The organism is Gemmatimonadota bacterium, from assembly GCA_016719105.1.
GTDB lineage: Bacteria > Gemmatimonadota > Gemmatimonadetes > Gemmatimonadales > Gemmatimonadaceae > SCN-70-22.
The window spans coordinates 173,015-230,685 of record JADKAQ010000016.1; the positions used below are offsets into that span (position 1 = coordinate 173,015).

At 69.4% G+C, this 57,671-nt stretch carries 47 protein-coding genes, 3 tRNA genes and 2 pseudogenes (2 of these 52 running past the window's edge); 19 read left to right on the top strand and 33 right to left on the bottom strand.

Annotated elements, in window-relative coordinates; all coding sequences use genetic code 11:
• A protein-coding gene (locus IPN47_16835; protein MBK9409679.1) for an MBL fold metallo-hydrolase crosses the window boundary here: on the bottom strand, window positions 1-446 show its 5' portion. It extends 424 nt beyond the left edge of the window; 446 of the gene's 870 nt are visible here — the first part of the coding sequence; the start codon lies at window positions 444-446; its stop codon lies off the left edge, out of view.
• Window positions 447-541: 95 nt separating this feature from the next.
• Window positions 542-1,216, bottom strand: coding sequence for a Crp/Fnr family transcriptional regulator (locus IPN47_16840; protein ID MBK9409680.1), 675 nt, complete (start codon window positions 1,214-1,216; stop codon window positions 542-544).
• Window positions 1,217-1,575: 359 nt separating this feature from the next.
• Here IPN47_16840 and rpmE point away from each other — a divergent pair, with 359 nt between their 5' ends.
• The 6 genes from rpmE (at window position 1,576) to IPN47_16870 (ending at window position 6,570) form a co-directional block, all read left to right on the top strand.
• The gene (rpmE, locus tag IPN47_16845; GenBank protein ID MBK9409681.1) at window positions 1,576-1,782 is read left to right on the top strand and encodes a 50S ribosomal protein L31; all 207 of its coding nucleotides are present in this window, start codon (window positions 1,576-1,578) and stop codon (window positions 1,780-1,782) included.
• Window positions 1,779-2,861, top strand: a complete 1,083-nt coding sequence (gene prfA / locus IPN47_16850; GenBank protein MBK9409682.1) for a peptide chain release factor 1 — start codon at window positions 1,779-1,781, stop codon at window positions 2,859-2,861. Before rpmE ends, prfA begins: the two co-directional genes overlap by 4 nt.
• A 64-nt stretch (window positions 2,862-2,925) precedes the next feature.
• On the top strand, window positions 2,926-3,768 hold the full coding sequence (prmC, locus tag IPN47_16855; protein ID MBK9409683.1) for a peptide chain release factor N(5)-glutamine methyltransferase: 843 nt from the start codon (window positions 2,926-2,928) through the stop codon (window positions 3,766-3,768).
• 190 nt (window positions 3,769-3,958) lie between these two features.
• On the top strand, window positions 3,959-4,312 hold the full coding sequence (locus tag IPN47_16860; GenBank protein ID MBK9409684.1) for a YlbF family regulator: 354 nt from the start codon (window positions 3,959-3,961) through the stop codon (window positions 4,310-4,312).
• Entirely contained in the window at window positions 4,309-4,989 is a 681-nt protein-coding gene (gene tmk, locus IPN47_16865) for a dTMP kinase (protein ID MBK9409685.1), read from the top strand. Before IPN47_16860 ends, tmk begins: the two co-directional genes overlap by 4 nt.
• A gap of 3 nt (window positions 4,990-4,992) precedes the next feature.
• Window positions 4,993-6,570, top strand: a complete 1,578-nt coding sequence (locus tag IPN47_16870) for a S41 family peptidase (protein MBK9409686.1) — start codon at window positions 4,993-4,995, stop codon at window positions 6,568-6,570.
• A 52-nt stretch (window positions 6,571-6,622) separates the two neighbouring features.
• Here IPN47_16870 and lolA read toward each other — a convergent pair whose 3' ends face one another.
• The 12 genes and pseudogenes from lolA to rpsF all read right to left on the bottom strand — a co-directional run bounded on the left by lolA (window position 6,623) and on the right by rpsF (window position 22,030).
• Entirely contained in the window at window positions 6,623-7,291 is a 669-nt protein-coding gene (gene lolA, locus IPN47_16875) for an outer membrane lipoprotein chaperone LolA (GenBank protein ID MBK9409687.1), read from the bottom strand.
• A gap of 102 nt (window positions 7,292-7,393) precedes the next feature.
• Window positions 7,394-8,428, bottom strand: coding sequence for a 3-deoxy-7-phosphoheptulonate synthase (aroF, locus tag IPN47_16880; GenBank protein MBK9409688.1), 1,035 nt, complete (start codon window positions 8,426-8,428; stop codon window positions 7,394-7,396).
• A complete protein-coding gene (locus tag IPN47_16885) occupies window positions 8,428-9,192 on the bottom strand; it encodes a ribonuclease Z (protein MBK9409689.1) in 765 nt (254 codons plus the stop codon). Before IPN47_16885 ends, aroF begins: the two co-directional genes overlap by 1 nt.
• 138 nt (window positions 9,193-9,330) lie before the next feature.
• Complete coding sequence (gene smc / locus IPN47_16890; protein MBK9409690.1) at window positions 9,331-12,888, bottom strand: chromosome segregation protein SMC; 3,558 nt, start codon at window positions 12,886-12,888, stop codon at window positions 9,331-9,333.
• Window positions 12,889-14,151, bottom strand: a complete 1,263-nt coding sequence (locus IPN47_16895; protein ID MBK9409691.1) for a hypothetical protein — start codon at window positions 14,149-14,151, stop codon at window positions 12,889-12,891.
• An 11-nt stretch (window positions 14,152-14,162) separates the two neighbouring features.
• Window positions 14,163-15,545, bottom strand: a complete 1,383-nt coding sequence (locus IPN47_16900; GenBank protein MBK9409692.1) for an SPOR domain-containing protein — start codon at window positions 15,543-15,545, stop codon at window positions 14,163-14,165.
• Window positions 15,546-15,867: 322 nt separating this feature from the next.
• Window positions 15,868-19,152: a PD40 domain-containing protein gene (locus IPN47_16905; protein MBK9409693.1), complete on the bottom strand. Its 3,285-nt coding sequence runs from the start codon at window positions 19,150-19,152 to the stop codon at window positions 15,868-15,870.
• Window positions 19,149-19,562 (bottom strand): ribosome silencing factor, encoded by a 414-nt coding sequence (gene rsfS, locus IPN47_16910; protein MBK9409694.1) that lies wholly within the window; start codon window positions 19,560-19,562, stop codon window positions 19,149-19,151. Before rsfS ends, IPN47_16905 begins: the two co-directional genes overlap by 4 nt.
• A gap of 354 nt (window positions 19,563-19,916) precedes the next feature.
• Window positions 19,917-20,359 (bottom strand): annotated as a pseudogene (locus tag IPN47_16915) (50S ribosomal protein L9).
• 15 nt (window positions 20,360-20,374) lie between these two features.
• A complete protein-coding gene (locus tag IPN47_16920) occupies window positions 20,375-21,418 on the bottom strand; it encodes a hypothetical protein (GenBank protein ID MBK9409695.1) in 1,044 nt (347 codons plus the stop codon).
• 21 nt (window positions 21,419-21,439) lie between these two features.
• Window positions 21,440-21,664, bottom strand: a complete 225-nt coding sequence (locus tag IPN47_16925; protein ID MBK9409696.1) for a 30S ribosomal protein S18 — start codon at window positions 21,662-21,664, stop codon at window positions 21,440-21,442.
• A 3-nt stretch (window positions 21,665-21,667) separates the two neighbouring features.
• Window positions 21,668-22,030, bottom strand: a complete 363-nt coding sequence (rpsF, locus tag IPN47_16930; GenBank protein MBK9409697.1) for a 30S ribosomal protein S6 — start codon at window positions 22,028-22,030, stop codon at window positions 21,668-21,670.
• A gap of 169 nt (window positions 22,031-22,199) precedes the next feature.
• On the opposite strand from rpsF, the gene IPN47_16935 reads away from it, so the two are divergent.
• The gene (locus IPN47_16935) at window positions 22,200-22,883 is read left to right on the top strand and encodes an SOS response-associated peptidase (protein ID MBK9409698.1); all 684 of its coding nucleotides are present in this window, start codon (window positions 22,200-22,202) and stop codon (window positions 22,881-22,883) included.
• 40 nt (window positions 22,884-22,923) lie between these two features.
• Here IPN47_16935 and IPN47_16940 read toward each other — a convergent pair whose 3' ends face one another.
• Both IPN47_16940 and ychF read right to left on the bottom strand, forming a co-directional pair.
• Entirely contained in the window at window positions 22,924-23,436 is a 513-nt protein-coding gene (locus IPN47_16940) for a hypothetical protein (protein MBK9409699.1), read from the bottom strand.
• A gap of 195 nt (window positions 23,437-23,631) precedes the next feature.
• Window positions 23,632-24,732, bottom strand: a complete 1,101-nt coding sequence (gene ychF / locus IPN47_16945; protein ID MBK9409700.1) for a redox-regulated ATPase YchF — start codon at window positions 24,730-24,732, stop codon at window positions 23,632-23,634.
• Between the two features lie 117 nt (window positions 24,733-24,849).
• On the opposite strand from ychF, the gene IPN47_16950 reads away from it, so the two are divergent.
• Window positions 24,850-25,266 carry a four helix bundle protein gene (locus IPN47_16950; GenBank protein ID MBK9409701.1) on the top strand — a complete coding sequence of 139 codons (417 nt, stop codon included), beginning with the start codon at window positions 24,850-24,852 and terminating at the stop codon, window positions 25,264-25,266.
• On the opposite strand, the gene IPN47_16955 is transcribed toward IPN47_16950, so the two are convergent.
• From IPN47_16955 to IPN47_16990, 8 genes are all read right to left on the bottom strand, one after another.
• Window positions 25,208-25,900 carry an aminoacyl-tRNA hydrolase gene (locus IPN47_16955; protein ID MBK9409702.1) on the bottom strand — a complete coding sequence of 231 codons (693 nt, stop codon included), beginning with the start codon at window positions 25,898-25,900 and terminating at the stop codon, window positions 25,208-25,210. The two genes, IPN47_16950 and IPN47_16955, sit on opposite strands and share 59 nt — an antisense overlap.
• Window positions 25,901-25,926: 26 nt before the next feature.
• Entirely contained in the window at window positions 25,927-26,583 is a 657-nt protein-coding gene (locus IPN47_16960) for a 50S ribosomal protein L25/general stress protein Ctc (GenBank protein ID MBK9409703.1), read from the bottom strand.
• Window positions 26,584-26,627: 44 nt separating this feature from the next.
• Window positions 26,628-27,581 carry a ribose-phosphate pyrophosphokinase gene (locus IPN47_16965; GenBank protein ID MBK9409704.1) on the bottom strand — a complete coding sequence of 318 codons (954 nt, stop codon included), beginning with the start codon at window positions 27,579-27,581 and terminating at the stop codon, window positions 26,628-26,630.
• A gap of 139 nt (window positions 27,582-27,720) precedes the next feature.
• A tRNA-Gln gene (locus IPN47_16970) sits at window positions 27,721-27,791 on the bottom strand.
• A 24-nt stretch (window positions 27,792-27,815) separates the two neighbouring features.
• Window positions 27,816-28,754 carry a 4-(cytidine 5'-diphospho)-2-C-methyl-D-erythritol kinase gene (gene ispE / locus IPN47_16975; protein MBK9409705.1) on the bottom strand — a complete coding sequence of 313 codons (939 nt, stop codon included), beginning with the start codon at window positions 28,752-28,754 and terminating at the stop codon, window positions 27,816-27,818.
• Window positions 28,755-28,769: 15 nt separating this feature from the next.
• The gene (locus IPN47_16980; protein ID MBK9409706.1) at window positions 28,770-29,804 is read right to left on the bottom strand and encodes a flippase-like domain-containing protein; all 1,035 of its coding nucleotides are present in this window, start codon (window positions 29,802-29,804) and stop codon (window positions 28,770-28,772) included.
• A 6-nt stretch (window positions 29,805-29,810) separates the two neighbouring features.
• On the bottom strand, window positions 29,811-31,595 hold the full coding sequence (locus IPN47_16985; GenBank protein MBK9409707.1) for an Hpt domain-containing protein: 1,785 nt from the start codon (window positions 31,593-31,595) through the stop codon (window positions 29,811-29,813).
• Between the two features lie 55 nt (window positions 31,596-31,650).
• The gene (locus IPN47_16990) at window positions 31,651-32,400 is read right to left on the bottom strand and encodes a pyridoxine 5'-phosphate synthase (GenBank protein MBK9409708.1); all 750 of its coding nucleotides are present in this window, start codon (window positions 32,398-32,400) and stop codon (window positions 31,651-31,653) included.
• Window positions 32,401-32,501: 101 nt separating this feature from the next.
• On the opposite strand from IPN47_16990, the gene IPN47_16995 reads away from it, so the two are divergent.
• Window positions 32,502-32,930: a hypothetical protein gene (locus IPN47_16995; protein MBK9409709.1), complete on the top strand. Its 429-nt coding sequence runs from the start codon at window positions 32,502-32,504 to the stop codon at window positions 32,928-32,930.
• 43 nt (window positions 32,931-32,973) lie between these two features.
• Here the strand turns inward: IPN47_16995 and mce are convergent, their stop codons facing one another.
• Entirely contained in the window at window positions 32,974-33,399 is a 426-nt protein-coding gene (gene mce, locus IPN47_17000; protein MBK9409710.1) for a methylmalonyl-CoA epimerase, read from the bottom strand.
• An 87-nt stretch (window positions 33,400-33,486) separates the two neighbouring features.
• On the opposite strand from mce, the gene trxA reads away from it, so the two are divergent.
• The 9 genes from trxA (at window position 33,487) to IPN47_17045 (ending at window position 46,781) form a co-directional block, all read left to right on the top strand.
• Window positions 33,487-33,816 carry a thioredoxin gene (trxA, locus tag IPN47_17005; GenBank protein ID MBK9409711.1) on the top strand — a complete coding sequence of 110 codons (330 nt, stop codon included), beginning with the start codon at window positions 33,487-33,489 and terminating at the stop codon, window positions 33,814-33,816.
• Between the two features lie 136 nt (window positions 33,817-33,952).
• A complete protein-coding gene (rsmI, locus tag IPN47_17010) occupies window positions 33,953-34,843 on the top strand; it encodes a 16S rRNA (cytidine(1402)-2'-O)-methyltransferase (GenBank protein MBK9409712.1) in 891 nt (296 codons plus the stop codon).
• Between the two features lie 77 nt (window positions 34,844-34,920).
• Window positions 34,921-35,619, top strand: a complete 699-nt coding sequence (locus tag IPN47_17015) for a DUF4159 domain-containing protein (protein MBK9409713.1) — start codon at window positions 34,921-34,923, stop codon at window positions 35,617-35,619.
• Window positions 35,616-39,152, top strand: a complete 3,537-nt coding sequence (locus tag IPN47_17020) for a hypothetical protein (protein ID MBK9409714.1) — start codon at window positions 35,616-35,618, stop codon at window positions 39,150-39,152. The genes IPN47_17015 and IPN47_17020 overlap by 4 nt, the downstream gene beginning before the upstream one ends.
• Before the next feature lie 43 nt (window positions 39,153-39,195).
• Window positions 39,196-40,923 carry a hypothetical protein gene (locus tag IPN47_17025; protein ID MBK9409715.1) on the top strand — a complete coding sequence of 576 codons (1,728 nt, stop codon included), beginning with the start codon at window positions 39,196-39,198 and terminating at the stop codon, window positions 40,921-40,923.
• A 237-nt stretch (window positions 40,924-41,160) separates the two neighbouring features.
• A complete protein-coding gene (locus IPN47_17030) occupies window positions 41,161-42,402 on the top strand; it encodes an asparagine synthetase B (GenBank protein ID MBK9409716.1) in 1,242 nt (413 codons plus the stop codon).
• 85 nt (window positions 42,403-42,487) lie between these two features.
• The gene (locus IPN47_17035; protein MBK9409717.1) at window positions 42,488-44,998 is read left to right on the top strand and encodes a helicase; all 2,511 of its coding nucleotides are present in this window, start codon (window positions 42,488-42,490) and stop codon (window positions 44,996-44,998) included.
• 118 nt (window positions 44,999-45,116) lie between these two features.
• Complete coding sequence (locus tag IPN47_17040) at window positions 45,117-45,722, top strand: fumarylacetoacetate hydrolase family protein (GenBank protein ID MBK9409718.1); 606 nt, start codon at window positions 45,117-45,119, stop codon at window positions 45,720-45,722.
• Window positions 45,723-45,830: 108 nt separating this feature from the next.
• Complete coding sequence (locus tag IPN47_17045) at window positions 45,831-46,781, top strand: hypothetical protein (GenBank protein MBK9409719.1); 951 nt, start codon at window positions 45,831-45,833, stop codon at window positions 46,779-46,781.
• 60 nt (window positions 46,782-46,841) lie between these two features.
• Here IPN47_17045 and lexA read toward each other — a convergent pair whose 3' ends face one another.
• The 8 genes and pseudogenes from lexA to ptsP form a co-directional block, all read right to left on the bottom strand.
• Complete coding sequence (gene lexA / locus IPN47_17050; GenBank protein ID MBK9409720.1) at window positions 46,842-47,486, bottom strand: repressor LexA; 645 nt, start codon at window positions 47,484-47,486, stop codon at window positions 46,842-46,844.
• A 75-nt stretch (window positions 47,487-47,561) separates the two neighbouring features.
• The gene (locus tag IPN47_17055; GenBank protein ID MBK9409721.1) at window positions 47,562-48,821 is read right to left on the bottom strand and encodes a glutamate--tRNA ligase; all 1,260 of its coding nucleotides are present in this window, start codon (window positions 48,819-48,821) and stop codon (window positions 47,562-47,564) included.
• Window positions 48,802-49,017: pseudogene (locus IPN47_17060) on the bottom strand (glutamate--tRNA ligase). The gene IPN47_17055 and the pseudogene IPN47_17060 overlap by 20 nt, the downstream one beginning before the upstream one ends.
• Before the next feature lie 124 nt (window positions 49,018-49,141).
• Window positions 49,142-49,231, bottom strand: a tRNA-Ser gene (locus IPN47_17065).
• Window positions 49,232-49,374: 143 nt separating this feature from the next.
• Window positions 49,375-49,457: transfer RNA gene (locus IPN47_17070), tRNA-Ser, on the bottom strand.
• A gap of 121 nt (window positions 49,458-49,578) precedes the next feature.
• Window positions 49,579-50,409, bottom strand: coding sequence for an HAD hydrolase family protein (locus IPN47_17075; GenBank protein ID MBK9409722.1), 831 nt, complete (start codon window positions 50,407-50,409; stop codon window positions 49,579-49,581).
• Between the two features lie 117 nt (window positions 50,410-50,526).
• Window positions 50,527-52,302, bottom strand: a complete 1,776-nt coding sequence (gene ptsG / locus IPN47_17080) for a PTS glucose transporter subunit IIBC (protein ID MBK9409723.1) — start codon at window positions 52,300-52,302, stop codon at window positions 50,527-50,529.
• A 59-nt stretch (window positions 52,303-52,361) separates the two neighbouring features.
• Entirely contained in the window at window positions 52,362-54,935 is a 2,574-nt protein-coding gene (gene ptsP, locus IPN47_17085) for a phosphoenolpyruvate--protein phosphotransferase (protein ID MBK9409724.1), read from the bottom strand.
• Between the two features lie 126 nt (window positions 54,936-55,061).
• On the opposite strand from ptsP, the gene IPN47_17090 reads away from it, so the two are divergent.
• Window positions 55,062-57,671, top strand: the 5' portion of a protein-coding gene (locus tag IPN47_17090) for a DUF5107 domain-containing protein (protein MBK9409725.1). Its footprint extends 387 nt past the window's final position; only the first 2,610 of its 2,997 coding nucleotides appear in the window; it begins with the start codon at window positions 55,062-55,064; its stop codon lies off the right edge, out of view.

A 57,671-nucleotide genomic window follows, 5' to 3' on the forward strand; every position in this document is an offset into this window, starting at 1 on the left:
GTGCGCATGTCGTAGCCGGGCCCCGCGTGGTCCTCCCGGTCGAGCGTGCGCACTTCCATGCGCGCGCTGAGCTGGTCAAAGCCCACGGGAAAGACGACGGGGCTCATCTGCTGCCGCAGCACGACTTCCAGCGACCGTTCGAGCGACGGCGATCCCCACAGCGTGAAGTGATTCCCTGCCTGGAACGTCGGCGTGAAGAACGGGAGCCCCTGGATGTGGTCCCAGTGCGCGTGGGAGAAGAAGATCTCGCCGCGAATGGGCTTCCCGTCGGCGCGCGTGATCAACGATCGCCCCAACTCGCGGATGCCGGTGCCGGCATCGAGGATCACGAGGTGGTTGTCGTCGGTGCGCACTTCGACGCACGTGGTGTTGCCACCGTACCGCACCGTCGCCGGTCCAGGGGAGGGACAGGAACCGCGCGTTCCCCAGAAGCGAACTCGCATCACGACGGCCGGTGGACGGGAAGGCGGGCGAAGGGAGGGACGAGCATGGGCGCGACCAGACCGGCCGCCCCGCGCTTCGCGGAGCGGCCAGCCGACGGTCAGACGCGGGCTTGCGCGAGCTGCTTGAGCGTGCCGCGGTTGGCCACCGAGATACGGCGGCGCTCCACCCGGATGAGTCCCTGGATCTGGAAGTCGCGAATGGTGCGGGAGACCGTCTCGCGGCTCGCCCCGATCATGTGGGCGATCGTCTGGTGCGTGAGCGGCTTCTCGATGGTGTCCTTCCCCCCTTCCTCGGCGAAGTCGAGGAGGAGCCGGGCGATGCGCCCGGGGACGTCGAGCAGCGCCAGGCCGTGGATCTTGGCGTCGGCGCGGCGCAGGCGTCGCGCCAGCTCGACCAGCAGCGACCAGGCGACGGCGGGGTTCGCCTCCACGCGGCGGCGGAAGTCGTCGCGGCGCAGCACCAGGAGGTTGGTATCCTCCATGGCGATGACGTGGGCCGAGCGCGGCTGGTCGTCGATGAGCGCGAGCTCGCCGAAGTGTTCGCCCACGCCGAGGACGCCGAGGATCACCTCGCGCCCGTCCTCGCCGATGAGGACGACCTTGACCCGACCGTCGCGTACGATGAAGAGGGAATCACCAGGATCATCTTCGAAGACGATGACGCTCCCCTTCGGATAGTTCTTCTCCCGCGTCAGTTCGCCAAAGCGCTGCAGCTCGGCGTCGTCGAGCTTGGAGAAGATCGGAATGGAGCGAAGGAAGTTGCTGATATCCATCCGGAGTGCCTGTCGAGCTGGGGTCGGTGCTGAAAACGATGGAATCGTCGGGTCGATCGCGAGCAGGACTGCCATGGGCGGACGCGCTCCGGGGGAGGAAGGGTCTACCTCCAGTAGGACGCCGGGAACGAGGTCCCGTCACAGCCGCGCCGTGCGCTGTCTCCTAGTGCTTCGGCGCAAGAAGGCGAGGGGAGCCACACCCCGCGTTTCGTCCCATGCCAGCCGCCACCGTAGGGTTGCCGGAATCGCACGCCCCGTCTGTGGCGTGAATCACAAGTCTTTCCTCCCCTTCGACTTGAATCCGCCAGACCCGACCCGCTACATTTCGCAGCTCTTTACCAGCACCTTCAGAGGCCGCCGTGAAAGCCGACATCCATCCGGAGTACGCGACGACGACCGTGAAGTGCGCCTGCGGCAACACCTGGCAGACGCGCTCGACGGTCGGCGAACTCCACCTCGATATCTGCTCCAACTGCCACCCGTTCTTCACCGGGAAGCAGAAGCTCGTGGACACCGCGGGACGCGTTGAGCGCTTCCGCCAGAAGTACGCTGGGAAGCCGGCCTGAGCCTCCGCGACCGCCTCGCGGACGCCGTAGCACGCGCCGCCGAAGTCGAACGCGATCTCTCCGATCCAGCGACTGCGAAGGACTCGAAGAAGCTGGCATCGCTCGGTCGCGAGCATCAGCGACTCGGCGCAGTGGTTGAACTGGCGTCCCGCATCGAGAAGTACGAGGACGAGCTCGCGCAGGCGCGCGAGCTCGTTTCCATTGACGACCCTGAGATGGCAGCCGAAGCCGCCTCGGAGGTCGACAGGCTGTCGGCTGCCCTCGAGCAGATGGACATCGAGCTCAAGCCGCTCCTTGTCCCGCACGACCCCCTGGACGACCGCCCGGCCATCGTCGAAATCCGGGCCGGAACCGGGGGCGACGAAGCCGCACTCTTCGCCGCCGACCTGTACCGCATGTACACCCGCTACATCGAACGACACGGCGGGTGGCGCATCGAGGTCATGCAGCATTCCGACGGCACCCTCGGCGGCATCAAGGAAGTCGTCTTCAAGGTCCAGGGCGACGGCGCCTTCGGCGCCATGCGATGGGAGTCGGGGGTACATCGCGTGCAGCGCGTCCCCGCCACCGAGGCCGCCGGGCGCATCCACACGTCAGCTGCAACGGTGGCGGTGCTCCCCGAGGCCGAGGAAGTCGACGTCAGCATCGATGAGAAAGACCTGCGCATCGACGTGTATCGCGCGTCGGGGCCGGGAGGGCAGGGGGTCAACACCACCGACTCGGCGGTGCGCATCACGCACATCCCCACCGGGATCGTCGTCTCGCAGCAGGACCAGCGCTCGCAGATCCAGAACAAGGCGAAGGCGATGGAGGTGCTGCGCGCCCGCATCCTTGATGCGCGGCTCGCCGAGATCCAGTCGGCGCGTGCCCGCATGCGCAAGACGCAGGTAGGCACGGGCGACCGCTCGGCCAAGATCCGCACGTACAACTATCCGCAGAGCCGTATCACCGACCATCGCATCAACCTCACGATGCACGACATCTCGCGCGTGATGGACGGCGATCTCGGCAAGCTGATCGAGGCGCTCAAGCTCGCCGACACGGAGGAGAAGCTCTCCGGCGAGTCGTCCCCCGCCTGACGTGTCCGGGAGGGGAAGGATTGCCGCCGGAGCGGAGGCGACCGTCGCGGAGGTGTGGGGCGAGGTGGCGTCGCGTCTGCGCCCGCTGCTGGGAGACGCCGCCGAGGGCGAGGCCCGCGACCTGATCGCCGCTGTGATGGAGCAGCCACGTTTCTGGCCATCCCTGGCGGGGGGAGTGGCACTGAACGCGGACGTGGTGGCCCGCATCGCCGGCGGGGCCGAGCGGCGCGCGCGAGGGGCGCCGTTTTCCTACGCGGTGCGCTCTGCCGCCTTTCGCCACCTCACGCTCGGTGTCGACGAGCGGGTGCTGATCCCGAGGCCCGAGACCGAGTACCTCATCGACCTGATCCTGGCCACACCCCAAGGGCGGCGTGGGGGGATGGCGGTCGACGTCGGAACAGGGTCGGGCGCGATTGCGCTGGCCTTGGCCAGCGAGGGGGCGTTCGCCCGAGTCATCGCCACCGACATCTCCGGCGATGCGCTCGCGGTCGCGAAGGAGAACGCCGAGCGACTACGGCCGGCGCTGCGTGCGGCGGTCGAGTTCCTCGCCGGCGACGCGCTCGCCCCACTCGGCGGGCTCACCGATACGGTGGACGTGCTCGTTTCGAATCCTCCCTATATTGCGTTCGCCGAGGCGTTGGAGCTGCCTCCCTCCGTGCGCGATTGGGAACCACCGCAGGCGCTGGTGTGCCCGGACGACGGGCTCGCCGTGACTCGCGCGGTGGTCGCGGGGGGCGGGGAGCTACTGCGCGCGGGGGGGCTGCTGGCCTTCGAGACCGATTCGCGGCGTGCGGGTCGCGTCGCGGAGCTCGTCGGCGCCGACGGGGCGTACGAGGATGTGCGGGTGATGCACGACCTGACGGGGCGAGAGCGCTTTGTACTCGCGACGCGTCGGGCGCGCGCGTGACGCACGGCTGTCGCGCACGCGAGCGCCGGATGATCGACACGATGATCGACCGGGTGACGTTGGACCTGCTGTATGCCGCTCGACGCTGCGGCTCCTGTGGCACTGAAGCGTTCCGTCCGACCGGACGGCCATCGACGGCGCCCCCTTCACGGTGCGCGCCGGCATCGCGCCACGCCAAACGGACCTGAACATGATTGACCAAAAGGCGAAAGAGCTCGGCCGATTGATCGGACAGAGCGACGAGTACAAGGCACTGAAGCGCTCCAACGACGGTCTCGGCGCCGACAAGGACTCGGTGACGATGCTGCGCCGCATGGAAGAGCTGCGCACCAATGCCCAGCGCATGATCGAGGCGGGGGAGGAGCCGACGGCCGAGATGGAGCGCGAGATGGACGAACTGCTGGGGCGCGTGCAGGTCAACGCCTCGTACCAGCAGGCGGTCGTGGCGCAGGAGAACTTCGACAAGCTGATGATGCAGGTGAACAACTGGATTGCCGAGGGGATCAAGAGCGGCGCCGCGTCGCCCATCATCACGCTCAGCTGATCGTGTCACGCGGCGCGCTGGTGGTGCTGGAGGGGGCTGAGGGGGTCGGCAAGACGACGCAGCTTCGCCGGCTCGCCGCGCGCTTGCAGCTGTCGGGAGTCGGGCACTGCACGGTGCGCGAGCCTGGCGGGACGCCGGTGGGGGACGAGATTCGTCGCGTCCTGCTCGACCCGGGCATGCACATCGTGCCGCGCGCAGAGGCGCTCCTGTTCATGGCCTCTCGCGCGCAGCTCGTCGACCAGGTGGTGCAGCCGGCCATCGCCCGGGGGGAGGTCGTGCTGCTCGACCGCTTCTTCCTGTCGACCTACGCCTACCAGATCGCCGGCCGTGGCCTCGAGGCCGCCGGCGTCAGCGCGGCCAACGCCTTCGCCACCGGGACGCTCGTCCCCGACCTCACGATCCTCCTCGACCTCCCGGACGGCGAGGGGTTCACGCGCATCTCCGTGCGCGGGGCGCACGACCGCATCGAGCGGTCGGGCGACGACTTCCATGCGCGGGTGGCGCGCGCCTTCCGTGAGTTTGCAGGCGACGAGTGGCAAGGGCGACACCCGGAGTGCGGTCCAATCGTACGGATCGATGCCCAGGGCTCGGAGGACGAGGTGAGTGAGCGCATCTGGCAGGCGCTCGCCACGCGTTTGCCTGAAACGTTTCGGGGCGCTCACGGGTCTCATCACTAACTCATGTCGATGCGCTCGCGCCTGTTCGTCGTGATGGCCGTGTTGGGGAGCTCCCTGCTGTTTGGCGGGTGGCTCCTTCGCCGCGGCCTGAGCAGCTCGACGAGCGGCCCTGTGGATGGGGAGCGCCTCTTCGACCAGGTCGTGACGCACGTGCGCCGCTACTACGTCGACTCGGTCTCCACCCCCGACCTCTTCGACAAGGCGCTGACCGGGATGATGGAGGAGCTGGGAGATCCCCACTCGCTCTACCTCAAGCCAGATCGCCTCAAGCGGCTCAACGAGGTGACGACCGGGAACTACACCGGGCTTGGCGTACAGGTCGACATTCGCGACAACTGGCCGACCGTGCTCGCCCCGCTCCCTGGCGGGCCGGCTGAGCGCGCCGGGCTGCAGAGTGGCGACCGCATCGTCGAGCTGTCGGGGAAGTCGACCCGCGGACTCACCATCGACGAGATTCGCGGTGTCCTCCGTGGCCCCGTCGGGTCGTCGCTCGAGATCGTGATTGAGCGCGCCGGGGCGCCGTCGCCCATCCCCGTGCGTCTCACCCGCGGCGAGATCCATCGTCGTGCGGTCCGGCGCAGCGCGCTGTTGGCCGACGGGGTCGGCTACATCGACGTGAAGGTCTTTTCGGATTCGACCCAGCTCGAGGTATCGCGAGCGATCGACTCGCTGAGTCAGGCCGGGATGACCTCGCTCATCCTGGACCTGCGCGGCAACCTGGGGGGGCTCCTTTCGCAGGGGGTCGGCGTCGCCGACCTCTTCCTCGACAAGGGAATGCAGATCGTGCGCATCAAGGGGCGCATCCCCGAGGCCAACGCCACCTTCTCGGACGAGACGCCGCAGCGCTGGCCGAAGCTCCCGCTGGTGGTGTTGGTCGACGATGGCAGCGCGAGTGCTTCGGAGATCGTGGCGGGCGCGCTGCAGGACCACGATCGCGCCGCGCTCGTCGGGCGCACGACGTTCGGGAAGGGGAGCGCGCAGTCGCTCTACCCGACGACCTCCGGTGGGGCGCTCAAGCTCACCACGGCGCGGTGGTTCACCCCGTCGGGGCGTTCGATCGACCGGCGCTCGCGCGAGGAGGCGGAGCCGGCCAGCGACGAGGACCGGCCGCGCTTCAAGACCGACGCCGGGCGCACGATCCTCGGCGGCGGCGGGATCACCCCGGACGTCGCGGCGGGCGACACCGCACAGTCGCCCGAGGAGCTGGCGCTGGCCGGCGCGTTAGGCAAGCGCGTCCCCGAGTTCCGCGATGCGCTCACCGCGCACGCGCTGCGCGTCAAGTCGTCCGCCCCTCCCGCCTCTCCCGACTTCGTCGTGACGCCGGCCATGCGCGACGGGCTCTGGCAGGAGATGCAGGGGCGAGGCTTCGACTTCGACCGGGCGATCTACGATGCGGCGGCGCCGATCGTCGTGCACCTCATCGCCCGCGAGGTGGCGCGCTATGTGTTCGGAGCGGCGGGTGAGGCGCGGCGCTCCATCGCCGACGACGAGGTGATCCAGGCCGCCGAGCGGTTGATCGCGGGTGCGAAATCGCAGGACGATGTGATCGCGCGCGCTGCCACAGCCAAGCCCAAAGACTGACGGCTTCGGCGACCACGCAGGGAGGCGCGCGGCCCGACCCCCGACGCGTCGGCTACTGGATGTCGGACTGGTTCACCACGCGCACACCACGCGGCGTCTTGAAGCGGAACGCCTGCTCGCCAATGGCGGCGTTCGCCGTGAAGGCGGTGATCCTCACGAGCCGCACGATCCCGCTCAGTTCCTCGGCTTCGAACTGGCGCAGCGTCCCGTCGACGGTGTCGATCCAGACCTTGGCTCGCGTGAAGTTCCCCTCCTTGCCCTTGGGGACGAGGGTGACGGCGCGCGCGGCCCGGCCGCCGATCGTCGCGGCCCCGGCATCGCTCACGGTGTAGCGGGTGCGCGGGTTGCTGAAGAAGGCGCCGATGAGGTCCATCGACCCCTCCACGTCGGAGGTGAGCGGGGCCCGAATCACCTGCCCGGGGGTCGAACTGGGGAGGTAGACCCAGACGAACTTCCCGTCGGAGATGATCATGTCCCCCTTGGGATCATCGAACCGAAAGGCGAAGCGGTCGGGACGCGCCTGCTCGAACGCCCCACGCGACTGCAGCTTGGAGCCGGTGAGCGGATTGGTCACCACCTGCTCGAACGTCGCGCGGGCGGTGCGGACCTTCGCGTACGCCTCCACCGCGCGGTCGATCGCCGCCGCCGCGGGATCCTGCGCCGAGAGCTGAGCCGTCGCGGCGAACTGGCTCGCCAGCAGCAGGGCCGCCAGCGCTGCCACGACGGCGCGTCTGGAAGTCGTTGGGATCATGGGTCGCCTGAAAGAGACGGGGCGGGGCACGACGCCCCGCCCACCTGCAACATGGTACCGGGGCGCCCCTCGCTACGTTCCCGGCGGCGGGGAGATCTCCCGGCCAATCGCCTGCGCGATGAGGCGGACCTCCTCCATCAGGCGAGCGAACTGTTCCGGATAGAGGCTCTGCGCACCATCGGACTTGGCGCGCTCCGGGTTGGGGTGCATCTCGACCAGGATCCCGTCGGCGCCGGCCGCGACGGCGGCGCGCGTCATCGGGATGACCTTGTCGCGCAGCCCGGTGCCATGGCTCGGATCGGCGATGATCGGCAGGTGCGACATCTTCTGCACGATCGGGATCGCGTTGAGGTCGAACATGTTGCGCGCCGCGGTGTCGAACGACCGGAGCCCGCGCTCGCAGAGGATCACCTGCGTGTTCCCCTCGGCCAGGATGTACTCGGCACTGAGGAGCAGGTCGGTGATGGTCGCCGCCATTCCGCGCTTGAGCAGGACCGGCTTGCCGATGCGCCCCGCCGCCTTGAGCAGCGAGTAGTTCTGCATGTTGCGCGCGCCGATCTGGATGCAGTCGGCGTACTCGGCGACCAGTTCGGCCCCGGCCTCGTCCATCGCCTCGGTGACGACGGGGAGCCCCGTCTCGGCGCGGGCGAGGGCGAGGAGTTCGAGTCCTCGCTTGCCGAGTCCCTGGAACGAGTACGGCGAGGAGCGCGGCTTGAAGGCGCCCCCGCGAAGGGCCGTGCCGCCAGCTGCACGCACGGCGCGCGCGGCGCTGAGGATCTGCTCCTCCGACTCCACGGAGCACGGGCCGGCGATGATCACGATCGCGTTGCCACCGAAGGCGACGCCTGGGGCGATGTGGACGATCGTGTTCTCGGGGCGCCACTCGCGAGAGACCTGCTTGTACGGGCGGCTGACGTGGATGACCTGCGCCACGCCGGCGAGGCCGACGACGTTCGTATCGTCGACGCGACCGTCGTTGCCGACGACACCGATGGCGGTGCGCTGCTCACCGGGCATCGGGACGGCGGAGTATCCCATCTCGGCGATCACGCGGCAGACGGCGTCGATATCCGCCGGCGTCGCGGTGGTATGCATGACAACGAGCATTACATCTCCTGGAGGTCGAGCACCCACCCGTCGTAGGCGCGAATGACGCGCCCGTCGAACCCTTCGGCCACCTGGCCGTCGATGTCGACTGCCTCCACGGGAGGATAGAAGTGCGTGAGGGCGAGGAGTCGTGGGCTGGCCCTCCCCGCGATCTGGCCGCATTGACGCGGGGTCAGGTGCGATGGGATGGCCAGCGCGTCGGGGAGAGAGCACTCGAGGACGAGCGCGTCGCACTGCGACGCCCAATCGGCGAACGCCGGATCGAACCCGGTGTCGCCCGAGATGACCACCCGCCGCCCCTGCGCCGAGACGGAATATGCCACACTCTCGGCCGTGTGCGGTACCTTGGCGGCCTCGATTTCCCCGTGCGCTGACAAGGCGAGACGCCCCCCGGGCTCCACCTCGCGAATCACGATCGGGAGGGCGTCCCGGAGCCCCGCGCCAAAGGCCAGCGCCAGCCGATCGAGCAGCGCCGCGGTGCCGACGGGGCCAATGATCTCGATGGGCGCCTGACGCGGCGGCAGCATCCCGTAGCGCCACGCGTACAGCAGGTTGGCGACGTCGTTGGTGTGGTCGGCGTGAAAGTGCGTGAGGGCGAGGTGGGTGATGGTTGCCCAGTCGATCCCGAGTTGCGCCATGCGGTACACGGCGCCGCTCCCGCAGTCCACGAGGAGGCGGACGTCGCCGGACTCCACCAGCGTCGCCGATTGCACGCGCGCGGGGCTGGGAGCGGCGGTTCCGGTGCCCACCGTGCAGAGGCGCATGGGCGGTGCTACAAGACGGGAAGACGGGAAGACGAGAAGACGGGAAGACGAGAAGACGAGAAGACGGGTGAGCCCCGGACGCGCTTGGCGCGCCCGGGGCTCGAGTCCACCGACTTCGTTCGACGGCCCGGAAACACGTTAGGCGGGGGCCGTGGCGACTTCGCCCTCACGGGCCTCGCCGTCGCCGGCGGAGGTCGAGGCGGCCTCCTCGGCCGTCCCGTCGTCGACGATGTTGCCGCGCATGCGCACGCTCACCAACGACGAGACGCCAGGCTCCTGCATCGTCACGCCGTACACTGCGTCGGCCGCCTCGGTCGTGGTGCGCGGGTTGTGGGTGATGACGATGAACTGCGTCTTCCCCTTGAACTGGTTCAGCATCCGCACGTAGCGCCCGATGTTGGCATCGTCGAGCGGGGCGTCCACTTCGTCCAGGAGGCAGAAGGGGGACGGCTTCGTGAGGAAGATGCCGAAGAGCAGCGACAGCGCGACCAGCGCGCGCTCGCCGCTCGACAGCAGGTGGATGCGCTGCGTGCGCTTGCCGCGCGGACTCGCATGCACCTCGATGTCGCAATCCAGCGGCAGCTCCGGGTTCTCCAGGCGCAGGTCGCACTCCCCGCCGCCGAACAGCGTCATGAAGATCTGGCGGAAGTTCTCGCGCACCTGCGTGAAGGTCGCCAGGAAGAGTTCGCGCGCCGTCGTGTCGATCTCGCGAATGGCCAGCTGCAACTTGTTCTTCGCCTCGGAGAGGTCGTTGCGCTGCGTGGTGAGGAAGTCGAGGCGCTTCACCTCCTCCTCGTGCTCCTCCACCGCCAGCGGGTTGACCGGGCCGAGCTTTTCCAGCTCACTGCGCAGCTGCTCGGCTTCGGCGCGCAGGAGCTCGTCCTCCACGTCGACGGCCTCGAAGCTCGTCATCAGGTCCTCGAGCGGTCGACGCCACTCGGTCTCCAGGCGCTCGCGGATCGCCGTGCGGCGGCCGGAGAGTTCGGTGAAGCGCAGCTCGGCGTGGTGCAGCGCCGACTCGTGGTCGTGCGCCTCGCGGCGCGCGGCATCGAGCGCATGATCCGCCGCCTGCAACGCGGTGTCGGCGTCGCGCACCTGCTGCTCGGCGTCCGCCAGTCGCGCCTCGGCGTCGGTGAGCGTGGCGACGCGCGCGTCGAGGTCCATCTGCCAGACCGCCATCTGCTCGGCGAGCGAACGATCCGAGTCGGCGAGCGTCGACAGTTCGCTGTGCAGCGACTGCAGGCGCTGGGCGGCGTTCTCGTGCTCCTGGTCGAGGCGGTGGAGGCGATCGGTCGCCACCTGCAACCGTGCCTGCGACTGTGCCAGGGCGACCTGTCCGTTGGCGCGCTGCTCGCGCGCCGCTTCGAGCGAACGCTCCGCCTCCGCCGCCTGGGCGCGCAGCGCCTCGGCGTCGGTGCCGTGCGTCCCCAACGATTCGTGCAGCTCGGCTGCGCGCACCTCGAGCGAGGACAGGCGCGTCCCCAGCTCCTCCTGGCGTTCCGCGAGCCGGCGCGCGAGCCCTTCGGCATTCTCCATCTCGCGCACGCCACGCAGGCGCCGGCGCTCGAGCTCCGCGCGCAGGTCGTTGGCGCGGCGATCCTCGGCGTTGGCGAGGTTGGCTGCCTCGGTGGCCATCGCCACTGCGGCATCCGCCTCGGCCAGCGCACGGCGCGCTTCCTCGGCGGCCGCTGCGGCGAGTTTGCGTCCCTCGGCCGCCGCCTGCAACTCGGAGCGCAGCCCCGACAGCTCGGCGCGACGACGCAGTGGGCCGGGGCCCGCCGTCGTCCCCGGGAGCCACACGGCCCCGCGCGCATCGACGAAGCCGCTCCCTTCGTCGAGCGCGTGCACGCGCTCGAGCAGGCTGCGGACCCAGCCGGCCGCCGGCTCGGCGACTTCGACCTGCGGGAGAAGGTCGCCCGCGTCGGACGCCGCCGCAGCGGGCATCGCATCGAGCGGGAGGAGCAGGAGCGGGCCGGGGTTGGCACCGGCGTGCCACGTACGCACCGCGGCGGCCGCTGCCTGGTCACGCACGACGATCGCGTGGACCGTCATCCCGAGGAAACGTTCGACCAACAGCGCCGATGCCGACGACGTCGTGAGGAAGTCGGAGATGGGGCCAAGCACCGCACCCTCGCCGAACCGCTCCTTCTCGCGCAGCAGGCGTGCCGCGGCGGGGGCGAGCCCCACGCGCTCTCGCTCCAGCCCTTCGAGTGCGTTGACCTTTCCTTCGAGCGCGGTGTTGGCGTCTTCCGCGCGCCCCAGTTCGGCCCGGGCGGCGGCATCGCGCTCACGCGCGGCCCGCGCGGTCGCACGCGCTTCCTCCAGCGCCGTCACGGCGCCGGCAACGCTCACGCGCGCCAACTCGATCGCCTCTTCGGCCCCTTCGATCTCGCGGGCGAGCACGGCGGCGGCGTCGGCGAGCTGTTGACGCTCGAGTTCGAGCGCACTGGTCCGCTGCTCGAGTTCCGCGGTCTCGCGCTGGGCGCTCTCGCGATCGAGGTCGATGCGGCGCTGCTGCTCGCGCAGTTCACGCGCAATGCGCTCGGCGGCATCGACCGCCGCACGAGCGGCCGTGACCGCCTGACGAGCGGCGTCCTCTTCCCGCGCGTGAATCGACAGCTCTTCCTGCGCGGTTGCGAGTTCGCCTTCGAGCGTCGCCCGATCCTCGCTGGCGCGCACACGATCGGCGTTGAGGCGCTCGCCAAAGGCTTCGCCCTCACGGCGCTCCTCTTCGGCGCGCTGACGCCGCTCCAGCGCGTTGCGCTGTCGCTCCTCGGCGACCGCGATCTCCGACCGCAACGATTGCACGCTCTGTTGCTGCACCAGCGCCAGGCGCGCCAGTTCACCGCGGCTGGCTTCGGCCGAGGCGCGCCCTTCGTGCGCGGCGTTGCGCCCCAGTTCTGCCTCGCGCACGCGCGTGAGGTCGCCCGGTCCCTGCTCGCGCAGCGTGACCAGCTTCTGCTCCAGCTCCTGGAGTTCGATGTGCCAGGCCGCCATCTCGCGCGATGCGAGCGTCAGCTCCACCGAGAATCGACGCGCCGTGAGTTCGACGTTCCGCTCAGCGCGCTTGCGCTGGCGGGCGAGTGAGCGCACCTGGCTCTGGACCTCGCCGATGAGGTCATCGAGGCGCGACAGGTCGACCGTCGTCTCCTCGAGCCGGCGTTCGGTGCTGCGCCGCCGGTCGCGATAGAGCCCGACCCCCGCCGCTTCCTCGAACAGCTCGCGACGGTCGTCGGGGCGATCGGAGAGCAGGGCATCGATCATCTTCGACTCGATGACGATCCCCGAGTCGGCGCCGAGCCCCGTGCCCCGCAGCAGGTCATGAATGTCGCGCAGGCGGCACGGTGCCCCGTTGAGCAGGTAATCACTCTCCCCGGAACGCGACAGGCGCCGGGTGATGACCACCTCCTTGAAGGCGATCGGCAGCCCCCCGTCCTCGTTCTCGAAGACCAGGGACACCTCGGCCAGGTTCACGGCGCGGCGCGCCGACGAGCCCTGGAAGATGACCTCTTCCATCTTCGAACCGCGCAGGATGCGCGCGCGCTGTTCGCCGAGCACCCATCGCACGGCGTCGGAGACGTTCGACTTGCCGCAGCCGTTGGGGCCGACGATCGCCGTGACGCCCGAATCGAACGTCATCGTCGTCGAATCGGCGAACGACTTGAAGCCCTGCATCTGGAGCTTGGAGAGACGCACCTACGGAGTACTCCCGGCCCGCATAACGAGGGCCGACTGAATGTTCAGGCTGTCGAGTTGCTGCTTGAGCAACCGCGCATCCCCCTCGGTCGAGAAGGCACCGGCATACACACGCCAGACCAGGGAGGAGTCGCGCAGCAGATAGGCGGGAATGCCTCGTCCGCGGTAGGCCGCGACGCGCACCTGCGCGATCGCGTCCGACGAGGCCGAGTCCAACAGGAGGGCGAACGGTGTGCGCGCCACGGCGCCAGCGCCAGTGGTCAGGCGACCGTCGCCGCGCAGCGCGGCGAGATACTCCTCGGCACTGGCGCTATCGGGAAAGGCCCCCGACACCAGGCGATACGCCGGGACTGTATCCGCCCCGACCAGAACGGTCGAGAAGGTCATCGCCGGGAGCGAGTCCCCGCGGCGTGCCACGTAGTCGACCGCTTCCGTTCCGGATGCGGTGAGCAGGAGCTCGACGCTGAAGCTCGCCTCGTTGGCGACCGGCGCCGCGACGACGGGGGGCGGAAGGGTGACGGCCGAGTCGAGCGGCGGTGCGGGCTCACGCGTGGACCGTGCATCGATGAACCCCGCGAGCAGCGGTCGCCACTTGGGGGCGGTAAAGACCGCTCCCGCTCCCAGTGCCAGTACCGCAACCGTCAGGATGGCCAAGCGTGCCCGGCTCGGGGCGGCACCCCGGGGGGCGAACGGTGAGATGGCCGCACCGCCGGTGGGGGTGTGCAGCGCCGAGTCGGAGCGCACCTCGGCCAGGAGCGCAGCGGCCGGGTTGGGCGAGACCGCCTCGCCCACCAGGACGATGCCGTCGAGGTGCATCACCATCTGCCCCATGGCCGGCACTCGCGCCGGCGCAGCGACCAGGAGGAGCCCCTGCGCCCGCCGCACCTGCTCGGCGATCACTTCCCACCAGCGACTGGTCAGGATCTCCACTGTCAGCGGCGACTCGGCGCCGCCACCGACCACGTAGACGTTGGCCCGCTCGCTGTGCGGGTGGGCCGCGCGGTCGAGCGAGACGCCATAGTGCACCATGTCGCTCACACCGGGATGCAGCTCCGCGTCCTCGCGCGAGACAATCCCCTGGCCGTCGCCCAGCAGGTCGAGGAGGTACACGCGACGCGTGCGCGCGTGCAAGCGCGCCAGCCCCAGCGCCACGGCGCCGGTGGCCGCCGGGTCATCGCCCAGCACCGCCACGGCGCTGTGTGGGGCCAGCGCGGCGCTCACGCGCGTGCCGGCGACCTCCCACATCGCCTCGTAGTCCCGCACGTCGAGCCCGGTCAGGGGACCCCCTCGTAGACCCAGTAGTTGTGCTTCGACGCCCGGCCCATGCGCTCGGCGTCCGCTTTCGAGTTGTAGGGGCCGAAGATCACGCGAAAGACCGTGGTCCCGGCGGTTTCTCCCTTCACCACACGCGGGCGCTGCCCGTCGACCGTGATCCCGTCGGCGATCTCGCGGGCGCGCTCCTCGGACAGGACGGCGGCAAAGGACACCGTCCACGAGTCGCGCGCCGCGGGCGCCGGCGGTGCTTCTTCGCGCGCGGGTTGCTCGGCCGTCGAATCGCGCGGCGGCGTCGCGGCGGCCGCGGTGGCCGCGCCGATGCGACGCACCGAGTCGGCCGAGGAGTCGCCGGCCACCCCCTCACCTAACGAGAACGAGACCGGGACGTCGACGCCGCGCGCCCTGGGGCGCAGCCCGTTCCACAAGGCGAAGAACCAGACGTCGTTCGCGCCATCGGCCACCGACTGCTTCACCGTCCCCTTGGCCGCGTCCACGAAGGCGACGTCGGCGCCGCGCACGGTGGCGATCAATCCGTCGACCGTCACCGCAGGGAGGTCGGGGCGCCACGCGGTGCGTACGGTCCCCACCAGTTCGTCCGAGGCGATGGCCACCACCCACGCCGAATCGCCGTTGACCGGGCGCGCGAGGAGATAGCGCCCCATGGGGTCCATGCGCAGTTCGGTCACCAGCCCGGGGAGCTTGACCGACCCGCCGATCTCCTCGGAGTAGCGATCCATCACTTCGAGGCGCGGTCCCCCCTTGTTGGCCACGAAGATGCGGTCACCGCTCGGCGTGGGGGCGATGGCGAGGATCTCGTCATCCGCCGTCACCTTGTCGATCCCGTCGAACTCCCGCGGCTGCACGCTCAGCAGCTCGCGCTTGACGCCGAGGTAGAGCCGGTCGCCCATCGGCGTCACCACCGCGCGATCGGGGCGCGGGACCTCGAGCGAATCACCCACCGTCTCGTCGGGCGGGCGCACGCGCAGCAGGAACGACCGCGTCCCGCGATCGAGCAGGACGACCAGCGATCCGTCGGCCAGCGGGAAGATGCGCCGCACCTTGCCATTGGTCGGCAGCTGCCAGTCGCCGCTTGGCGTTAGGCGCACGACGGCATTCTGCTCGTCGACCCCGAAGATCGACCAGCCGTCGCCAGAGGCAATCGAGGCGAGCTTCGCCGACGTGGCCACCCGCGCGGTGCCGAGCCGCAGGTCGAGCCACCCGGGCGAGCCGTCAGCGGCAAGGTAGGCCAGGATCCCGTTCTCGGCGTCGAACGCCATCACGCGATCGAGCGCCGGTGCCGGCTGCTGCGAACGCCAGATCAGCGAATCGAGCCGGGGATACCGGAATGCGCGCACCACGCCGCCGTCGCGCGGAAAGCGCACGACGATCGGGTCAGGGCCAGACGAGGGAAGGGCACCGGCAGCTCCGGGCGCAGCGTCGCGATCAGCACGACCGCATGCGCACACGATGAGGGCCAGCGCCGCGAAAGCGCGCACTCGCACGCGCGTAAACTACCGGGGGGAGACGGGGGGCGGGAGACGGGAGTGCGCGAGGCGTCGGCATCGTGCAGGGCTTGACATCGCGCCGCCGACCTGCCTCGGTGGCCGGATCGGAGCGGCCCCGATTCGTGATGTGTCGCACGCCGCACCAAAACGGCAAACGGCGCCATCAGGCGCCGTTTGCACTCTCCTTTCCCGTCGGCTCCTAGAACGACTGCCCCAGCGTCCACATCCAGTACCCCTTCTTGTTCGGCCGGTCGAGCGGAATGGCGTAGTCCCACCGCACCAGGGCGAAGCCGAAGAGGTTGAGGCGGATCCCGGCGCCGTACGAGCGCAGCACGAAGCGCTGCGTGTTCTCGTCGTAGCCGTCGGGCTTCCTGAACGACACCGACTGCCCCTTGGACCAGGCGGCGCCGGCGTCATAGAACACCAGCCCGTCCACCGGCGGAAGCGAGATCGGAAGGAGCCCGAGGTCGAAGCGCCGGATGAGCGGGAACCGCATCTCGATGTTGGCGAAGGCCACCCGCGTGCCGAGCAGTTCGGTCGCCGAGCACCCCGACTGGTCGTTCACCACGCCGCCGCAGAACTGCGAAGCGAATTGTTCGCGATCGTAGCCGCGCACGAAGTCGGGGCGACCGATGTACTTGCGCGAGACGACCGCTTCGTCCTTCCCGATCGCGATCGACGACTGCCCGCGGAAGGCGAAGGTGAGGAAGTTGAAGAGGATCGGGACATAGCGCCGATAGTCGGCCGTGTACTCGGTCCACTGCAAACCGCCCACCGACGGCTCGACCTGGAAGCGATAGCGCCGCCCCGAGATCGCCCCGGTGTAGCCGAACAACGTGTTGTCCGAGACGTAGGCCGCGTAGGGCGCCACATAGCTCAGGCTGCCGAGGTTCTTGACCGAGTCGGTGATGAAATCGGTGGCGAAGCCCTGCGTGTAGTCGACGCCGCGCCGCACGTAGGCGATCGAGCGCGAGACGTTGTTGGCGTTGAGCCCGTACTCCCAGCGCGTGAAGCGATTGCTGGGGCGCAGCGCGATCGCGAAGCCCTGACGGAACATGAAGCGGGCGATCTCCAGCGACTGGATCGTACGCGCCGATCCATCGCCCAGCGGCAGCTCGTTGTAGCCGTTGAGGAAGAAGTACGGCGTCTGCGACGCGCCGGTCATGTACTGCAGCCGGCTCCCCATGTTCATGTAGGCGCCGTAGAAGTACGCCTCGCTCAGGCGCCCGTTCACCTGCCCCGCGAGAGTGAGGCGGTTGTTGCCCAGCATGTCACCGAGCACGATCGCCGTCCCGCCGAAGATCCCGCGTCCGAAGTTGTCCTGCGCGTACCCGATGCTCGGGCGCGAGATGTACTCGGGCTGCAGCCCGGGTCGATACTCGTACGTCTTGAAGCGCGTCGTGTCGGGGAGGGCGAGGCTCGCGCTATCGAGGATCTGCGCGACCGAGATCGGCGCATTCCCGGAGCGCTCGCTGGCGCCGGGCGTCTCGGCCGAGCTGCGAAGCCCGGTGGCCGAGCGATAGATCGAGAGCTGCCGATCGTTGGCGCGCGCCGAATCGGCGGCACGCGTGGCCGTCTCGATCGCCTTGAGCATGTCGGCGGCGTTGGCGGCCGGTGCGGCGCGCGACGGGTCGACCGCCGGGGCGGCGGAAGGCGTGGCCGACGCGACGACCGGCTGCGCCGGACGGTACGGCTTCCCCTTGAGGCGGCGCGGGTTGGCCACCGACCAGATGGTGTAGTCGCCCTTCTCGTAGTACGTGAAGGCCAGGCGATCGGCCTGCCGCGCCCACGTGATCGCCGGCGACACCTCGGTGATCGCGCTGATCGCGCCGATCACGTTCGTGAGCTGGAAGTGCTCCTTGGCTTCGAAGTCGTACAGGAAGACGTTCTGGATCCCCGTGCGGTCGCTGACGAAGGCCAGCGACTTGCCGTCCGGCGACCACATCGGGTTCAGGTTGAGCCCGTCCTGGTTGGGGAGGATCTCGATCTTCGACGTCGCGAGGTCGAACGTCCCGATCTGCCATGCCTCGAACTTGAGCACTTCCAGTTCGGACTTGGGCGTGCGATCGGTGGTGAAGGCGATCGTCTTTCCGTCCGGCGACCACTGCGGCATCATTTCGGCGAACTTGTCGTTCGTCAGCTGCCGCAGCTTCCCCGTCGTCACGTCGACGATCCAAAGGTCGTTGATCCCGTCGTTGTATCCCTGGAAGACGATCTGCTTGCCGTCCGGGCTCCACGCCGGCGACATCACGACGTCGAGCGGGAACTTGTCGAAGACCCGCGCGATGCGGCGTCGCTTCACGTCCATGAGATACAGGACGTCCTTCCCATCCTTCTGTGCCGTGAAGGCGAGTTCGCGCCCGTCCGGCGAGAAGGCGCTCTGCGAGTACAGCAGCCGCAACTCCTCGAAGTCCGGGTTGAGGTTCGACTTCACGAGGCGCTTGATGCGCTTGCCGGTCTCTCCGTCGCCGAGCCAGAGGTCGGGGAAGACTTCGCCGCGCAGGAAGGAGCCCTGCGCGATGAACGCGATGTACTTCCCGTCGCTGGAGAACGACGGGGCGATGAAGAGCTGCGAGAAGCCCCCCGTCTTGCGCGCGTTGAGCAGCGGCTCGGCGAACTTGCGGGCGCGGTCGAGGGTGGCCACCTGCGGGAGGTGCTTCACCTGCATCGCCTCGCGCCACTCGTCGCTCAGCTCCTCGAGCGACAGGCCGAGCTCACGCTTGAACGAGCGGTCGATCCCGACGTTGGGGACCGAGTTCATGATCTCGCCGATCACGTCGTCGCCCCAGCGCCCCCCCACGTACTCCCACAGCGCCTCGCCGTAGCGGTACGGGAAGAAGAGGTCGGGGCGGAAGGTCATCTGCTCGATCGTCGGGAGCGTCCCGTTGAGCGAGGCGTCGCGCACCCACGACTGCGTGAGGATGTGGTTGGGGCCTAACGACAGGTACTCCGCCATCCCTTCCATGAACCAGAGCGGCGGTTGCACCTGCTGCAGCGTCTGCAGCCCGCCGCCGGCGCGGCCGCGGGCGAAGATGTCGTACTGGAACGCATGCACCAGCTCGTGCGCGAGCACGTGCTCGAACGTCTTGAAGTCACCGGTGAACGGGAGGAGGATGCGGTGGCGCAGCGCCTCGGTGACGCCCCCCGTCCCTTCGCCCAGGTCGCCCGTGACATTGTTCTGCCCGAAGTCGGTGCGCGAGCGGAACAGGATCAGTGGCTTCTTTTCGCGGAACTGGTGGTTGAGCATGCGCGACAGGCGCCCGTACGAGCGCTCCGCCATGCGGGCGGCGTCGGTGATGATCGCCTGCTCCTCCGGGTAGTAGTGCACCAGGAAGTGCTCGGTCTCGAGGACCTTCCACCGGAACCGGTCGAACTGCACCTGGTTCTGGCCGAAATACATCTGTGCTTCGGCCCGCTCCGCGAGGACGACGGTTGTAAGGGCGGCGCCGCTCGCGACTGCCCCGATCCACTGACGCCAGTTCATGCAGACGCTCCTTGATGCTTGAGCGGGACGACGGCGGCGTCGCCCCAGAGCCGTTCCAACTGGTAGTAGCTGCGCATGGCCGGGTGGAACACGTGCACCACCACGTCCACGTAGTCGAGAATCACCCACCGTCCCTGCTCGATCCCCTCGGTGTGGGCCGGGCGCTCCCCCTCGCGCTTCATCTCGTCTTCCACTCGCTGCGCCGTGCTGCGCACGTGCGTGTCCGAGGTCCCGCTGGCGATCACGAAGTAATCGGTCATGTCGCTCACGCCCTTGAGGGACAGGATCGTGATGTCGGTGGCCTTGAACTCCTGGCAGAGCGCAGCGATGCGCTGAGCCAGGGCGGACGTCTTGCGTGCAGCGGCGGTGTGTGACGCGCCTTTCGAAGCGGCAGAAGCAGCGGACGCCATGCGGTGGGCGAAGATGGTTCGTGTTCTAGCGACGCCGTGACGGAAAGGTTCCGACAGCGCCTCGCCCGGTGTCCCGAGCCTCCCAAAGCTTAACGCGCGCGCCACGTCTGAGCGACACGCTCCGGTCGCACGCCCCCTTACGAACCCTCTGCTTGTCTTCGCTGTTCCGGGGGCGTGATTGGGAAGACGGGAAGACGGGAAGACGGGAAGACGAGAAGACGAGAAGACGAGATACCGACCCGGTGGGCCCAGCAGTCGCCGGTGATACAAAAAGCGGATGGGGGACAGCGCCCGCTTCAGGCGCCGCCCCCCATCTCGTCTTCCCGTCTTCCCGTCTTCCCGTCTTCCCGTCCTCTACTGCTTAATGACCCACACCTTGATCTCAGGCTTCACATCGGCGTGCAGCTTGATCGGCACGCGATAGACGCCGAGCGCCTTGATCGGCTCGTTCAGGTCGATCTGGCGCTTCTCGATCTTGTAGCCCTGTGCTTCGAGCTGGTGGGCGATGTCGGCCGACGTCACCGAGCCAAAGAGCTTGCCTTCTTCGCCGACGCGGGCCGAGAAGGTCAGGGAGATCTGCTCCACCGTCGCCGCGTACTCCTCGGCCGTCTGGCGGCGGGCCGCCTCGGCCGCCTCGAGACGCGCCTTCTCCGGGCGATGCGCTTCTTGTTCCCCTCGGTCGCGGCCACGGCCACGCCGCGCGGGAGGAGGTAGTTCCGGGCAAAGCCGGCCGAGACCTTTACCAGGTCGCCGGGGTGCCCGAGGTTCTCGACTGCCTGTCGCAGGATGACTTCCATGGTCAGCTCCACTCGTTATGCGGCGGGGCGAGCACGCCCACGCCAGTCGATCCACGTATCACCCAGTCCGAGCCCCAGCGAGAAGACGCTGACAACTGGCCAGGCGAGAAAAATCGCGATGTAAAAGAGCAGCCGCACGACGCCGCGCGGCGCGAGGAACCAGTCCAGCACCCCCAGCCCCCGCAGCGCGTACAACACGCCGAAAAAGCCCGCGAGGTTGAGCCCGAGCCCCCGCGCCTCCTGTAGCGTCGGGACGACGAGCAGCGTCACCCCCAGCACGAACCCCCACACCAACTGGTCGTTGAAGCGGAACTCGCTCAACGCCTTGAGCGGGGAGCCGATGCGGGTCCGACTCGCCCGATGGTACAGCGACCACGCCAGTGCCAGCATCGCCACCGACTCCATCGCCAGCAGTGCCGCGAAGAGACGCGTGGTGAAGGGGGGGACGCTGCGCAACTGCGCCTCGCCTTGCTCCACCATCGTCGCGGCCGTCGGGTACTTCTGCACCATCTCCTTCCACTCGGGCGACGCCGTGCGCGCCGTCCATTCCGACTCGGCTGCCGCGAACCGCCGTGCCAACTCGTCGGTAACGTTTCGCGAGACCGTGGCGGGCGGAACCCGCATCGCCACGATGACCGCCAGCGCCACCGCAAAGGCCATCGCCGTTGCCGACAGCGCCCGGGTGAGGAAGGGACGCCGAGGCGCCACCGCACTCACCACCCCGAACGAGGCCGCCAGCACCGTCCCCCACCCCCGCGCCAGTGCGTCGAACGGCCCCGCACCGGGCATCGAGGTCGACAGGATCCAGAAGGCCAACCCGAGCCAGATGACGGCGAGCCAGAGTCGGCCCCCCGACATCCACCCGAGCAGGGCGCACACCGCCATGGCCGGCGCGATGAGCACCATCGTCTGCTCGATGGGGACGAGCAGACGCAGGATCGCCACGAGCGGCACCGCCAGCGCCAACAGGAGCGCGAAGATGATACGTGCCCATCCCCTCTCCCGCGGCGCTGCCACGGTCACCGGCACCGAGGCCGGCGTCGTCGGTGAAGAAGTCACCGGGGCCGCTCGCCGCGTGCGTTAGGCGCTCTGGTGCCCGCGCTGGTACGGAATCAGCGCGAGGTAACGCGCCCGCTTGATCGCGGTCGAGAGCTGACGCTGGTGACGCGCGCACACGCCGCTCAAACGGCTCGGCAGGATCTTGCCATGGTCCGTGATGAAACGGCCCAGCGTGCGATCGTCCTTGAAGTCGACGTAGTGCACGCGCCCTTCGCAGAAGGGACAGGTCTTGGTCTGGCGTCGCATGGCTTAGTCCTCGTCCTCGTCGTCTTCGTCGCGGCGGCGGGCCAGGGCGGCTTCTTCCTCGGAGATCGGCGGCGCGCCCAGCTCGTGCTCGTACAGGGTGATCAGGTAGCGGATGACGGCATCGTCGAGCTTGAGCGAGCGCTCGAACTCGGGAAGCGTCTTGGGATCGACGGTAATGCGGGCCAGCACGTAGTAGCCCGTCTCGCGACGCCCGATCTTGTAGGCGAGCTGACGACGGCCCCAATGGTCGGCCGCGATTTCCGCGGTCGCTCCGAGGAGGGCGTGGTGCTTGGCGAGTTTTTCCTGGATGACGGCATCTTCGAGCGTCGAGTCGAAGATGTACACCGCCTCGTACTTGCGAGACACGGTCGGCAATCCTCCCTTTGGTCGTGAACCGCCCCCCGTTGGTTGCCGTAAACGGGAGGAGGGGATGGGCGCCTACAAAGGGCGCCGTAGGCACCCGCAAGGGTGCCAGCGAATTGTCCGCGGAACCTAGCGGGTTTCTCCTTGAATACCAAGGGGTTACATTCGCGACATGTGCGGACGCTTCGGTCTAACCCGCCCCGAACGCCTCGATCTCGAACGCTTCGGCATTCGGGAGTTCCCGCCGCTCGTCCCCCGCTTCAACATCCCGCCGGGATCGGACATCCTGGCGGTGCGCGAGCGAGATGGGGGGCGCCGGGCCGACTTCGTGCGCTGGGGGCTCGTCCCCGCATGGGCCAAGGACCCCGACATCGGGGCGCGCATGGCCAACGCCCGCGCCGACACGGCCTTCGAGAAACCGGCCTTTCGCAGCGCCATGAAGTCGCGCCGCTGCCTCGTCCCCGCCGACGTCTTCTACGAGTGGCAGATCGTCCCCGGCCAAACCCGGAAACAACCCCACGCCATCCGCCTGTCGGGCGGGGAACCGTTCGCGATGGCGGGACTCTGGGAGTACTGGAAGGCCAAGGACGCCGAAGGGGAGGGGATGGTGACCGGCGCCCTCCTCACGACCGAGGCCAACGCGCTCATGGCGCGGATCCACGACCGCATGCCCGTCATCATCGCGCCGGAACACTACGACGCGTGGCTCGACCCGCGGACCCCCGCCCCCGCGCTCCGCGACCTCATGCAGCCCTGCCCCAGCGAGTGGCTCGAGGCGTATCCCATCTCGCTCATGGTCAACAATCCCCGGGTCGACGACGCCAGGGTGCTGGAGCCGGTCGAGCCGGCGCGCTAAGCGCCGGGTACTCCGCGACCGTCGTCGCGCGCCGCCCCCGTCAGGCGCACACCAGGAGGTCGCCCCGCACCACGCGCAGGAGGCACTGGAACTCGCTCAACGCCGCCGGCACGGGGGCATTGGAGACCCAGCTGATGGTGCGCCGCGTCCCGTTGCGCACGATCTCGATCGTCGCGCCACCGCCGTCGGGCGGAACGATGCCCGATGGGTTCGCGTAGTTCGCGTTGAGCGCGCGAAACCTCGGGCGCGTCGTGGCCGCGAAGACTTCGCGCAGGTCCTTCGGCAGTACGGTCGACTCGCGCACGAGCTGCAGGTTGGGACACGGCGTCCACGCCACGCCGCACGAGCGGATGGTGTAACGCCCGGACGCCGAGTCGATGTGCGTCTCGGTCCGGTACGGCGTTCCGCCAGCGGCTGCAGCCTCCGTCCACACCACGCGCGCCGCTTCGCCAGGGGCCGCAACCTCGGTCGAGACAGGATCTCGTGCACACCCCAGCACGGCGATCGCCAGCAATGCTGCCCTAGCTGCAGAAAACGCGAGACGTTCGAACATGTGGTCCTCCTATGGGGGCGCGTCAGGCAGGTCAATCCTACCCGCTGTGACGCACCAGCCCATGGTTTCTAGCGGAGATGCTGACGGCGCGGGACGACACGCGCTGCGCCGGTGACGGGACGTGTGCTTGGGGGCAGCGTCAACGAGAATCCGGTTCGTTGATGCTGCCCCGTGCTTTGCCCCCGTTCTTCGCTGCTAGACGTTGAAGCGGAACAACATCACGTCCCCGTCCTTCACGACGTACTCCTTTCCTTCACTCCGAACCGCCCCCTTCTCGCGCGACTCCTTCCACCCGCCCAGCCGCACGAAGTCCTCGTACGACACCGTCTCGGCACGAATGAAGCCACGTTCGAAATCGGTGTGGATGACCCCCGCCGCCTTGGGGGCCGTATCGCCCTGGTGGATCGTCCAGGCGCGCACTTCCTGCTCGCCGGCGGTGAAGTACGTCTGAAGGCCGAGCAGGTGATAGCCGGCGCGAATGAGCCGATCGAGCCCCGCCGACTCGAGACCTAACGAGGCGAGGAACTCCTTGCGCTCCTCGGGCGGCAGTTCGCCCAGCTCCGCCTCGATCTTCGCGGAGAAAGGGACCACCTCGGCCTCCTCGGCGCTGTTGGCGATCGCCGCGCGCAGCGCCGTCAGGTGCTTCCCCTCGTCGCCGTGCAACTCGTCCTCGGTCACGTTGGCGGCATACAGCACGGGCTTGGCCGTGAGCAGCGCGAGCGGCGCGAGGACCGCCTTCTGCTCCGCGGTGAGCTTCCCCTCCCACAGCGCCTTGCCCTCCTTGAGCAGGGCGTTCGCCGCCTCGAGCACCGGGAGCTCCACCTGCGCCTCCTTGTCCCCCGTGCGTGCGGCACGCTGCACCTTGTCCAGGCGCTTCTCGACCACCCCGAGATCGCTCAGGGCGAGTTCGAACTCGATGACCTCACGGTCGCGCACCGGATCGACCCCGCCCATCACATGCGTGATGTCGGCATCCTCGAAACAGCGCACCACGTGCACGATCGCGTCGGTCTCGCGGATGTTGGTGAGGAACTTGTTCCCCAACCCCTCCCCCTGCGACGCCCCCTTCACGAGTCCGGCGATGTCGACGAACTGCACGACCGCGGGGAGGGTCCGCTTGGGCTTGACCACCTCGGCGAGCGCCGGCAGTCGATCATCGGGGACTTCCACCATCCCGACGTTCGGCTCGACCGTGCAGAAGGGGTAGTTGGACGCTTGCGCCGCCGCGGAGGTGAGCGCGTTGAAGAGCGTCGATTTGCCGACGTTGGGGAGGCCTACGATACCGAGACGTAGCATGAGAAGACGAGAAGACGGGAAGACGAGAAGACGAGGATACGCGGCGGTGCGGTTGAAATGTAGTTGGTGCAGGGAATTGGTACGGGCATTCGAAGCGCGCCGGGCTAGGCTCTCGTCATGCAGATCTACAAGAAACTCACGGTATGGCAGAAGTCGCATGAGCTCACGTTGCGCGTGTATCGTGCCTCCGCCGGCTTCCATGCACATGGGCACTCCGCGCTCGCGGGACAGATGCGGCGAGCAGCTGCCTCCGTCTCGGCCAACATCGCGGAGGGAACCGGACGATCGACCAGCGCGCAGTTCGCCAACTTCCTGCAGCAAGCCCTGGGCTCGGCGCGCGAACTCGACTACCACCTGCTCCTCGCCCGCGACCTGGAGCTCCTCTCCACGACGGACCACGCGACGCTCGAAGCACGTACCGACCAGGTGACACGTATGCTGGTCGCCCTCCGCCGCACCGTACACGACCGCGCCCTCACGCATCCTCCCAGGAAAGCCCGGAAGACGGGAAAGAGCCCCGGCCCGCAGGCCTAGTCACTCGTCTTCCCGTCTTCCCGTCTTTCGTCCAGTCTTCGGCCGCCGGAGGCAACGCGGCCTTCGCATTCGCCAGGTTCATCGCCTTCGCGATCCCTTCCGACACCCAGCACTCCACGGCCGTCGCGATCTTCGGGAGTTGCGCCGTGATCACTGCCCGCTCGTCGGCCGAGAAGTGGTCGAGGACGAAGTCGGCCAGGTCGCCCGGCGGCGGTGTGCCGTCAGCGGGGGCAATGCCGATCCGCAGGCGGGCGTAGTCGCGGGTGCCTAACGTGGACTCGATGGACTTGAGCCCGTTGTGCCCGCCGGCACTCCCGGCGGCACGCAGGCGCAGCGTCCCGATGGGGATGGCCACCTCGTCGACGAGCACGAGCAGGTGGTGGAGTCCTGAGAACTCGAGGCGGCGCAGGTAGGGACGCAGGGCGACGCCGCTCAGGTTCATGTACGTCTGTGGCTTGATGAGCCGCACGCGCGCGTCGCCAATCAGGCCATCGGCGACCAGCGCGTCTCCTTCCTGGCGCCAGGGGGCGAAACGCCAAACGTCGGCGAGGTGGTCGAGTGCCCACCAGCCGACGTTGTGACGCGTGCCGTCGTACTTTCGCCCCGGATTCCCGAGGCCGACGATGATCTTCACCTACAGGGGCGTTGCGGGCCGAAGGGCTACTTCTTCGCCTCGGCCTCTTCGTCCGCCTTCGCCTTGCGAATGAGCTCCGGCTCGGCGCCAGTCGCTTCGCCCGTCGCGGCGGTGCCCTCATCGCTCGCCTTCGACGCGCTGACCGTCAGCACCGTGTCGCCGCCGCCGTTGAGCACCTCGACCCCGGCCGGGATCGTGAGGTCGCTGACGTGGACCGATCCACCGACGTTGATGTTGGTGACATCGACTTCGATGCGGCTCGGGATGTTCGCCGGGTCGACGCGGCACTCGAGCTCCTGCGTCACCTGCGTCAGGATGCCGGCGCTGAGGCGCACACCGATGGACGTTCCCGTGATCACGATCGGGATGTTGACCGTCACCAACTCGCCGGCGACCAGTTCCTGGAAGTCGACGTGGATGATGGCGCGCTTGACCGGATGGCGCTGGATGTCACGGATGAGCGTGCGCGACATGGTCCCGTCCACGGCCAGCTCGATGACCGTCGTCTCCGCGGAGACGCGATCGAGCAGGCGGCTGAGCTCGCGAGCGTCCACCGAGAGAGCCTGCGACGCGCGCGCATGGCCGTAGATGACAGCCGGGACGCGGCCGTCACGGCGCAGCGAGCGGGCGACACCCTTACCAGTGCCGGTGCGCGCGGAAGCGGAGAGAGATGCAGTTGCCATGACTCAGAGGACGAGAGGACGGGAAGACGAGAAGACGAGTTGTATCAATCAAAGAGCGAACTGACGGACTGCTCGCTGTGGGTGAAGCGGATGGCCTTGGCCAGCAGCTCCCCAACCGACAGCACCGTCAGGCGGTCAAACTTCTTGCTGGGATCGAGGGCGATCGAGTCGGTGACGACGATCTCCGCGATCGGTGCGCTCTTCAGGCGCTCCACGGCCGGGCCGGAGAGGAGCGCGTGCGTCGCGCACACGTAGATGTCCTTCGCCCCTAACGCCTTGAGGGCGCGCGCAGCCTCGGACACCGTTCCTGCCGTGTCGATCATGTCATCGGGGATGATGCAATCCTTCCCCTCGACGTCACCGACCACGTTCACTACTTCCGACACATTGGCACTCGGTCGCCGCTTGTCGATGATGGCCAAGGTGGCATTCAACCGCTTGCCGAACCCTCGCGCCATCTTCGCCGATCCCACATCCGGCGCCACGATCACCAAGTCCTTCAACTGCTTCTTCTTGAAGTGATTCACCAAAACCGGCGCTGCATACAGGTGATCGACAGGCTTGTCGAAGAACCCTTGCAGCTGGTGCTGGTGAAAATCCAACCCGAGTACCCGATCGGCCCCCGCCTTCTCGATCATGTTCGCCATCAGCTTGGCGCCGATCGCGACGCGAGGCTGGTCCTTTCGGTCCTGCCGCGAGTATCCGTAATACGGCATCACGCAGGTGATGCGCGCCGCCGACGCGCGCCGCACGGCATCCATCAGGAGCAACAGCTCGATGATGTTGTCCGCCGGTGGATTCGTCGGTTGGACGATGAAGACATCCGCACCGCGAATGTTCTCATCGATTCGCACGAAGATCTCGCCGTCCGCGAACTTCGACGTCGTGACCCGTGCGAGGTCGACCCCGAGGTTGCGCGCGATTTCTTCGGCGAGCCCCCTGTTGGCGTTTCCCGAGATCAGCTTGAAACCGCGGAGTACGCCGGGCAGATGGTCCATTGCCGTAGAGCCTTTAAGCCTAGTGGGGACTGATAGTTATGTCAACGAACGACGAACGGCACACAACGGACGGCCCCGACGCGTCGTCGCGTGTCCGCGACGCCATCGCCTCGACCGATCCGCCCGGGTGACGTCCTGATTGGCCCTGGTGGATTCGAACCACCATTCGCAGATCCAAAGTCTGCTGTCCTGCCATTGAACGAAGGGCCAGCACGCCCCAGCCAGCCCACGAAGCTAGTCGTCCACGCGCACGGGCTCAACGTGGCCCGCGGTTGACGTCTCGATCAGCTGCGCATCCTCTCCCCCGGACTCGCTCGCCTGGATCCCGATCGCCACCTCACGGCCGCCGCTGTCCGACGGGCGCTCGTCGATCGCGGGTAGCGCAAACACCGTGGCCCCTGACCCGCTCATGAGCGTGACCGGGAAGACCTCGCGAATCTCCGGATGCCGCATCCCTTCGACGACGCCCCGAATGACCGCGTGCCGCGGAAGCACGACGCGCTCGAACTCGTTGTACGCCATCAGTTCCACGTCGGCCCAGCGCGACAACTGCTCCGGCCGATAGGCGATCGCCCTCGCCGCCTCGGCCGGCTCCTCCGAGAGCCAGCGATACGCATCGGCGGTCGCGACCCCGGTCGAAAAGGCGAACAGGAGACAGGGGCGCTCGGGGAGGGGAGGGAGCGGCATGAGCCGGTCGCCACGGCCCCAGGCGAGAGCGAGCGGCGAGGACTCCTGCGTGAGGAACGGGACGTCGGCACCGAGTGCGGAGCCTAAGCGCAGGAGGTGAAACGTCGGCAGTGGCGCGGGGGCCATTGCGTTGAGCGCCCGGAGCACCGCCCCGGCGTCGGCGCTCCCTCCGCCGAGCCCCCCTCCAACCGGGATCTGCTTGTCGATCTCGATCGAGAAGCCGGTGTTCCATCCGCTGGCCTCGAGAAAGGCGAGTGCGGCGCGCCAGGCGAGGTTCTTCTCCGTGGGCCCGAGTCCGTCAGGAGGGATCGCGGGGCCGGCGCAATCGAGCGATCGGCTCCCCTCCGTGAGACGTACCCGTACCCGATCGCCGAGCGAGAGGCGGCAGAACAGCGTCTCGAGCTGATGGAAGCCGCTGGCTTCCCGGGCCAGCACCCGGAGGAAGAGGTTGACCTTGGCCTGCGCGACGACTTCGGCGCTGCGCATCAGGGGATCTCTCGATCAGGCGGGGGCGCCGGCCTTCGTCGTCCCCCCAGCGGCCTGCTGCCCCAACTCACCGAACTTCATCCCCAGTCGGGCGAAGTAGAACAGGCCGATCAGGGTGATGGGAAGGAAGGCGAGGAGGTGAAAGCCAAGGGCCCACGAGACGGCCAGGTCGCTCTTCACATTGTAGAGCGTGAGGCCGGCCAGTGCCGCCGCCTCGAAGACTCCGAAGAAGCCGGGCGACGACGGAATGGCGACCGAGATCGCAATGACCCCCATCAGGAAGAGCGCGGCCGTGTACGGCGCCTCGATCCCGACGGCGAGAAATCCGATCCAGAACGACAGCCCGTTGACGAGCCACATCACGATGGCCCACCCGAGGACCTTGGCGAAGCGAACCGGTGACCGTAGCGCGCCCAGTCCCGACATGAACGATTCGAGCAAGCGCCGGCCGCGATCGACGAAGCGAGGGGCGATTCGACCCACCACGCCATCCCAGATGCGCACCACCAGCGAGGGAAACATCGCCATCGCGACGACGCCGGCCAGGGCGCCGACGGCCAGAAGGCCGGTCCCCATTGCGACCCGATTGATTGGCTGGCCGCCGATGGTGGTCTCGGGCGGGAAGTCGGAGAAGATCATCGCCGTGACCAGCAGGATCACGACGGTGACGGCGTCGAAGATGCGATCGACCGCGAGGGAGGCGAAGGCGGCCGCGAAGTTCACGCGGGGCTCCTCGCGCGTGAGCGCGTAGGCGCGCGCCAGTTCACCGGCCCGCGCCGGGAAGACGTTGTTCACCATCATCCCGACCGCCGTGGAGCGCCAGAGCGCCCCGAATGGAATGTCGTGGGCGATGGGCTCCAGGATCACCCGCCAGCGCAGGGCGCGCAGCGGGAAGATCAGCGTGGCGACCGTGGCGGAGAGCAGGAACAGTGGGAGGCTCGACTGGCGGAGGACTCCCCAGACCTGGGCGAACGACACCTCGCGCATGGTCCACACCAGAAAAGCAGCGCTCAGCACAAAGCCGAGCGCGCCGCGCCAGCCGATTTTCATCCGTGATTACTCCGCCTGCGCGAGGTCGAGGAGATCGAAGATCTCTTGAAGGGTCGCGTCGTCGGTCGTGCCGCGCTGGCGCATGGCATCCCGCACCTCGATGGCGCGGGCGATGGCCGCCGGTCCGCGGTACAACAGCGATTCGATAGGGACGACGACTTCGTCCTCCTCCAGACGAGCGGGCTCGCTCAGCGGTTCATCATCGAGCGAGCTGAAGCCGGCGATCCCCACCTGCAACAGGTCCTGCAGCTCCCGGCCGGTCGGCGTCGGCGGAGGGCGTCGGCCGCCGATCGCACCCTGGGGACTGGGCGCCGTGGGGGGCGTCGCGCCCGCGAGAGGTGGCTGCGCCGGTCTGGCGAGCGGTGCCGCAACCGGCGCCGCCGGCGCCGCAGGAACGGGCGGGGCGACCCTCGGCGCCGGCAGCACAGGAGGGGCGAACGCGGCGGCCGGGGGAACGGCGGGGGCGCCGATAAACGGGGCGCTCGCGGCCGGCGGCACCACGGGCGACGGAACGCCCAGGGGCGCCGGTGTGGGGACCGGTCGCTCCTCGACCACGCGGTGCGGCTGGATGACCGGCGACATCACCGGCGTGTTGCGTCGCGAGCGCTCCAGCACCGCCAGCCGCCGTTCGATCTCCTCGATCGAGTCGCCAGGGGCGAGCAGCAGCAGGGCACCGGCCTCGATCGCTTCGAGCGGTGACGGGGCGAGCAGGTCGATCTCGCGCGCCGTCTCGCCGAAGAAGGCGGCCACCTGGTGCACGTCGAACGACCCGGCCACGGACTCCATGTCGAGCAGGGCGCCGCGCAGCCCACGCTCGGCGCGCTCGCGCCCGGCGAGGTCGTGCACCTGGCGGGCGTCATTGACGAGGCGCCGCAGGTGCTCCGCCCGCGAGGTCACCTCGGCGCGGAAGCGCTGCATGCGCGTGCTGGGCGGCGCCGCGGCGCGCTGGAGCACGTGCGGGCCTGCGTCGGCATAGTACAGTTCGTCGATGGCCACCACGCGCTCGCCTTCGGCGACCGGGGCCGGCACTTCGAGCGCCGTCACGGCGCGGGCGAAGCGGGCGACCATCGGTTCGTCGGGGGCGGTGTCGCCGCCGTCGCGCAGTCGTGCGGAGGTCTGGCGCAGGACGTCGGCGGCCGAGCGGAAGAGCTCGATCTCGCCCTCGGCGAGCGGCGCGTCGGGCATCAGGGCGCGCGCCGTGCGATCGATGGCGTCGGCGACGTCGGCCAAGGGGGGGAAGTCGCCGATGCCGGCGATCCCGCGCATGGTTCGGGCGCGCGTGAGCGCGTCGTCGAGGGCGCGCTTGTGTCGCGGGTTGGCGACGAAGGCGTCGAGCTCGGCGGCGATGGCCGACGATTGCAGGGCGATGAAGACCGGGGCGGTGGCGGCCGCATCCGGGGCGGCGGATCGGCGCTCTTCGTTAGGCAGGCATCGCTGGAGGTCGGCGAGGCGTGCGTCGGCGCGCGCGGCCTCGCGTTCGCCCCAGGTGCGCACGCCGCGCACGAGGAATCGCAGGTCGTCGACCGTGAGGCGCAGGACGCGATGCAGGTCGACGGTCCACCGCAGGTCGCCATCGCGCACGCCATGGGCGAGCTGTTCGATGAGGCTGGCGATCTGCTCGATGGGCGCGACCTTGGCCATCGACGACGCGCCGCGCAGGGCGCGCGCCGTCGCGATGAAGGCGTTGCCGTCGGGGGGGGCACCGGTGCCGGCGACGAGTTGATCGAGCGCGTCGAGGTACTCGGTCGCTTCGACGAGATAGAACTCCAGGAGTTCCGGCGATCCGGTCATTCGCGAGTCAGGTGGTTGGCGCGAGGGGAAGTTAGGGATGCGTCCCCGTCGCGGGCTAGGTGTGCAACGTGGCGCGCGCGCGATCCATGGCGGCGCGCATCTCGCGCACGGCGGCGGCGATGCCCACGAAGACGGCGCGACTCACGATGGTGTGCCCGATGTTGAGCTCCTCGATTTCGGGGATTGCCGCGATCGGGGTGACGTTGCGCACGGTGAGTCCGTGACCGGCGTGCACGTGCAACCCGAGCGAGTGGGCCAGCGCGGCCGCACGAGCGAGCGCCCCGAGATGTACGGGGTCGTTCGGGTGATGTGCGTAGCTCCCGGTGTGCAGCTCGATCGCGTCGGCGCCGAGTTCGCGCGAGCGCTTGACGGCGGCAGAGACGGGATCGATGAAGAGCGACGACCGGATGCCGGCGGCGCGCATGCGGGCCATGGCCCGTTCGAGGGCGGTGGGATCGTGCGAGACGTCGAGCCCTCCCTCGGTGGTGATCTCCTCGCGACGCTCGGGGACGAAGGTGACCTGAAAGGGGCGCAGCCGCTCGGCGATGGCGAGCATCTCGTCGGTGCAGGCCATCTCGAGGTTGAAGACGGTCTTCACGGAGGTCGAGAGGCGCTCGACGTCGTCGTCCTGGATGTGTCGACGGTCTTCGCGCAGGTGCGCGGTAATGCCATCGGCGCCGGCGGCCTCACAGGCGAGTGCCGCCGCGACCGGATCGGGTTCGTCGGTGCGTCGCGCCTGACGAATGGTGGCCACGTGATCGATGTTGATATAGAGCCGCTGATGGGGCGAAACAGTCGTGGTCATGTGGGAACGCCTCCTGTCTGTGCGGGTACGCCCCCGGCGGCACCGTTGCTCGGCGCCCGGTGCCGGGTTACGTTCGCTCGCAATCTCGCCTGGAGAATCGCGTGAAGAAGTGGATCGTGCTGGTTCCGCTCGTGCTGGCGGCGTGTGGACGCAAGCCGGCGCCCGGCGTCGCGCTCACCGGCGCCGCTGCCCCGCGTCTGGCGGTAGAGTCGTTTCTCGCGGCGGTCAAGTCGCAGGACTTGCAGGCGATGTCGGTCGTGTGGGGGACCAGCAAGGGGCCCGCGCGCGACCAGCTCGAGCGTTCGGAACTCGAGAAGCGCGAGATCATCATGCAGGGGTGCTACGACCACGATCGATACAAGGTTGTGGAAGAGGGACCGGCGCCCGATGGCGAGCGCCTCGTACGCGTCGAGATCACGCGCGGAAAGAAGACCGCCACGCCGGCGTTCTCCGTGGTGAAGGGGCCCTCGGATCGCTGGTACGTGCGCGATGCGGGGATCACCGCCATGAAGGACTTCTGCAAGCGCTAGAGTCGTCGCGAGAGCGCGCGGAACCCTTTCCGCCGTCGCTAGGTTAGTACTCGGACAATTCGACCAGTACACCGGCCGTTGCCGACGGGTGCAGGAAGGCGATGCGCTTGCCTTCTGCGCCGAGACGCGGGGATTCGTCGATGAGGCGGATCCCGGCTTCACGACAGCGAGCCAACGTTCCGTCGAGGTCGTCCACGTTGAAGCAGATGTGGTGAATGCCCGGGCCGCGCTTGGCGACGTACTTGCCAATCGGTGACTCCGGCGATTGGGCCTCGAGGAGTTCGACGAGCGATTCTCCGGCGACGAGTCCCGCGATGCGGGCGCCGTCGGCATCATCGAGCGGCGTCTCGGGCAAACCGAGGACGTCGCGGTAGAACGGGACGATCTCCTCGAGCGAGCGGACGGCAACGCCGATGTGGGCGATGCGCGTCCCGCGCCGGGATGGGTCGGATGATGGCAGCTGTGACATCAGGAGTCGGCGCTCCGGAATGGGTCGGTGCGCGCGCAAGTTAATCTGAGCGTCGATGGGGTGAATCCCCACGTGGAGGAATGCACGATGTCGAACACGATGGCGGTGACGGACGCGAACTTCGCCAGTGAGATCGAGCAGGCGAGTGGGCTGGCGGTCGTGGACTTCTGGGCCGAATGGTGCGGGCCGTGCCGTATGGTAGGCCCCATCGTCGACCAACTCGCCGCCGAGTACGCCGGAAAGGCGAAGGTCACGAAGCTCGATGTGGACAGCAACCAGAAGACGGCGATGAAGTACAACGTGCGCTCGATCCCGACGATCCTGTTCTTCAAGGACGGCAAGGTGGTCGACACGGTCATCGGCTTCGCGCCCAAGCCGGCGCTCGAGCAGAAGTTCAAGCAGCACTCGGCGAACTGAACGCGCTCGCGCGCGGCGGCTTCTCTTCGCGTCGGCCGGGGGGCACTCGCCCTCCGGCCGACGTCGTCTTGAGGCGGGTCGCTTCCCCCGCAGGTGAGGGTCGCGGGGGGGCATCTCGCGGTCGTATTCTTGGGGGGTGACCACGACACCTCCCGCTGCTGTCGCGCCCGACCTCTCCGGCGACGCTCCGCCTTCGACCGCGGGGACGCTCTACGTCGTCGCCACGCCGATCGGGAACCTGGGCGACATCACGTATCGCGCGGTCGAGACGCTGGGGCGCGTGTCGGTGATCCTGTGTGAGGACACGCGGCATTCCCGTGGGCTGCTCGACCACTACGGCATCACCACGCCGGTCGCATCGCTGCACGAGCATAACGAGGCGCGCGAGACGCCGCGCTTGCTCCGACGGCTGGGGGACGGGGAGTCGATGGCCCTGATCTCCGATGCCGGAACGCCGTTGGTGTCGGATCCCGGGGCTCGGCTCGTGCACGCCGCCGTCGAGGCCGGAGTTCCCGTCGTGCCGGTGCCGGGGCCCTCGGCGCTCATCACGGCGCTCAGCGCCGCTGGCCTGCCGACCGATGCCTTCACCTTTCTCGGCTTTCTCGCCCGCAAGGGGAAGGAGCGCGCGTCCCAACTCGAGTTGCTCAGCACCCTGCCGCACACAGGCGTAGTGTACGAGGCGCCCAATCGTGTGGGCGATACGCTGGAGGAGCTGGCACAGGTGATGGGGGGCGCGGCGAGTGCGCGACGCGCCGTGCTCGCGCGCGAGCTCACGAAGAAGTTCGAGGAGTTTCGCCGGGGGAGCGTGGTCGAGCTCGCGGCCGGCGCGCGCGAGCGACCACCGCGCGGCGAAGTCGTGCTGCTCATCGAAGGGTGCGGCGCGGTGGTCGTCGACGAAGCGGCGCTGCGCGACGCGGCGCAGGCGCTGCGTCGCGAGGGGGCCACCACGAAGGAAATCGTTCGCTCGCTCGTGGACCGGTTCGGCGCCGCGCGCAATCTGGCCTATCGTGTAGCACAGGACGCATGATCTCTCGTCGCCGCGTGGCTTTCCCCGCTCGCCTCCCCAGACTGGCTCTCGTGCTCCCTCGCCTGCTGTCTCGTCCGATGTCCCGCCCGCTCTCGCGTCTGCTGCGCTGTGGCCGAGTGGTCGCGCCGGTCCTCCTCCTGTCCCTCGCGGGCTTCGCACCGTCCTCGGCCACGCGGCTGGGGATTGCCCGCCTGCAGTATGATGGAGGGGGAGACTGGTATGCGAATCCGTCGAGCCTTCCCAACCTGTTGAAGGCGATCAACGAGCGCACGACGCTGCGTGTGGAGCCGACCGAGGGGCGTGTGACGCTGGCCGACGACCGGCTGTACGATTTCGCCTTCCTGCACATGACCGGTCACGGCACGGTGAAGTTCTCCGACCAGGACGTGACTCGGCTGCGGGAGTGGCTGCTGCGCGGCGGCTTCCTGCACGTGGACGACAACTACGGGCTCGACGAGAGCTTCCGGAAGGAGATTGCCCGCGTCTTTCCCGACCGTCCGCTGGTGGACGTTCCACTCTCGCACCCCATCTATCGCGTGGTGTATGACTTTCCGCGGGGGGTCCCCAAGGTGCACGAGCACGATGGCAAGCCGGCTCGAGGATACGGGATCTTCATCGGGGAGCGACTTGCGGTGTACTACACCAGCGAGAGCGACCTCGGGAACGGGTGGGAAGACGTGGGGACCTACAATGATCCACCGGCGCTGCACGAGACGGCGCTTCGCATGGGCGTGAATCTCTTCGTGTACGCGATCACCAGCCGGCCGGTCTCATGACGCTTCTCGAATTGGTGGAGCGCGAACGCCGAGGCGTCGCGCGGCAGTTGACGGCGGGGGGCGTGGCGCTGGTCGTGGCGGGCGCGGTGCTCGTCCTGCTTGCGGCCACGCTGGCGTTAGGCGACAGCCGTTGGCTGGCATTGCCGCGCATCACGCCGTTTGTCGGCTGGGCGGTGGCGCTCGGGGCGGCGGCACTGCTGGCGCGCTGGGTGCGCGGGCGGCTGACCGACGAGACGTCGGTGACCCGCATCGCCCATGCGGTGGAGCAGGAGCGACAGCTGCGCGCCGGCTCGGTGCGCGGGGCGCTGGAGGTGGCGGACGCCGGCGTGCTCGGTCGCCTCAACGCGGAGCAGGTGGCAGGGCGGTTGGCGGCGTTCGGGCCGCCGGCGCTGGCGCCGGGGCTGCGCAAGCAGGTCGCGCGCCGTGCGATGGGGGCACTGGGCGTTGCCGCGGTCGGGCTGCTGGCCCTCGTCTCGGCGGCGTCGGCGGCCCCGGATGGGTGGCGTGCGTTGTGGCACCCCGTCCGGGCGTGGAACGGCACCCTGCTGGGCGGGGTGACGCTGAGCGAGGCGCCGCGTTCGGTGCTGCGCGGCGAGAAGGTGCGGCTGACGGTCCGGGCTCCGGGGCGACGCCTGGTCACGGTGGCGCAGCGCGTGACGGGGAGTTCGTGGCGTTCCAGTGCCGTGGCGCTCATCGGCGACTCGGCCGTGGTGACGCTCGGCCCGCTCGACGCGGACCTGGCGCTGTATGCCACCGACGGGCGGAGCACGAGCGACACCATGGCGGTGCGCGTGGTCGATCGCCCGTTCATCGGCGACGTGACGATCAAGGCGGTGTATCCCGCCTACCTGGCCCGCAAGGCGGAGGCGATCGCGTTAGGCGAGCTGGTGCGGATTCCGCGCGGGACGGTCCTGGAGATCGACGGGCATTCGTCGACGGAGCTGTCGACCGTGACGTTGGCGGGGACGGGACTGCGCGCGTCGCTGGAGGTGTCGGACCGCAGCTTCCGCGGCCGCCTGCAGCCGACGGTTGGCGGGACGTTCGCCTGGGCCGCCACCGGGCGGAACGGGGCCATCGAGGACCTGCCGCCCGCCCTCCAGCTGGAGGTGCAGGCCGACTCGGCGCCGCGCGTGGAGATCCTGTCGCCGGGGCGCGATACGCTGGTGCTGGTGCGCGACACGATCGGGGTGTCGGTGCTCGCCACCGACGACCACGGGTTGTCGACGGCGTCGCTGCGGGTCACGATCGTCAATGCCCGCGGCGAGGTGCGTTCATCGGTGACGCGGGCGTTAGGCAAGGCCGAAGGGGAGCAATTCCAGGGGCAGCTGTCGCTCTCGATGTCGGCGCTGACCCCCGGCGACGCCATGAAGCTGGTCGCGGTCGCCACCGATGGGTCGCCGTGGCGGCAGGCCGGCGAGAGCCCGGAGATCACGCTGCGCCTCCCGAGCGTGAGCGAGCAGCGCGAGGCGATGCGCAATGCCGCCGACTCGGCGGTCGCGCAGGCGCAGGCCACGGCCAACGCGCAGAAGCAGCTCAACCAGCGGACCGCCGACGCCGCCAAGGCGCGGCAGCGCGAGCCGCAGAAGGGCAGCAAGGACGCCATGTCGTACGAGGCGGCCGAGCAGGCCAAGCAGTTCGCCAAGGAGCAGCGGCAGCTGGCGGACCGCATGCAGCAGATGCAGCAGATGGCGAAGAACATGGAGCAGCAGCTCAAGCAGGCCGGGGCGCTGGACAGCGCGCTGCAGGACCGGTTGCGCGAGGCGCAGAAGCTGCTGCGCGATGCCCTGACGCCCGAGCTGCAGGAGAAGCTCCGCAAGCTCGAGCAGGCGTCGCAGAACATGTCGCCTGACGAGTCGCGCAAGGCGCTGCAGGACCTGGCCGACCAGCAGCGCAAGTTGCGCGAGCAGCTGGAGAAGAGCGTGGAGATGCTCAAGCGCGCCGCGCTCGAGGGGCAGATGCAGACGCTCAAGGACGAGGCGAAGGACCTGGCCAAGAAGCAGCGCGAGCTGGTCGATTCGATGCGCACGGCCGACCAGCAGCAGGAGAAGCGCGCCGCCGAGCAGCTCGCCAAGGAGCTCTCCGACCGGGCGAAGAACCTGCAGGAGGACGTGAAGCAGCTGCAGGAGCGCCTGAAGAAGGAGAAGGCCGAGGCGGGGGCCGATCGGGTGCAGGAGGCCAACGACAAGATCGACGAGTCGCTGGAGAAGCTGCAGCAGGCCATGCGCGAGCAGGGGCAGAAGCAGCAGGGGCAGCCCGGCGAGAAGCAGGAGGGGCAGCCCGGCCAGCCGCAGGCAGGGGAGAAGCAGGGACAGCAGGGGCAACAGGGGCAGAAGCAGTCCGGCGAGAAGCAGCCCGGCGGGGAGAAGCAGCCGGGGGGCGAGAAGCAGCAAGGGGGCGAGAAGCAGCAGGGGCAATCCGCCCAGCAGGGACAGCAGGGGCAGTCGTCCAACGATCCCAAGCAGCAGGGGCAGAGCCAGCAGCAGGGGCAGGGACAGAAGGGCGGACAGGCGGGCCAGCAGCAGGGCAACGAGGCGTCGGCCGAGCAGGCGGCGAAGGCGATGGAAGACGCCGCCAACGAGCTCGGGAAGGCGCGCGAGCAGCAGGTGGGGGAGTGGAAGAAGGAGCTCACCGGCGAGATGGATCGCTCGATCCAGGAGATGTTGCAGCTGGCGCGGGAGCAGGACAACCTGGAGCAGCAGGCGCGCAGCGGCACGTCGCCGTCCGACCTGCGGGCGCAGCAGAGCGCCCTGCAGCAGGGCGTGGACAAGACGATGCAGCGGCTGCAGCAGGCGGCGACCAAGTCGAACCTGTTGTCGCAGCGGTCGCTGCGCATGATGACGGATGCCCGCCGCAAGGTGGAGGAGGCGACGGCGCAGACGCAGCGCGCGCAGACCGGCCAGCAAATGGCGAGCGCGATGCGCGAGGCCGGGGAGTCGCTCAACCAGGCGGGGGCGTCGTTGGTGCGCGATCGCGAGCGCACGCAGAACAGCGAGTCGTCTACCGGCTTTGCCGAGATGCTCGAGCAGCTGCAACAGATGAGCAAGGCGCAGCAGGCGCTCAACTCGGCGGCGCAGGACCTCATGCCCAAGCCCGGCAGCAAGATGGACGGGCAGGGGCAGAATGCGGCGCGCGAACTGGCCAAGCAGCAGCGCGAGGTGGCGGCCAAGCTCGAGGAGCAGGGCGATCGCGACGAGACGGGGCGATCGGATGAGATGGCGCGCGAGGCGCGGCAGATCGCGCAGCAGCTCGAGTCGGCCAACCTCGATGCGGCGGTGCTCGAGCGTCAGCAGCGGCTCTTCCGCAAGATGCTCGACGCGGGGCGCCTGCTCGAGGAGGACCAGCGCGAGGATACCGGCAAGCGCGAGGCGAAGTCGTGGACGGGGACGGAGACGTTCACGCCGCAGGGAACCTCCGCCAGCGGCAAGGGGGCGTCGAAGTTCACTCCGCCCACCTGGAACGAACTGCGCGGCCTGACGCCCGAGGAGCGGCGCCTGGTGCTGGAGTACTTCAAGCGGATCAATGCGAAACCTTGAGGGCGGAAGACGGGAAGACGGGAAGACGGGAGGACGAGTGAGGGTGGCGTGCACGCCCTGTCGTCATCTCGTCTTCTCGCTCCTGCTGCTGTTCTCGTGTCCGCTCGTGGGGCGCGCGCAGGCGGGGAATGCGCCCGCGCCGTCGCCGTTGGTGCGGGCGCTCGATCTCGAAGGGGCGGGGAAGTGTCGCGAGGCGATCCCGCTCTATCGGCAGGCGCTGGAAGGGACGGAGGATCCGGTCGGCACCGTGCTGGGGCTGGAGCGTTGCTACGCGATGATCGGGGGGAGCGAGGCGATTCTCCCACTCGTCGATTCGCTCCTTGCGCGCCGGCCGCGTGACCCGATGCTGCGCACCGTGCAGCTGCGCACGCTGATCGGGGTGCGACGGGAACGGGAGGCGGAGGGGGCATTCGACCAGTGGATCGCGGTATCGCCGCGCGACGCGGCGCCGTTTCGCGAGTACGCGCGCCTCCTGCTCGATGCCGGGCGAGCCGCCGCGGCCGATACGGTGCTTCGTGGTGCGGTGCAGGTGCTAGGCGGGACGCGAGACCTGGCGGCCGAGTTTGCGCAGATGCAGGCGGCGCTTGGGCTCTGGCTGCCGTCGGCGAGGAGCTGGCGGGAGGCGAGCCAGACGATGCCGTACATGGAACAGGCGGCGGTCTTCTCCATGCTGCCGACCCCGGACTCGCTGCGTGACAGCGTGCGCGCCGTCTTTGCCGCGGTCCCGGTGACGCTGGCGCCGCGGCGCATCCTGGCGTCGCTGGAGACGCGCTGGCGCTCGGCGCGCGAGGGGTGGGTCGTGCTGTCGGCGCTGGCGCCGACCGATTCGGTGGTGCAGGCGTGGATCGATTTCGCGGCGGAGGCCGAGGGGAACGAGGCGTGGCTGACGGCGCGCGATGCGTACGTGGCGGCGGCCGCGAGACGTCCGGCGGAATCGGCGCTGGCGGTCCGGGCGGCGACGGCGGCACTCAACGGCGGGGAGCCGTCGTCCGCGCTCGCGATTCTGGAGCCTCGGCTCGCGTCGGTCGATTCGAGCGAGACGGGGGCGGTGGCGGTGCTGCAGGTGCGCGCCCTGGCCGCCCTCGGGCGCGCACCGGCCATCGAGCAGGTCATCGCCACCCGCAGCGCGCAGTTGGGGCCGGAAGGCGTTCGCCAGGCGCAACGCGCGCTGGCGTGGGCGTGGATCCGGAGTGGGCAGCTGCCCAAGGCGCGCGCCGCCCTGGTGGCGGGAGGGGGCGGGACGGAGGAGGACGAACGGGTGGAGGCGTGGTTGGCGCTGTACGAAGGGGACCTCAAGACGGCGCGTGGCGGATTGCGGCGCACCGACGAGACGTCGCGGGACGTGGTGACGGCGATGGCCCTGCTGTCGCGCACGCGCGTGGAGCGGGCGCCGGCCGTGGGCGAGGCCTTCCTCGCCCTCGCGAAGGGCGACACGGCAGCGGCGGCGCGACAGTTCGAGGCGACGGCCGAAGGGTTGGCCGACGCCAGGCCGTTCGTGTTGCTCCTGGCGGCGAGACTGTCGCTCGCGGCGCGGGATTCGACGCACGCCGCGGCGCTCTGGCAGCAGTTGGTGGACGGCTTCGCCGATGCCCCGGAGGCAGCGGAGGCCGAGCTCGACTGGGCTCGCCTGCTGCGCCGCCGTGGTGATGGGGCGGGGGCGATTGCCCACCTGGAGCACCTGATCCTGACTTACCCGCAGAGCGCGCTGGTACCGCAGGCGCGGCGTGAACTCGAGCTGGCGCGCGGGACGGTGCCGCCGTCGCGCGGGTAGCGTGGTGTGCGCGCGATGAAAATGTCGTCGATCTCGGCTGAGAGATACGGGGGGCCCCCCCCGAAACAGAATCTCGCATCCTCCTCACGTTCCTCCGTCATCATTTCCTTGCCGTCGTCATCCTTTTCGCTGCGCCGCCGTCCACCCGCGCCCTCAGGCGAGCACCGCCGCTCGCTCGGTCGCCCCGTTCCGCGACGCGTCCCATCCGCCCTCCCGCGCCTCGTCGCGCGTGCGTTCCTGCTCCTCGCGGTCGCCCTCACGCCGGCGATCGCGCGCGCGCAACACGTGCTCGTCCCCATGGACGACGACCAGGGCAATCACCTCAAGGCCTACGGGCTCACCTTCAACGCGCTGCGCGACGGCAACAAGGCGGAGTGGTTCATCAACTACCGCGGCGGGGCGTTCCTCCTGCCTGACCTGTCCGAGCTGAAGAAGCGCGCCACGCTCGACGGCGTGACCTTCGAGGTCATCGACAACGGACGACTCGCCGCCATCCGCGCCGAGATTGCGTCGGGCAACATGGACGCCATCTCGCTCGAGCGCGCCCCGAAGGTCGCCATCTACAAGCCGGCCAAGTCGCCCCCCTGGGATGACGCCGTGACGCTCGCGCTGCAATACGCGGGGATCGAGTTTTCCTCCGTGTACGACGAGGAAGTCGTGGCCGGAGACCTCTCCAAGTACGACTGGTTGCACCTGCACCACGAGGACTTCACGGGACAGCAGAACAAGCTCTATCTCGGCTTCCGTGACACCCCGTGGTTCATCGAGCAGCGGGAGCGCGCCCTCGCCAGCGCCCGCAAGCTGGGCTTTGCCAACATCCCGGCCATGAAGAAGCAGGTCGCCGAGCGGATGCGGCAGTTCGTGGAGCGCGGCGGCTTCCTCTTCGCCATGTGCGGCGCGACCGAGACGCTCTCGCTCGCCATCGCCGCGCACCAGACCGACATCGCCGGGAGCTTTGCCGACGGCACGCCGGTCGACGAGGCCGCCGACAGCAAGCTCGATTGGGATCGGTCGTTCGCCTTCAAGGACGTGCACCTCGAGCCGTCGCCGTTCGTGAATTCGATGAGCGACATCGATGGGCATCAGGTCAATGTCCCGGGGCGACGCCAGCCGCTGGGGCAGTTCTCGCTCTTCCAGTTCTCGGCCAAGTTCGACCCGGTTTCGTCGATGCTCGTGCAGAACCACCGCACCGTCATCCCCGACTACTACGGCGTGACCACGTCGTTCACCAAGGGGACGATCAAGCAGGGGGTGACCTTGCTCGCGCAGGAGGAGGGGGCCCCGTGGGCCAAGTACATCCACGGCGACTACGGCAAGGGGTCGTGGACCTACCTTGGCGGGCACGATCCGGAGGATCCGCAGCACAACATCGGCGCGGCGCCGACCGACCTCTCGCTGCACCCAACGTCGCCGGGGTATCGGCTCATTCTCAACAACGTGCTGTTTCCGGCGGCGAAGAAGAAGCCGTTGAAGACCTAGAGGACGGGAAGACGGGAAGACGGGAAGACGAGTGAGGGCGCGAGGGGCATCGTGCTCGGCGTCGTGCGGGTGCGTAAATTGAGGCATGCCCGCCGCCGACGCTTCCGCTCGTATCGCGCCTAACGCGGCCGCGGCCGTGCGGGCGGCGATCCGGCTGGCGGGGGGACGCGAGGTCTGCTTCGTCTGCAAGGTCGACGAACGCGAGGTGATCGTGGGAGCGCGCGTGGTGGCGCGCGGCGACGTGAAGTCGGTGCTGGCCCTTCCCGGCTTCGCGCAGCGGGGCGAACTGCTCCTCCACAATCACCCGTCGGGGAACCTCGAGCCGTCAGGCCCCGATCTCGAGATCGCCGCGCGGATGCACGACGCGGGGGTGGGCTTCGCCATCGTCGACAACGAGGCCAGCGAGGTCTACGTCGTCGTCGAGGTCCCGCGCGAACGCCGGCAGGCCCCGGTCGACGTGCGCGGGGTCGACGCCCTGCTCGGCGCCGCCGGTCCCATCGCCCGCCTGCACCAGCGCTACGAGGACCGCGCCTCGCAGCGTGGCTTTGCCCGCACGATCGCGCGGCTGTACAACGGCGGCGGGATCGGCGTGCTGGAGGCGGGGACCGGGGTCGGCAAGTCGTTAGGCTACCTGGTTCCGGCGCTGCGCTGGGCCGCGCAGAACGGCGAGCGCACGGTCGTCTCGACCAACACGATCAACCTGCAGGAACAGCTGGTCGGCAAGGACCTCCCGTTCCTCGCCCGCGCGCTCGAGGACCAGCCGGTGCGATTCGCCCTCCTCAAGGGGTGGCACAACTACGTCTGCCTGTTGCGGCTGGAACAGGCGCGCGGCGCCGGGGCGACGCTCTTCGATCCCGGGTCGGTCGCCGACATGGAGGCGATCGCCGCGTGGGCCGAGCGCACCGGCGACGGCAGCTTGAGCGACCTGGTCACCCCGCCCAAGCCCGACGTGTGGGACGAAGTGGCCGCCGAGCCCGACCTGTGCCTGCGGCTGCAATGCCCGCACTTCGATCGCTGCTTCCTCTTTGCGGCGCGGCGGCAGGCGGCGCAGGCCGACGTGATCGTCGTCAACCACCACCTGCTCCTGGCCGACCTCGCGGTGCGCCGCGCCTCGCAGAAGTGGGACGATTCGGCGGTCCTCCCGCCGTACTCCCGCCTCGTCATCGACGAGGGGCACCACCTGGAGGATGCCGCCGCCAGCCACCTTGGGGCGACGGCCACCCGTCGCGGGCTGCAGCGCCTCTTTGGTCGGCTGGAGCGACGCGGCAAGGGACTCCTCCCCACGCTCGCCGCACGCCTCTCGACCCGGAAGGACCTGCTCAGCGTCGCCTCGCTCGACCTGGTGCACGCCCGCCTCTTTCCCTCGGCGGTCGCCGCCCGCGAGAAGGGCGGGGTGGTCTTCGACCTGCTGGACGGCCTCATGCACGAGGCGCGCGTCCCGGTATTGCGGCTGACGGAGACCTTCGCTGATCATCCCATCTGGCGCGCCGGGCTCGCGGCGGCGCTCGAAGACCTGCTGCGCGAACTGGCGCTGCTGGGCGACAACCTGCGCCTCGTCCGCGAGCGCCTGGAGACCGACGAGCAGGCGCTCGAGGCGCAGGCCGCGCTGCTCGGCGAACTGCGCGGTGTGTCGCGCCGCCTGGACAATGCGGGCGATGCGCTGCGCGAGGGGCTCACCCCCGCTGGCAAGCACCCCACCGTGCGCTGGCTCGAAGTGCGCGGCAAGGAGCGCAACCTGGCGGTCACCTCCGTCCCGCTCGACCTCGCCCCGATCCTGCGCGAGGACCTCTTCAAGCGACTCGAGACGGCGATCGTCACCAGCGCCACGCTCTCGACCGACGGCAAGTTCGACTTCGTGCGCGCGCGCCTCGGCCTCACGGAGGACGACGTGGAGCCGGAGACGCAGGTCTTCCCCTCGCCCTTCGACTATCCGTCGCAGGCGATGCTCGCGGTCCCGACCGACATCCCGGCGCCTAACGTCGATCCGCGCGGGCACTTCGAGGCCGTGGTCGATGCGATCGCCGAGGTGGCGCATGCGGCTGGCGGTGGGGTCTTCGCCCTGTTCACCTCGCACCGCGACGTACGCGAGGCGGCGCAGGTGCTGCGCGAGCGTGGCGTCGACCAGCGCTTCCCGTTGATGGTGCACGGCGAGGACGGGCGGGCCGCCCTCCTGCGCCGCTTCACCGACGCTGGACACGCGATCCTGCTCGGCACGTCGTCCTTCTGGGAAGGGGTCGACGTTCCGGGCGATCCGCTGCGGGCCCTCGTCCTGAGCAAGCTCCCCTTCAAGGTCCCCACCGAGCCGCTCACCGCGGCGCATTGCGAGGCCATCGCCTCGCGCGGTGGCGATCCCTTCCGGGAGTACATGATCCCCCACGCCGCCTTGCGCCTCAAGCAGGGTTTCGGGCGCCTCATCCGGACGGCGACCGACCAGGGGGTGGTGGTCCTGATGGATCCGCGCGCCGAGTCCAAGCCGTTCGGCCGTGAATTGGTGGAGGGGCTCCCGCCCGCCCGCCGCGTGATTGCGCCGTGGTCGGAAGTGGCCCGCGAAATCACCCGATTCTACGCCCGCCCGGGGAAGCCGAAGCTGGGCTGACGCGGTAACTTAGGAGAGGCGTTCACACGGAGAAGGCTGGTCCCCTGCCAGCGGTGGGGGTGCTAGCTCTCGTCTTCTCGTCTTCCCGTCTTCCGTCTTCCCGTCTTCCCGTCTACCCATGACGCGTCCCTCAAAGATCGTCTGCATCGGCCGCAACTACGTCGACCACGCCAAGGAGCTCGGCAACGACGTTCCCAAGGAACCGCTGTTCTTCCTCAAGCCGCCGTCGTCCCTCATCGGTGACGGCGACGCGATCGTGCTCCCGCCGCAGTCGGCCCGGGTGGAGTTCGAGGGAGAGATCGCGATCGTGATCGGGAAGACGCTCAAGAACGCGACCGAGGCCGAGGCCGTCGCCGGCGTGGCCGGGGTGGTTGCCCTCAACGACGTCACGGCGCGCGACCTGCAGTTCAAGGACTCGCAGTGGACACGCGCGAAGGGGTTCGACACCTTCTGCGCCGTTGGAACGCCAAAGGAAGGGACCTTTGACTTCGGCGCCCTCGAGGTCGTGACACGCGTCAACGGCGTGGAACGGCAGCGGGCGCACGGCTCCGACATGGTCTTCTCGGTTCCGTACCTCCTGTCCTATGTCTCGCACGTCATGACGCTCGAGCCGGGCGACCTCATGGCGACCGGGACTCCCGCCGGCGTGGGGCCGCTCTCGGCTGGTGATGTCGTGGAAGTGGAGATCGTGGGTGTCAGCTCTGTGAAGAATTCTGTTCGATAGCCGACGGATTCACGCCGCAACACACGGCGATGGAAACCCGTTGATCCATCAGGGTTACCAAGATCGGGCGCCCTTCGCTCCAGGCCGCGGTCATTCCTCCCCTCCTCGATGCTGACACTGCAACGGCACCACAACCGAGACCTTCCCGCGCCCGCCGCCCGATCGGCGCGCGCGACGGCGATATCGGTGGTGGTGCACGTGTTCGTGGTCATCGGCCTGCTGCAGGCGCTGCAATCGACTGGCGCCATCCAGCGCATCTTCGTGACGCGCACCTTCTCGTTCGAACAGCCGAGGGAGCGCCTCCAGTACCTCACCGTCACGCCGCCCCGGGTCAAGCCGGTGCAGCCGGTGGTCGAAGCCCCGCGCCCGACCGCCTCGCGCGCCTCGGTCGAGGGGGCGGAGCGGGCCGGGCGGACGCAGGGGGGGGCGACCACGACCGAGGGGCCGGCCATCCCGACCGTCCCGCTGGTTGCCCCGAGCACCGTCCCTACGGGGGTGCCCGCCCCGGGGGCGGGCTTCGACGTGAACGTCGGGACTCCGGCCACGGGGCCGCTGGCCAGCGGGCGCGGGGCGGTGAAGGGACTCCAGCCCGGCTACGTCGACCCGCGCCTGTGGCCCAACGCCGCGGCGATCGAGTACGCGCCCAAGACCGACGAACAGCGCCTCGACTCGGCGGTCGTGTCGAGCATCATGCGCTATCGCGACTCGGTCCTGGCCAACACGTACAACCCCAACAAGTTCGAGCGCGGCGACTGGACCTACCGCACGAAGGACGGCAAGCGCTACGGGATCGACCAGCAGTTCATCCGCCTGGGGAAGTTCTCGATCCCCACGGCGCTCCTCGGACTGCTCCCCCTCAACCAGATGCAGGGGAACCCGGTCGAGAACGAGCGTCAGGCGCGGCTGGCGGCGATGCGCGTCGACATCATGCAGGGGGCGCAGGCGGCGATGAACGAGGAAGAGTTCCGCCAGGCGGTGAAGAAGATCCGCGCCCGGAAGGACAAGGAGCGCAAGGAAGCGGAGCAGCGGAAGAAGGCCGAGACCAAGCCGATCTCGTAGGAGACCAGGCGTGTTGCGCCTGGCGGCATCGACGGCCGCCCTCTGGGCGCCGCGACCGGCTTAACCGTCGGCGTCGGGAACGTCCGGTGCGTCGTGCCAGGTGCGAAAGACGGCGGTCACGACGCCCAGCACGGAGAAGTCGTCGCTCGGCCCCAGGAAGAGCTCGCGCGCGTCGCCGTTGGTGGCCGTGAGCGAGAGCACCGCACCCTGACGCTGCACCACGCGCACCAGGACGTGCGACCCGACGCGCGCCGCCACCAGGTCGCCGTCGCGCGCTCGCGTCGACGGGGCGATGAGGACCCAGTCGCCGTCGTGCACCCCACGGGCCATCATCGCGTCGCCGCCGTGGCGCAGGAAGAAGGCGTCGCTGGCCGGGACGAAGGCGCGGTCCATTGCCACCCAGCGCTCGCGGTTCTCGTTCGTTAGGTGCGGCTCGACGGGATTGACGCGCGCGTACAGCGGCACCGGTTGCACCTGTCCCATCGACGACCAGCCCACGATGCGCACGCCGCGCGAGCGCGCGCCTTCCCGCTCGATGAACCCCTTGTCGGCCAGCGCCTGCAGCACCTCGGCCACCGTCTTGGTCGACTTGATGCGAAAACGCCGCCCGATCTCCCGGACGCTCGGCTGGTACGTGTTCTGTGCCAGGAAGTCCAGGAGGTAGTGGTAGACGCGCCGTTCGAGCGGCGAGAGCGGGTCGTTCATGTCGTCGGGAGGGGGCGATGGCCGGCGCGAGGCGGGCGGACGACGATGCACCGCCCGGGGCGCAGCGTCAACCGGTCACGTTCCCGAGCCGGGAGCGCTCAGGTGCACGACGGCGCGGTCGAGGCGCGCGAGCGAGCGGTCCCGACCGATCGCCAGGAGGACATCGAAGATGCCAGGGGTGGCCGCGACGCCGGTCAACGCCACGCGCATCGGCTGGAAGATCTTCCCAGCCCCGACCCCGCGCTGTTCGCCAAGCGACCGCAATGCGCCCTCCATCGCCTCGGCGCTCCACTCGCTGGCCGCCAGGCAGTCGCGGACGGCGCGGAGGAGGTCGGCGCTCGCCGAGGCGTCCTTCCACTGCTTGGCGACCGCATCGGCATCGTAGGCGAAGTCGTCCAGGAAGTAGGGGCGACACTGCGCCACGAGCTCGGGGACGGTGCGCGCGCGGACCCGCAGCAGCTCGAGCAGGCGGTGCCACCAGTCCGTGCGCGCCTCGAGCTCCTCGGCGGTCGCCAGCCCGGCCTCGACCACGAACGGGCGGAGGTAGGCATCGAGCGGCCCGATGGGCGCCTGGGCCAGGTGCTGCCCATTCATCCACTCGAGCTTCTTCGCATCGAACACGGCCGCCTTCTTGAGTAGCCCGTGGGCCGAGAAGTAGTCGATGAGCTCCTGGCGCGTCATGACCTCGCGATCGCCTCCCGGCGACCAGCCGAGCAGCGCCAGGAAGTTGCACATGGCGTCGGGAAGGATCCCGAGTTCGCGATAGTCGCCCACGGCGGTGGCGCCGTGCCGCTTGGAGAGCTTCTTCCCGTCCATCCCATGGATCATCGGGAGGTGGGCGAAGGTGGGCAGGGCCGCGCCTAACGCTTCGTACAGGAGGATCTGCTTCGGCGTGTTGGAGATGTGGTCATCGCCGCGCATGACGAGCGTGATCCCCATCGCGATGTCGTCGGAGACGACCGCCAGGTTGTAGATCGGCGTCCCGTCGGAGCGCAGGATGATGAAGTCGTCGATGTCCTTGTTGGGGAACTCGATGTGCCCGTGCACGAGGTCCACCCAGCCGGTCGCCCCTTCGGGGACCCGGAAGCGGATCGTATACGGGTCGCCGCGGTCGAGGCGCGCCTGTAGCTCCTCGGGTGAGAGCTCGGCCATGCGCCGGTCGAAGTGGAACTGCTCGCCGCGGGCCTCGGCCTCCCAGCGCAGGTGATCGAGTTCCTGCGCGGTGGTGAAGTCGTGGTAGGCTGCCCCCGAGTCGAGGAGGCGATAGGCGTCGGCCTGGTGCCGCGGGAGATTGGCCCCCCTGGAAGGTGACCTCTTCGTCCCAATCGAGGCCAAGCCACTCCATCCCCTCGAAGATGGCGCGCGTGCTCTCGTCGGTGCTGCGGGCGCGGTCCGTATCCTCGATGCGGAGGAGGAACTTGCCGCCGGTCTTGCGCGCGTAGAGCCAGTTGAAGAGCGCGGTGCGCGCCCCGCCGACGTGGAGGTAGCCGGTGGGCGAGGGGGCGAAGCGGAGGCGCGGGGGTGTGGTCACGCGAAGATCGATGGAAGGGGCACTCGGGTCCGTCGCGCGCTGGTCGAGTCGCGCCGAACGCGAGACGGGAGACGGAGGACACTTTCGTCTCCCGTCTCCCGTCTCGAAGCTGCTGTTGTTGTCACGGAGACGGAGGGATTCGAACCCTCGATACAGGTTGACCCCGTATGCCGGTTTAGCAAACCGGTGCCTTCAGCCTCTCGGCCACATCTCCCAGGGCGTGCTTTTGTCTGTCCGGGCGCTTCAGGAGCTTTGTCGGACCGGGAGGATGTTAGTCCCGGGTGGGGGAGAGGTCAACGGACCGGGGGGAACGCGGGCCTCGCCGAGACGGCGACGGACGCGAACACCGAGCGAGAGCGGAGGGCAAGGGATTCGAACCCCTAAGTCCTTGCGGACGCCGGTTTTCAAGACCGGTGCAATAGCCATTCTGCCAGCCCTCCCGATCTTGGGATTATGACGGAGGAGCGCTCCGTGGGCAACGGGGCATCCCTCTCCGGGCTCCTCGGCGGAAGCGGCCTCACCCCCCGCGCCACGCATCCCCGTTGCGCCGCGCGCGATCGCTCAGGCCCGGGTTGCCAGCGCCATCGCCACCGCCTGGACCACTCCATCGTCCTCCACGTTCCCCACCACGTGGCGGGCGAGCGCCAGCGCCGGCGGCTCGGCGTTCCCCATCGCCACCGGCCACCCCACCAGCCGCAACGCGGGCGTGTCATTGAGTCCATCGCCTACGTACATCACGTTTTCGAGCGCGACGCCGTACGCGGTGGCGATGGCGCGGACGGCCGATCCCTTGTCCACGCCGGTGCGCGTGAGGTTGACGAAGACGTGATCGGGGAGCGCCGGCCCTAACGAGGGTGAGACCTCGAGGCCGGGATGGGGTTCGGCGAGTACCGCCGCCAGCTCGTCGTGCGCCAGCAGCCACTGGGCGCGCACCACCGGTGGGGGCAATGACTCGAACGCCCGGGGGGCGAAGGCGAGGCCCAGCAGCGAGGCGTGCACGCGAGCAATCTCCGACACGCTCTCCGTCACGTACTCGTCGTCGCTGTACAGCTCGAGCGGACGGTCACACGCGCGGGCACGCGCCACCAGCATGGACACGGTCTCGGGTGCGAGGGCGCTGGACTGCGAGCCTCCGCTGCCCAGGTGAAGGACGCTGGCCCCATTCTGGAAACAGTGCCACCCGGCGGCGTCGACGCGCAGGGCCAGGTCGCGCGTGACGCCGAAGCCCGGACGCCCGGAGCAGATCGCCAGCTGCACGCCGGCGTCCCGTGCCCGGGCGAGGGCGTCCCACACGCCATCACGCACAGCACCGGCGGCTCCGAGCAACGTCCCGTCGACGTCGAGGCAGATCAGCGCGACGGCGCCGTCGCGCGATGGGGCAGGGCGCGTCACGCCACCTCAGCCGTCAGCTGCAGCGGTGCGGCAGGCGGACACGCCATCAGGACGTTGCGCCGACGGGTGCCGCGCTCGCCATTGCCGCCGCGATCCCCGCGGCGTCCTCTCCAACGATCACGTGCACGACCCCGCCGTCCAGGCGCATGACACCGCGGGCTCCGGCCCGCGCGAGCGCCCCGTCGTCCGCCCGCGCCGGATCGACGAGCACGACGCGCACGCGCGTGATGGCGACCGCCTCGTGGGCCTGGATGTTTCCCGCGCCCCCGAGCGCCGCGACGAGTTCAGCGGCGCGTGTGCGATGCCCCGGAGTGATCGTGACGGCTGCCGCCGAGGCGGCTTTGGCGGCGGCACCGTTGGGCGCCGTGTCGGTGGGCACACCCCAGCGGTACTGCGCCCCGCCGCGGCCTGTGGATGCGCCAGGATGTACTCCTCCATGTCGGTCTTCAGGTTCTCCGAGCGCGTCCCGAAGATGGCCTGCATCCCGTCGCCGACCTTCACCACGCCCGCGGCGCCTAACGCCTTGAGCGCGTCGGCGCTGGCGCGCGACACGTCGTGCAGGTCGACGCGCAGGCGGGTGATACAGGCGTCGAGGTTCTTGATGTTGCCCGCCCCCCCGAACGCCGCGACGAGCCGTCCCGCCATGCTGTCGCCCGCACCGGCGAGCGCCCCATCGCCCGTTGCCGCCCCCCCCGACTCGTCAGGCAGCGCGACGGCGTCCTCGATCTCGCGTCCCGGCGTCTTGAGGTCGCGCTTGAGGATCATCGTGCGGAAGAGCGTGAAGTACAGCAGGGCCCACAGCGGCCCGAGCCAGAGGAACCACAACCCCCGCGTCGAGTTGGAGAAGAGGACGACGTAGTCGATGAGCCCGTGCGAGAACGTCGTGCCGTGCCGGATCCCCAGTTCCACCGAGACGAAGTACGCGAGCGCGGCCAGGAGCGCGTGCACGATATACAGGAGCGGCGCCACGAACATGAAGGCGAACTCGATCGGCTCGGTGATCCCGGTGAGGAACGACGTGAGCGCCGCCGAGATCATGATGCCGCCAACCTTGGCGCGGTTCTCCGGGCGGGCCGTGCGCCACATCGCGATCGCCGCCGCCGGCAGCCCCCACATCTTGAACAGGTAGCCCCCCGCCAGGTACCCCGCCGTGGGATCGCCAGCTGCAAATCGGGGGATCTCGCCGGTGAGCACCTGCCCGGTGGTGGGATCGGTGAACTGTCCCACCTGGAAGAAGAACGGGACGTTCCAGATGTGGTGCAGCCCGAACGGGATGAGCGAGCGCTCGACGACCCCGTAGATCGAGAAAGCCAACGCGGGATTGCTGCTCGCCGCCCAGTGCGAGAAGACGTCGATCTGGTGCCCGATCGGCGGCCAGACGACGCTGAGCACGATCCCGGCCAGGACGGCGCCGAGCGCCGTCAGGATCGGGACCGAACGCTTGCCGGCGAAAAACCCGAGGTAGGCGGGGAGCGTAACGCGATAAAAGCGATTGAACAGGAGGGCGGCCACGGTGCCGATCAGGATCCCGCCGAAGACGCCGGTCTCGATCGACGGCATCCCCAGGATCTGCTTGGGATCGTAGCCCACCAGCGGGGCCATGACCCCCATCGTGGCGATCATGACCGCGAACCCCACCACCGCGGCCAGCGCCGCCACACCGTCGTTCCCCGTCAGCCCCAACGCCACACCGATCGCGAAGATGAGCGGGAGGTTCCCGAAGATCGCGTTCCCGGCCTGGGCCATGACGCTGGAGACGATGGCCGGGAGCACGCTGAACTTGGCGCTCCCCACGCCGAGCAGGATGCCGGCCGCCGGGAGGACCGACACCGGGAGCATCAACGACTTGCCGATCTTCTGCAGCCACCCGAAGGCGGCGCGTCCCTGACTCATCTGGGAGTGCTCCGAAGGAGAAGTGGCGTCACGCGTGACACCGAGAAAGCGATCCGACCTTACCCATGACGCGCCGCGACGATGGCCCGCACCTCGGCCCCGTCGGCCGCATCGAGGGCCTGTCGCGCCGTGTCCTGGCACTCGGCGAGCGACAGCGAGCGCACGCGCGCCTTCACCGCCGGCACCAGCGGAATGTCGGCACTGAGTTCGTCCACGCCGAGTCCTACGAGGACGGGGATGGCGTGCAGGTCGCCGGCCAGTGCACCGCAGATGCCGACCCAGCGCTTGTGGGCGCGTGCCCCGGCCACGGTGCGCTCGATGAGGCGCAGCACCGACGGGTGCAACGCGTCGACCTGCGGGGCGAGGCGCGGGTTGGTACGGTCCATCGCCAGCGTGTACTGCGTGAGGTCGTTGGTCCCGATCGAGAAGAAGTCGGCCTCGCGCGCGAAGCGCTCGGCGATGAGCGCCGCCGCCGGAATCTCGATCATGATCCCGACCGGGATGGGCGCCACGCCTAACGCTTCGCGTTCGTGGTCCACCAGCGCCTTGGCGGCGCGCCACTCGGCCAGGGTGGCGATCATCGGGAACATCATCGCCACCTTCCCGGTCTTCGACGCGCGCAGGATGGCCCGCACCTGCGTGCGGAACAGCTCGGGGCGGGCCAGCGTGAGGCGGACGCCGCGCTCTCCCAGGAAGGGGTTGAGCTCGGTGGCCACATCGAGGTAGGGGAGCGGCTTGTCGCCCCCGACGTCGAGCGTGCGGATCACGAGGATGCGCTCTGGACCGAGCGCGCGCGCAACGGTCCGGTAGCTGTTGGTCTGCTCGTCCTCGTCGGGCGCGGTGCGCCGATCCATGAAGAGGAACTCGCTGCGCAGCAGCCCCACCCCCTCGCCCCCCACCTCGGGGACGCGAGCCCCCTCTGCCACCGCACCGATGTTGGCCACCACTTCCATGCGATGGCCGTCGCGCGTGATCGCTGGCGCCATCGCCAGCGCCAGTTCACGTCCGCGACGGTCGGCATCGACCGCCTGTCGCTCGACGATGCGCGCCTCGTCGGCCGCGCTCGGCGCCGTGTTGACCGTCCCGCGGTCACCGTCCACGGCCACGCGAGTGCCGGCGGGGAGAGCAAGAATGCGGGGGTCGACACCGGCGACCGCCGGGAGCCCCAGTCCGCGCGCGAGGATGGCCACGTGCGACGTCGCACTCCCCATCGTCGTGCACAGGGCGCGAACGCGCGTGCGGTCGAGTCCTGCCGTGTCGGACGGCGTCAGGTCCTCTGCCACGACGATCGAGTCGGGGGGCACGTCCACCGGTGCCGAGCCACCAACGAGGAGATGCAGCACGCGTCGCCCGACGTCGCTGAGGTCGGTGGCGCGACCGCGGAGGACGGCGTTGTCGAGTGCGTGCAGCCGGTCGACTTGCGAGCGATAGGCCTGGCGCCAGGCGTGCGCGGCCGAGTCGCCGGCGCGGATGTGCGCCGCCGCCCGGTCGAGCACTTCGGGGTCCTCGAGCAGTTCCTGGTGCGCGACGAAGATGGCCGCATGGTCGGCATCGGCCTCTGCACTCAGGCGCTCCCGCAACCCCTCGAGCTGGAGGTGAGCCGCAGCGATCGCTGATTCCATCGCGCGCTGTTCCTGGATGGGATCGGCCCCTCGCTCCTCCACGACCGCTTCGTCGTGACGCAGATGGAAGACGTGTCCGATCGCGAGCCCCGGCGACGCCGCAACGCCGCGCAGCACCCCCTCGGCCAGCGGCTCCGCTGGAGTCACGGCGGCTGGAGCGGCGGCGGCGGGCCGAACGTGACTCGCGGACTCGCGCGCCAACTCGCCCGCGGACGCATCGAGGTCGGTGGCCAGGATGCCGAGCAGTGCCGCGATCGCCTCGGCCGCGTCGGCGCCACGTCCGACGACGGTAAGGGCGTCGCCGCCGCCCACCTCGAGCGCCATGATGGAGACCACACTGCGGGCGTTGGCTTCGCGATCGCCTTTCTGCAGCCGCAGGTCGGCGGCAAAGCGCCGGGCCGTGGCCGCGACAACGGCGGCGGGACGCGCGTGGAGTCCGGTGCGCGAGGCGACGACCACCGGTGGCGAGGTAACGGTGTCGGCGCCGGCGTCGACTGGTGCGGCGGCCGTGCTGGCCGCGGCCGGGATGTCGATCTCCAGAAGGACATCGCGTCCGGCGACCACCGTCCCCGTGCGTGGCCGGAGCGCGGAGATGCGGTCGACGTTGGAGACCAGGATTTCCGTCAGCAGCGATCGCGCGCGACGAGCGACGACATCGGCGTCGAAGCGGAGGAGGAGCTCGCCGGCCCGCACCTGCTGCCCCGCCTTCACGGCCGGATGGAAGCCGGCCCCCTGCAGCAGTACGGTATCGAGCCCGACGTGGATCACGAGCTCGAGCCCGGCCACGTCGAGTGTGACCGCGTGCGCGGAGCGGTGCACCTGCCGGACGACGGCATCGCACGGCGCGACGATCTCGTTGCCGACAGGGTCGATGGAGATCCCATCGCCGGCGAGGCGCTGGGCGAAGACGGGGTCGGGGACCTCGTCGAGAGGGACGACGACGCCCGAGACGGGGGCGAGCAGCGTCAGCGTCGTGTAGGCGGCGATCGGCGCGATGAGGGGCTCCGGCATGGGATGCGAGGTGACGCAGGGAATCGTGGCGAGCGGAAGCCCCGATTGGAAGAGGCTCGCACGGTCCCCTCCGCATCTGCTCCTGCTGACTCGCGATCGCGCCCGGGCCGGCGCATCTTCACGCCCATGCGAGACTTCTCCGCCTGCCGCCGCCCCCGCGCTGTTTTCGTCGCCGTCGCCGCGGCCTGTCTCACCCTTGCGGTTCCGCTCGTGCTGCGTGCCCAGCCGTCCACACGCGCCCGGGCATGGGAGGGGACGCTCACTCTGCCGACGTACGACGAAGGGCGGCCGGACGTGAACCCGCCCTTCGACCTCCTGCAGCCGGCGGGGCGCCCCAACTATCCGTACACCATCCGCGACGTCCTCACCGACGTGCGGCGGCCGCGCGCCTGGCGCGCCCTCTTTCTCGAGAACGAGTACCTCAAGTGCTCGGTCCTCCCCGACCTTGGCGGGCACCTGTACTCGTGCACCGACAAGGTGAACGGCCAGGAGATGTTCTACGCCAACGGGTCGATCAAGGTCTCCAACATCGCTTATCGCGGGTCGTGGGCGGCCTTCGGGATCGAGTTCAACTTCCCGGTCTCGCACAACTGGATGACGACCTCGCCGGTGGACTTTGCCCTGCGCGAGGAGGCGGACGGCAGCGCCTCGGTCTGGGTGGGGAACGTCGATCGGCCCTACGGGATGCAGTGGACGGTGAAGCTCACCCTGCGCCCCGGCACGGCGCTGTTGGAGCAGCACACCACGCTCTACAACCGCAGCGACGTGCGCCGCCGCTTCTACTGGTGGACCAACGCCGGGGTGCGCGCCTTCGACGACACGCAGATCCTCTACCCCATGAAGTTCACCGCGTCGCACGGCTTTGCCGACGTCGACACCTGGCCGGTGGATTCTCGCGGGACCGACAACTCCGTCCTGAAGAACCACATCTACGGCCCGGTGTCGCGCTTTGCGCATGCAAGCCGAGAGGGGTTCATGGGGATCTGGCATCCGCGCACCAACGCCGGCGTCGCGCACTACGCCCCGCCCGAGGAACTGCCGGCCAAGAAGATCTGGTCGTGGGGGGTGGACGCCGATGCGCTCGATTGGCGGCGCCAACTCTCCGACGACTCCAGCGCCTACGTGGAGATCCAGGCGGGGCTCTTCCGCGACCAGGAGACGTACGGCTTCCTGCAGCCGCAGGATGCGGTGTCGTTTCGCGAGTACTGGATGCCGCTGCGCGCGATCGGGGGGCTCACGCGGATGAACCCCAACGGGGCGTTGCACCTCGAGGCGGTGCAGGTGGGCGCGGACTCGCTGGAGATTCGCGCGACGGTGCAGCTGACGAGGCGACTCGATGGCGGGCGCGTGACGCTGGCGGCAGGGCGCACGGAAGCGACGGCGACGACTGGGCTTTCGCCCGACCGCGTCACGCGGCTCGTCGTGCGCGTCCCCCAGGGAACACCACCGGCGCACGTCGAGCTTCGCGGGGCCGACGGCACCGTCCTGATGCAGCACACGCAGGGCGTCTTCGACTATCTCCCCGACTCGCTGGTGAAGGTGGGTCGGCAGCCCGCGCACGCCTGGCGTGCCCCGGTCGAGCGTCGCGAGGGCGACTGGCTCTCGTACGGCGAGGACCGCGAGGTGAACGGCGACCAACTCGGCGCGTTAGGCGCCTATCGGTCTGGGCTGATGGTCAATCCGCTCGACCTTTCGCTGCTGCGCGCCTCGGCCCGACTGGAAGTGTCGCTGGGACACCACGTGCTGGGCGTGGAGCACGCCACGCAGGCCCTCGCGCTGCAGCCGGCGGACCATGAGATGGCCTACTACCGCGGGCTGGGCCGCCTGGCGCTGCACGACACCGCCCGCGCCCGCGTCGACTTCGAGCAGGCGCGCCAGTTTGGGCCCACGCGCGCGGCCGCCATCCTCGCGCTCGCGCGCTGCGGCGTCCCGTTGTACGGCGACATGACGACGCCCCTCGCGCAGGTCGTCAGCGGCGCTGCGTCAGCGCGCGCGACGCGGCTACACGAGACTCGCCTCCTCGCGGCGTGGCGCCTCTCGCGAATGCCGCGCGGTGGCGTGTCGCTCGACCTGCGCGCGCTGGCGGACAGCGTGCTGGCGGCAGCGCCAGCCAGCAACCTTGCGCGTTGGTTGCACCGCGAGATCGCCGGGGGCGACTCGGCGCTCGCCGTGCACCTGGCGGGAGACGCCGAGCGCGTGCTGGAGGTCGCCGACGCGCTCCTCGACGCGCGCGCGGACTCGGAAGCGGTCGCCCTGCTCGCCACCCGCTGGCCCGATGACGGGCGCGTGGTGCGCGAGGCGGGGATGCCACATCCCAACCAGCACGTGTTGGTGGCGTACTACCGGGCCTTCGCCTCGAGCCGGGCAGGACGCGATCCCGCCGCGCTGCTCGACAGCGCCACCGCGCTTCCGCTCACCTATGTGTTCCCCAACCGGCCGCGCGATCGTGAGGTGCTGGAGTGGGCCCAGCGCGCGCGCCCCAGGGACGCCTCGGCCCGCTACCTGCTGGGGATGCTCGCCATGCAGCGCGGCGACGTGCGCGACGCGTCGGCGATGTGGAGCAGCGTGCTCGCGGCACGTCCGACGGGGGTCCCGGCACTGCATCGGAATCTCGTCCAGGCATTGCTCCTGACGGGTGCGGATCCGGCGAGCGTCGTCGCCGTGTCGGCCGAAGCGACGCGGGCCGAGCCCTCCAACCCCGAGGTGTGGGTCATCCACGACTCGCTCATGGCCCGG

What these genes read in the sequence shown, in the direction of transcription:
- IPN47_16840 (MBK9409680.1), bottom strand. Translation starts at nt 1,216, where the DNA reads ATGGATATCAGCAACTTCCTTCGCTCCATTCCGATCTTCTCCAAGCTC.
- IPN47_16860 (MBK9409684.1), top strand. Translation starts at nt 3,959, where the DNA reads ATGATTGACCAAAAGGCGAAAGAGCTCGGCCGATTGATCGGACAGAGC.
- IPN47_16870 (MBK9409686.1), top strand. Translation starts at nt 4,993, where the DNA reads ATGTCGATGCGCTCGCGCCTGTTCGTCGTGATGGCCGTGTTGGGGAGC.
- aroF (MBK9409688.1), bottom strand. Translation starts at nt 8,428, where the DNA reads ATGCTCGTTGTCATGCATACCACCGCGACGCCGGCGGATATCGACGCC.
- IPN47_16885 (MBK9409689.1), bottom strand. Translation starts at nt 9,192, where the DNA reads ATGCGCCTCTGCACGGTGGGCACCGGAACCGCCGCTCCCAGCCCCGCG.
- IPN47_16905 (MBK9409693.1), bottom strand. Translation starts at nt 19,152, where the DNA reads ATGAACTGGCGTCAGTGGATCGGGGCAGTCGCGAGCGGCGCCGCCCTT.
- rsfS (MBK9409694.1), bottom strand. Translation starts at nt 19,562, where the DNA reads ATGGCGTCCGCTGCTTCTGCCGCTTCGAAAGGCGCGTCACACACCGCC.
- IPN47_16925 (MBK9409696.1), bottom strand. Translation starts at nt 21,664, where the DNA reads ATGCGACGCCAGACCAAGACCTGTCCCTTCTGCGAAGGGCGCGTGCAC.
- IPN47_16935 (MBK9409698.1), top strand. Translation starts at nt 22,200, where the DNA reads ATGTGCGGACGCTTCGGTCTAACCCGCCCCGAACGCCTCGATCTCGAA.
- IPN47_16940 (MBK9409699.1), bottom strand. Translation starts at nt 23,436, where the DNA reads ATGTTCGAACGTCTCGCGTTTTCTGCAGCTAGGGCAGCATTGCTGGCG.
- ychF (MBK9409700.1), bottom strand. Translation starts at nt 24,732, where the DNA reads ATGCTACGTCTCGGTATCGTAGGCCTCCCCAACGTCGGCAAATCGACG.
- IPN47_16950 (MBK9409701.1), top strand. Translation starts at nt 24,850, where the DNA reads ATGCAGATCTACAAGAAACTCACGGTATGGCAGAAGTCGCATGAGCTC.
- IPN47_16960 (MBK9409703.1), bottom strand. Translation starts at nt 26,583, where the DNA reads ATGGCAACTGCATCTCTCTCCGCTTCCGCGCGCACCGGCACTGGTAAG.
- IPN47_16965 (MBK9409704.1), bottom strand. Translation starts at nt 27,581, where the DNA reads ATGGACCATCTGCCCGGCGTACTCCGCGGTTTCAAGCTGATCTCGGGA.
- ispE (MBK9409705.1), bottom strand. Translation starts at nt 28,754, where the DNA reads ATGCGCAGCGCCGAAGTCGTCGCGCAGGCCAAGGTCAACCTCTTCCTC.
- IPN47_16980 (MBK9409706.1), bottom strand. Translation starts at nt 29,804, where the DNA reads ATGAAAATCGGCTGGCGCGGCGCGCTCGGCTTTGTGCTGAGCGCTGCT.
- IPN47_16985 (MBK9409707.1), bottom strand. Translation starts at nt 31,595, where the DNA reads ATGACCGGATCGCCGGAACTCCTGGAGTTCTATCTCGTCGAAGCGACC.
- IPN47_16990 (MBK9409708.1), bottom strand. Translation starts at nt 32,400, where the DNA reads ATGACCACGACTGTTTCGCCCCATCAGCGGCTCTATATCAACATCGAT.
- mce (MBK9409710.1), bottom strand. Translation starts at nt 33,399, where the DNA reads ATGTCACAGCTGCCATCATCCGACCCATCCCGGCGCGGGACGCGCATC.
- trxA (MBK9409711.1), top strand. Translation starts at nt 33,487, where the DNA reads ATGTCGAACACGATGGCGGTGACGGACGCGAACTTCGCCAGTGAGATC.
- IPN47_17015 (MBK9409713.1), top strand. Translation starts at nt 34,921, where the DNA reads ATGTCCCGCCCGCTCTCGCGTCTGCTGCGCTGTGGCCGAGTGGTCGCG.
- IPN47_17020 (MBK9409714.1), top strand. Translation starts at nt 35,616, where the DNA reads ATGACGCTTCTCGAATTGGTGGAGCGCGAACGCCGAGGCGTCGCGCGG.
- IPN47_17035 (MBK9409717.1), top strand. Translation starts at nt 42,488, where the DNA reads ATGCCCGCCGCCGACGCTTCCGCTCGTATCGCGCCTAACGCGGCCGCG.
- IPN47_17040 (MBK9409718.1), top strand. Translation starts at nt 45,117, where the DNA reads ATGACGCGTCCCTCAAAGATCGTCTGCATCGGCCGCAACTACGTCGAC.
- IPN47_17045 (MBK9409719.1), top strand. Translation starts at nt 45,831, where the DNA reads ATGCTGACACTGCAACGGCACCACAACCGAGACCTTCCCGCGCCCGCC.
- lexA (MBK9409720.1), bottom strand. Translation starts at nt 47,486, where the DNA reads ATGAACGACCCGCTCTCGCCGCTCGAACGGCGCGTCTACCACTACCTC.
- ptsG (MBK9409723.1), bottom strand. Translation starts at nt 52,302, where the DNA reads ATGAGTCAGGGACGCGCCGCCTTCGGGTGGCTGCAGAAGATCGGCAAG.
- ptsP (MBK9409724.1), bottom strand. Translation starts at nt 54,935, where the DNA reads ATGCCGGAGCCCCTCATCGCGCCGATCGCCGCCTACACGACGCTGACG.